We start from the raw sequence: 57,671 nt of genomic DNA, 5'->3' as shown, positions 1-57,671 counted from the left end.
CCCGTTGACTCTGCGGTAGATATAGTCCAGCCCCAGGTCTTCAGCCGTATATTGTTTTCCCGCATCGATCCCTAACTCCGACAGAGGGATCTCTACGATAGTAGAATCCCTTTGTCCATCAGCGATCTCCAGGGCGGCGGCCTTCAGCGCATCATAGATGACACGGTCCTGCCCTGTCAGCTGGTCCCCCGTGTTCTTTTGTCCTCTTCCTGAAGTGCCGGGCTGCGCACCGTCCGCTGCTTCTTCAAACATGGCTTCCGCGTATTCTTCAAAAAGCAGATCGTTGTCTTCGTGCTCGACATCCGTCTTCTCCCGGACTTCATCCACGGATTGGGTCACGGTCTCCGTCTCCTGTGCGGCGCCTTCCGCCGGTTCTTCAGAAGTGTTTTCTTCCGGAAAATTCTGAGCATCTGTTTCCTCCAAATTTTCTGAGGCGACATCCTGATCCGGGGTTTCCGCAGGATCAGTTTCTTCCGTGATTTCCGAGGCGGCGTCCTGGTCCGGATTTTCTGCAGCACCTTTTTCCTCCGGATTTTCCGGGAAGGAATCTTCCTCCGGGTTTTCCTGGCTGACTGTTCCCCCCGTGGGTTCCGATGAGACATCCTCCTGGATGTCAGGAGAATCGCCCTCCGGCAGGATTTCATCCTCAGGGTTCGTCGAATCCTCTTCTATCTCGTCCTCCGCAGGGATCTCTCCGAATACGGATTCCTCCTGGTTCAGGCTGACCGCCGGCAGGGCAATGCCATCGACGGCGTCAGCAGCGGTTTCTTCTGCCTCTAAAGGATATGCAGTCTCTGCGGGTATTTCGGGCTCCGAAGGATACGCAGTCTCTGCCGGTATTTCGGGCTCCAAAGGATACGCAGTCTCTGCCGGTATTTCGGGCTCCAAAGGATACGCAGTCTCTGCGGGTATTTCAGGCTCCGCCGCGCGGGCTGTGAAACCCGTTCCCGGCACAGCAGCCAGGGTTATGGCGGCAGCAAGCACAAGAGCCTGGAATCTCTTTCTGTTTTTATGCATGATAGTCCTCCGTGATCTATATGTATTAGGGGCGCTATGAAAGGACGGAACCACAGCAGAACGCCCGACCGTGATCTATTTGTGTTTAGGCGCGCAGGACTCGCAGACGAGTCCTGCATTCCCGTTGACATGCATCGGCTTATGTGCATGCTGCTGTCACTTCACGGTAACTTTGCACGTCACTTTCTTTTTGCTTCCGTCTGTGGCGGTCGCGGTGATGGTTGCCGTTCCTTTTTTGATCCCCTTCACGACACCCCTGGAGGTGACCGTTGCCACCGCTTTGTTGCTGGTGGTCCATTTCAGGGTCTTGTTGTTGGCATTGGAAGGAGATACTGTGACCTTCAGGGCCGCTGTCTTTCCTCTCGTCACGGTAAGTGCCGTTTTGCTGATCTTAAGTCCTGTGACAGGCTGCTTCACCGTGATCTTGCAGACCGCCTTTTTCCCGCTGCCGTCAGCGGCTGTCGCTGTGATCGTCGCAGTCCCCTTCTTGACGGCTTTCACTACACCTTTAGAGGTGACCGTTGCCACTGCCTTGTTGCTGGTGGTCCACTTGACCGCCTTGTTGTTGGCACTCGCAGGTCCGGCTGTCGCTTTCAGCGTGAAGGTCTTTCCCCTGTTCAGGGTCAGGGAGGTCTTGTTCAGGGTGATCTTAGTCACGGGCTGTGTGACCGTAACCTTACAGACAGCCTTTACTCCGCTGCCGTCTTTCGCGGTCGCCGTGATCGTCGCGGTACCCTTCGCGACTGCCTTGATGTTACCCTTCGAGTCAACTGTGGCGGCTTTAGTATTACTGCTCTTCCAGGTCACGGCCTTGTTGTTGGCGTTGGAAGGAGCAGCAGTCGCCGTCAGGGCGAAGGACTTGTTTCTCATCAGGGTCAGGGAGGTCTTGTTTAAGGTCAGCTTCGTAACAGGCTGCTTCACGGTGACTGTGCAGGAAGCGGAAAGCCTGCTTCCGTCTTTTGTCGTCGCCGTGATCGTCGCGGTGCCTTTTGAGACTGCCTTTACATTGCCCTTCGCGTCTACTGTGGCAATTTTCGTGTTGCCGCTCTTCCAGCTCACCCTCTTGTCCGTTGCGTCCCCGGGATGGATGATTTTCTTCAGTACTGCCGTCTCACCGGTATTGAGCGTGATCGAGGTCTCAGAGAGAGCAAGGCTTTCAACGGGCTTTTTCCAGACGGCCGTAAAGGTTGTATCTCCCTCAGGGACAAAGGATCCAAGGTTTTCCTTTGAGATGAAGGTCCCGTCGGGCAGGTTCCAACCGGTAAAGATCAGGTCTTTGTCGGCTGCTTCGGGGGTCAGGAATCTGAGTTCTTTGGTGGGATTGTGATACTCATCTGCGCCATAAGAAACACCGAATGAATAAGTCTCGATATAATAAGGATCTGTGTTATATTCTTTCTCTACAGCTTCACAAAGAGAATACCCCTGAGGGAAGTGAAATGTAAGAGGATTTTGTTTCCGGTACATAATTACAGGATCCTCTACCATGGGATCGTATTCTATCTGGAAATACCCGACTCCTGCATCAAAAGTAAGCTCCGCTGCGTCTACCCATTTTGCAGTAAGAGTTATATCTTTCTGCGGTACATAATAACGCTGATTCTCCAGTAGTTCTTCCTCTCCTTCTTCTGTCCATCCCAGGAATATTCTGCTGTGATCAGGGTATTCTGCTTCCAGATTTCCAAAGCGTAACCTGCCGCCTACGGCAACTTTGTTGACACGATACTTGCCGCTATAATTCAGCTCTCCTCCTGCTCCGTCAAAAGTAACTGTATAATAGTCAGACCACACCGCGTAAAGTGTCTCGTTTCCAGTGGGGTAATAATAAAAAGCGTCCTCAATAATTGAACCGTCTTCGAGCATCCAGCCTCTTAAGACTTTGTCCTCTTCCGTTACCGGCTCTATATCGAAATATGTCCCCCTTCCCTTTTCGACCTTTTCTGTAATCTGTGTCTGCCCGTTCGGGAATGTCCCGCCGTTGGCGTCGAAAATGACCGTCCAGGTGGTTTCACCCGGGTCGTCCTGGGGTTTGTCCTTCCAGACAGGAACAAAAGTGACATTATAGGGAATGTCGGTCTTCCCATCCTGATCGACAGTGATCTTGTTTGTGCTTCCCTCCCGGCACCAGCCGTCAAAGACCTTTGTCTCATCATCAGCAACGGGAATTTCTTCGGGAACCAAAACCTTATTGGCCCGGTCCGCATTCGCCCGGACCGACAGGTCTCCGTTGGGGAAGCGGCCGCCGTCTGCTCTGAAGATGGCATGACAAGTCCAGACTGCATAGACCGTGCAGTCCTCTGTCGGAATAAAACTGTAGTTGTCCTCCAGAAGAGGACCATCCTGCTCCAGGCTCCATCCGCCAAAATCGTGCGGTGAATAATCTACGGGATAGTGGGCTGAATCCGGATAGAGCTCCATTGCCTCTCCCTGCCGGACTTTTTTAACATAGGACTGTGTATCGGTCCTGATATATCCGCCCTGATCATCAAAGACTGATGTCCCGCTGCGGCCAAAGCGGTAATCGACTGTAACCGTATGAAAATGATCATAGACGGCATAGAGGGTACAGTCTTCCTGAATCTCATAGGTAGTGGCATACCGGTCAAGGATCAGCCCGCCATCCGGCTCCAGGCTCCAGCCAGCCAGAATTAAAGAAGGATCAGCGGGAACGATCTGTGAAGGGACAAGCACCACTCTTCCTCCTTCACCGACTCTCTCGTGCCAGATACTCTCTCCCTTGACATACCGGCCTTCCACGCTGTCCCATCTGTTCTCGCCGAAATGCCCGCTGCCCAGGTCGACAGTCACCAGGTGGGACCTGCCCCACACAGCATAAAGTGTGCAGTCATTTTCAGGAAAATACCAGCCGAATTCGTTGGAAACTATGTCTCCGTCTCTTTCCGTGCTCCAGCCGACCAGCTGCATGGAACTGTCGTCATGCCTCATACTGGAGGCATTGAAGTCTACACCGTTCCCGCACTGTACCCTGGTGACCCTCTCCCTGAGGCCGCTTTCATACTCAAGTGTTTCTCCGTTCCAGAACGCGGATGTATAATATCCGCCGTTCAGATCCAGAGTGACGGAGTAGGCATCCTCCCAGACCGCGTAAAGAGTACAATCCTGTTGGGGCACATAACTGTTGGACGTCAGGGGATAGACCGCGATACTGCCGCCTGGTTCCAGACTCCAGCCCGCGATCGTCTTGTGAGGATCCTCGATCCAGGCTTTGCTCAGGAATAAATTCAGACTTTCGCCCTTCCTGATCTTTTTCACAAAAGAAGAGGGATTGACGACATTTTCCTGTTTTTCGTCATCAAACTGTGTGCCCGGCAGATACCCTCCATTGCAGTCAATGGTGATCGTCCAGGTATCCTCCTGGGGGTCTTCCGGCTGGCCGGATCCTTTTTCAGTCCAGACCGCATACAGCGTACAGTCTTCTGTCGGTGTGTATCCGGTCCTGGTTCCGACGATCTCTCCTTCCGGCTCCAGACTCCAGCCAGTAAATATACGGTCGGGGTCTGAGGAATAATAGATCCTGCTTTCTTCAAATGCGAGCGATTCTCCCTTTTTGATCTCCCACACAAAGGAGCCGGGGGAAGTGACATCTTCTCCCAGGGCGTCATCATGGACCAGGCCGAGGTAATTTCCGCCGTTCATGTCAATGGTGACGACATAGACCGGCTCCCAGACAGCGTAGAGAGTGACGTTCTGATCTGTCTTATAGTTCTCCGTCTTCCCGATCACGGGCTCACCGTCCGCTGTCAGGCTCCAGCCCCTGAAGCGCATGGACGGATCGCTGTGAAGGATCGTTTCACTGGAACTGAAAGAGGCTCCGAAACCGACATCCTCCCGGGAGAAGGAAACGGGGTCTTCCACGTAGCCTTCCGCCTCAGCATCCCAGAATCTTCCCTGGAAGGAACCTCCGTTGGCGTCAAAAGTGACCAGGGTCTTTCCTCCATCGACATTCACGGTGCAGAACGCCCTGGCGCCGCCTCCGTCACTGGCATAGGCCAGGACGGTCGTCGTCCCTCTGCGCAGGCCTGTCACCAAACCGTTCTCATCGACTGATGCGGTCACCTCATCATTGCTCTTCCAGGTGATCTCTTTTGAGAGTGCGTCCTCAGGCAGAATCGAAGCGGCCTGCAGCTGCGCCGTCTCACCGATCCCCAGGGCCAGTTCGCTCTTGTCCAGAGTGATCTCCTCCACCTTGATGTCCCGCCAGTCAGGGTTCACCGTACAGGTATAGTCAATGTGGAATTTCCCATCCTGAATCTCAACCGGTTCTCCGTTTTCATACCAGATCCATCTGTAGAATTTCCAGCCTTGTGTCCCTGATATCGGATCCTCCGGTACCGTGACCCAGCCGTCGCGGTCAGCATAGACAGTTTTTCCCCTGCTCTCATCGGGGAAATGGTCATCATCCATCAGGACAAATGCCACATGGCTGGTCCAGTTGGCGTACAGGGTGCAGTCACCGACCGGGGTATAGCTGGTCTTAGTGCCGACGATCTCTCCACCGGGCTCCAGACTCCAGCCCAGAAAATCATGCTGATGATCCCCTCCGATGTAAAGGCTTCCCGGCATGAATTCGACAGCCTCGCCTTTTTTCACCTTCTTGACAAAAGAAGAAGCGTCCGTCACATACTGACCGAGGGAATCGTCAAAAACGTCGCCGTTATATACGCCGCCGTACCCTCCGTCCATCTCCACTGTGACCGTATAGAATTCTTCTTCCGGCGGATCCTCCGGAGTGTCCTCCTCCGGCACCAGGTCAAGGGGTTCCGTCTGTGTCACCTGGTCAGGATCCACTGTTCCCTTCTGCGCTGAGACTCCCGCAGCCGCTCCCCCCTGTCCGCTCTGGACAGCAAAAACAGGCCCCTGAAGGGAGCCTGTAAGGAGTATGACAGCGAGCAGCATTGCCAGCCGGCTCTTGATCTTGTTCATTTCCGTCCTCCTTATACGTCAATGTACGGATAACCATTTACTACTGTTAAAAAATGAATTGCTGCTGCCTAAAAAATAAATCGCTGCTGTTTCTACTATAGATTTGTACATAAAAAGCATGTTGAATATCTGCGTTTCCAATACTCTATCACAAGAGGAGGCACACTGTCATGCCTGTTCTGTCAATTCTTTTTGGCTCTTCCGCATCTGGCAGTGTCTTTATCATCAGGAATCACTTGTCTGTTCCCCGACTCATGTCATTGCACAATTGCTCAAAATGAAGTACAATGATTCAAAATTTGTCAAGGCTTGAAAAAACGCAGGTGGAGGAGTCCTGCGGGAATCTTAACGGAATGCTTTTGGAAAGGAGATCCTTGTTATGGACAGACAAAACCTGACCCTTCTCACGGACCTGTATGAATTGACAATGATGCAGGGCTATTTCAAAAACAAAGAGGAGAACCGCACGGTTATTTTTGATGCCTTTTACCGCACGAATCCTTTCGGCGGCGGCTATACCATCATGTGCGGAGTCGAGCAGCTCGTCCGCTATGTAAAAAATCTGTATTTTTCAAGTCAGGACATTGAATACCTTCGAAATCTCGATATTTTTGATCCCGATTTTCTGGACTATCTGGCGGATTTCAAGTTTACCGGAGATATCTACGCAATTCCTGAAGGCACCCTGATGTTCCCCCGCGAGCCCATGGTCAAGGTCATCGCTCCTATCGCGCAGGCCCAGCTTATGGAGACTGCGATCCTGAACATCATCAACCACCAGAGCCTGATCGCCGCCAAGGCGGCGAGGATCTGCTATGCGGCCAGGGGCGACGGCGTCATGGAATTTGGTCTCAGGCGGGCCCAGGGTCCCGACGCGGGCACATACGGGGCCCGCGCGGCGGTCATCGCCGGATGTGTCGGCACCTCCAACGTCCTCTGCGGCGAGCTTTTTGACGTCCCTGTCAAAGGGACGCACGCCCACAGCTGGATCATGAGCTTCCCGGATGAGCTGACTGCCTTCAAGACCTATGGCGAACTGTATCCGAACGCCTGCATTCTGCTGGCAGACACCTATGACACCATCAAGTCCGGCGTCCCCAACGCCATTAAGACCTTCCAGTACCTCAAGGACAAGGGAATCCTGGGCAAGGGCTACGGTATCCGCCTGGACAGCGGCGACCTGGCCTATATTTCCAAAAAGGCCAGAAAGATGCTTGATGAAGCCGGTTTCCCGGACGCTATCATCTCCGCCTCCAACGACCTGGACGAGCATCTGATCGATTCCCTGAAGAGCCAGGGCGCGACCATCACCTCCTGGGGCGTCGGCACCAACCTGATCACAGCCAAGGACAACCCGTCCTTCGGCGGCGTCTACAAGCTGGCGGCCATCCAGGACGACAAGGGCAATTTCGTGCCCAAGATCAAGCTCTCCGAGAACACCGAGAAGGTCACAAACCCCGGAAACAAAAAGATCTACCGCGTCTACAACGAGCCCGAGCACAAGATCCAGGCCGACCTGATCTGCCTGGAAGAGGAGGTCTTCAAAGAGAGCGACGCGATCACCCTCTTTGATCCCGCGGAGCCCTGGAAAAAGACCAAGCTCCATCCCGGCGAATTCTCCCTGCGCGAGCTGATGGTGCCTCTCTTCAAGAACGGCAAATGTGTCTACACCAGTCCCAAAACCATGGATATCAGAGCTTACTGTCTGAAAGAGCAGGATACCCTTTGGGAGGAATCCCGCCGTCTGGTCAACCCTCACCAGGTCTACGTCGACCTGTCCCAGAAGCTGTATGACAACAAGCTCCGCCTGCTGGACGAAATCACCGAGCAGAAAATGAGAATGGCGGAAAGCTGAGCACGGCAAGGCAGCAGTCCTGTGTAAGCAGGTTACAAGTCACACCTGCACCAGCCTCGAGACAGGTGTTTTCGCGCGCTCTTTGCGCGAAAGCCCGAGTTAAACAGCGTTAACACACTCGAAGAGTGTGTTGCGTGCAACGAAAGCGCATTGGAATCGCCGAATGCAACGTTTCATGGTCACATCCTGGTCAGGGTGTGATCAGAAACGTAAGCAGAGATATTTCTGACTGCATATGCCGAAAAGCCATAAAACTTATATAAGAACTTATATAAGAACTTACATTAGAACCTACATAAATACTTACATAAGAACTTACATACTTACATAAGAACTTACAAAAGACCGGAAGGCTCCATCCGGAGCCTCCCGGTCTTTTTCTTTTGGGGTCCCGCAGGACCTGTTGCAGGTCCTGAGCATTCAGCCGCTCATATTCAGCCGCATATTCTTCGAGCTTATTCTATCAAATGTCCCCCATCTGGTCTTCCATCTGGTCTTCCATCTGATCTTCCATCGGACTTCCCATCTGGTCTCCCATGTCAAATTCATCTGTATTAACCTCTTCTTCAGCTTCGTCCTGCACTGGAGCAGCGATAACGAATTCTGACATATAGGCGTCCTCAGGGAGCCCTGCCATCAGGGCAGGGAGATTGAGGATGATGCCATCCATGTTATAGGGGACGCCCAGGGTCACCTTATGGGCGTGAGGGGTCCCCCCCTTCTGGTCCGTGATCTCCAGGGTCATGGTGACACTCTGACCCATGATATCTGTCATTCCTCTGTCGCGGGCACTCAGCTTCGCGACTTTTTCTCCTCCTACCGTTACATTGACCTTATAAAACGCCTCAACACTCTGGCCATTATATTCGCAGGTCTTATTGTCAAAATAGATCGTATGTCCGCGGCCGATGACAAACATGGCGGCAGCAACCGCAAGCACGATGGCGAGTGCCACGGCGCGGAAAATGATTTGTCGTTTGTTTTTCAATTTAAACCTCCAGTCCTGTTCCTGCAGGATCGCTGCCCGGGAATCTGTGTAAAACTCAGTTCCTTATTACTTTTCCCCGGCAGCCGCTTTCCCGGCGTCGTCCATCTCCTGAGCGGCAGCCAGCTCCCTGCCGGCCGCGCTCTTTGCCCTGCGCTTGTTGGTCTCATACATGATCAGGGCGAGCGTGATGACCGCATAGGAGACAAACACGCGGAAATATTCGCCGATCATGGAGTCGCCAGTGATATAGGCGCCTGCGCGGGGTGCGACGATGAACATGGTGTGGAAGAGAATAACGCCCAGAAAGACGTTGCCTATGGAAGCGCGGTCTACGGAAGCTCCGCCGACCAGCAGGGCAGCGATACAGAACATACCGATCTGGCTGTGGGCACTGTAGGTTGCGATATTGCCCATGTTCTGAAGGTAGATCACCATGCCGATACCTGCCAGGACTGTGGACATGACGATAGAGATGATCCTCGTTCTCTCCACATTGATGCCGGCGTCACGGGCGACTTCCATATCCTGACCGACGGCGCGCATGTCCTGCCCGAGTTTCGTCCGGCGGAACCAGACAATGAACAGGCACAGAAGTGCGATGATGATAAAGGTCAGCATCGGGATCTTGATCCCGGCGATCTTGATGGCAAGCAGGTTGTCCAGCTTCTGACGCATGCCCAGAAGAGATACGGTATTGCGGATACCGTAGCCTCTGGGGAGCTTGATAGAGCTGTGTTTGATGGGGATTATGCTTCCCATCAAATACAGGACGACCAGCTGGTAAATACCGTTGATAAAAAAGCTCATGATATAGCTGGTGATCATCTCCCTGCCCTTAGCCTGATTGAGGATCTTTCCGCAGAAGATTCCCAGCAGGGTAGAGATCGGGACAGAGAGGATGGCTGCAAGGACCATTCCGGGAATGCCCACGATCTGCCAGTCGGAAACGAGGATCAGGCCGATCTCCGCCGCCATGGCGCCCAGCGTCATTCCGAAATTCAGGCCCATGCCTGCCATGATCGGGATCAGCAGACTCAGGATCAGGAAGGCGTTGCGGCCCATGCGGGTCACAATCTCATTGATCAGCATAGGAGCTGACAGGCCGGAGATCGGGATACAGACCGCGCAGATGATGATGAACATGACCGGAACGGAAACCTTCTGGAACAGCCCCACCATGTCCTGGGAGGTCTTTTTTTCATTTTCTGTCTTCATCTCGATGCCTCCGTCTTTCTGGTCAGTGCGAACAGGATCATGCCCATGGACGCGATGATGCGGATGACCTCCGACATATCCATGTGGACCATGTTGTTCATGACCGTGGGCGTCATGGTGACGATACCCTGGAAGAGGATCGTTCCGACAATGACGTTCATGATCGTTGCCTTGTTGACCGACGCGCCGCCGATCAGGATGGCCGAGACAGCCGGGAGCGCCATATAGAAGGGCGCCATGTAGAGCTGGATAAAGCCAAAGCCCTGTTCATAGACCAGGATGCCCACAGCCGCAAGCCAGGTGGACATGATCACGCTCAGCATACGGATGCCGTCGACATTGATGCCCGCCGCTTTGGCGAACACGGGGTTGGAGCCCACAGCCGTCATGGCTGTCCCGGTCCTTGTATGCAGAAATGCCCAGATCCCGAAGGCAAGCAGGGCAAAAAACAGAATGGTTCCGGTCGGAATAGAGATCCTGCCGATATTGATCTGCAGAATGCCCGCCAGCGCCTGGTTGTAATAACCCTCCAGGGAGATCGTGGTACGGAGCCCTTTGCCGGAGAGTCCCCAGACCATGTTGGGACTGTGGTAGGGAAGCAGCAGCCACATCATGCACATAAAAGAGACGGATGAAAAGCCGACATAAGTCGCGATCATCATTTCTCCGCCCTTGATCTTGTTGAGGAGCCAGCCGTACCCCGCGCCCAGGATCAGGGCGAAGGGTGTCGCGATCAGGATGGCCGCAAGGAAGGATAAGCCCCCCTTAAAGCCCAGCTCGATGGAGAGGGTCGCCCCCAGAAGGCCGGAAATGATGCCCAGAGGCAGGCCGAAATTGAGTCCGCAGCCGGAGTGCACCATGGGGACCATGGCCAGCACGAGAATGCCGTTCCAGCTGAAACGGTTAATGATGTTGGAGATCTGCGTCGGCAGGTCTGCCCCGACGAAAGGAGCCATGATCAGGAGCAGCAGCAAAAAGCCCGCAATGATCAGACGCGGCACGCCGAAGCTTTTCAGCGAAGCGGTTACTTTATCTTTCATCATATTTATTCCTTGTATTCTCTGAATAGTATTCCCTGAACAATAATCTCAGAATGAATTAATCTCTGAATGAATTAATCTCTGAATATATCCAGAATGTATTCTATGAATGTGTCTTATTGGTATGTTTTTACAGGCATCCCGTCTGCCGGAGCCCATTGGGTCAGACGACGTTCCTGAGTAATTGCGTCAGACGACGCTCTTGAGCAATTGCGTCAGACGACGCTCCTGAGTAATTGCGTCAGACGACGCTCTTGAGCATCAGCTCACCAAATTCCACGACCGGTCTGGACGCGGGCAGGATGCCCGAGATCCGGCCTCCGGAAACGATGGCGATACGGTCGCAGGTCTGACGAAGCTCTTCCAGCTCCGAAGAGATCATGACGACAGTGACCCCTTTTTCCCGGTTGAATTTTTTGAGTGCGTCAAGCACGAGTGCTTTTGCGCCGACATCAATACCACGGGTAGGTTCAGAGACAAAAAGGACTCTGGGCTCCAGGGCAAAAGCCTTGGCCAGGCAGACCTTCTGCTGGTTGCCGCCGGAGAGCTCTCTCGCATTCTGTTTTGATCCCGTGCACTTGATCTTGAGCTCATCAATATATTTTTCGGTGACGGCGCGGATCGCATCGTCGTCTCTCCACTTGATCAGGCCGCCGAGATAATTTTTCAAGAATTTGTTCTGCACCTGCATGGCAGGAAAAGCCACATTCCATTCCAGAGATTCATCCAGGAGGAGGCCGACGCCGCGTCGGTCCTCAGAGACAAAGGCAAAAGAGGAATCCAGGCACTTGCGAGGGCTGTTCAGAGGAATCTCCTTTCCTTCGAACTCCACACGGCCGCCTGCCTCATACAGGCCCATGATGCCGTTGGGAATGCCGAGCTTTCCCTGGCCGGCCAGGCCGCCGATCCCCAGGATCTCGCCCTCTCTGACATCGAGGGAGACGTTCCGGACAGTCTCACCGGGCATATCCACCCACAGCTTCTCGATTTTGAGAGCAATTTTCGCGTTTTCTCCGGGATCCTGCTCCGCTGCCTGCGGGGTTTCCCCGGAGGCGCCCTCGATGTCTCTTCCCACCATCCAATGGGTGATCTGGTGGACATCGGTCTGTGAGGCAGGTACTTTTTCCACCAGGACGCCGTCGCGCATGACAGCTACAGTATCGCAGACTGACAGGATCTCCTGCAGGCGGTGGGTGATAAAGATGACGGAGATTCCCCGCGCGGACATTCCGCGGATGGAATCCAGCAGGGCTTCCGCTTCCCGCTCTGTCAGGACCGCTGTCGGCTCGTCCAAAATGAGGAGCCTCAGCTGATCCTTGGAGAGCTCTCTGGCGATCTCCGTAAACTGTTTGTGACCTACGGGCATACTGCTGATGACCATATGGCGGTCGATCGACACGCCCATTTTTTCAATCGCTTTCTCAGCCGTCTCATCCATGGCCTTCCGGTCCAGGGTGTCCAGACGGTCTCCAAAGATCTCCGAGAGGAGGTTCCCCTTTTTCGGTTCACGGTTCAGGACAATGTTCTCTTCCGCCTCAAAGCCAGGGATCAGGGAAAACTCCTGATGTACCATGCCGATGCCCGCCTCAATGGCATCAAAAGGGGAAGAAAAAGAGACTTTCTGGCCGTCCAGAAGGATCTCTCCCCCGTAACCGCCCGTCTCCGCAATGTCTGCCGCGCCAAAGAGGATCTTCATCAGCGTGGACTTGCCGGCGCCGTTTTCACCGACCAGTCCCAGGACCTGACCGGCTTCCAGCTCCAGATTGATATCTGTCAGCACCTGATTGCCGAAAAAGTCCTTTTTAATATTCCGCATCTGCAGAAGCGGCGCTTTTTGTTCACTCATAAATCATGCCTTCCTGTTTCCAGTTTTTATTATTATTCGTCTTTTTATTCGTCTCGTGGCTGTGTCCTGCGGATATCGCCCGCAGTTCACAGGTTTATACTTCAAAATAATAAATGAATGAGCTGCTGCGCAGTCCAGATCACCTGTGGACAGCTGTCCGGCAGTCCTGTTGTACGCCGGGGCAGCCGCCCCGGATATGAGCTGCGCAGAAGTTCATTGCTTTCCAGCTTTACCGCATTAAATTGCATACGTAAAACTTCGGTATTTCCGCATTGAAAGGATAAAATCGCATTTGTCGCAACAAGACGAGGGGGAACCCTTTCGCTGTCCCCCCTCGCCGACATTTAAAATGCACATTGTCGGTATGTCAGAAGAACATATTCGTCTCCTGACATATTCCTGTTATCGAACTGCTGCGGTTTTGGTCAAGACGCGATTCACCATGCCGACTGACGCGCAGTTTATTTCACTGTGAAATACTTCTCAGGAACTTCTACCTTTGTTGCTTCCATGTAGTGGCCGGGATTGCCCATGATATAGGTATCCTGGTAGATCAGGAAGGTGTTGTCGGCCTTGACGCCAGTATCTACGTTGGTGTAGTTGGAGCCGTTCCACTCCGCGCCGGGAGAGAATACGCCGTAAGCGTCGGAGATGTCATCGATATCACAGAGCTCGCTGTTGCCCAGGATGACGTTTCTTGCATGCTCTGCAAGACCTGCGGAAACAGTGTAACCGTAGGAATATGCCCATGTGCCGAAGCGGCCCTCGCCGCCCTGTTCCACAACAGCTTCCTCAACCTTGGCAAGGATCTTCTGGAAATCGCCGGCCTCCGCGCTGAGGTCGATGCCCAGAGCTCCGGGATAGCCCATCAGAGGAGAAGGAAGGTCTGCCTCGATGAAGTAGCCGCCGTATTTGAGCAGCTGCTTGAGCAGAGGCTCTGTGTGCGCGTCGTTGGTGCAGAAATAAGCGGAATTGGTGCCGTACTTCTCGATCCATTCCGGAACGTGCTCAAGGATATAGGCCTGAGCGCCGGGGGTACCGACATCAGTGGTCGGGTCGGGAGCGGTCTCCATCTCAAATTTCATGCCGAATTCCTTGCAGGCCTCTTTCATGACCGCTACACGGCGGCTCATGGTCTCATAGGACATATGACGAGGGAAGGAAATGTGTACGAACGTATCGCAGCCAAGATCATGTGCGGTCTTGATCATCAGATAGCCGCGGGCGACGAAGTCGTTGTTGACGACCAGGTCCGCTGCGGAGCCAATCTCGGGAAGATCCTCGTGAGACTCACCGGCGATGCAGATGATGTCAGGCCTCTTCTCCTTGATCTGACGAAATGCCTCAGTCGTGCCGGGGATCGCCTGGTTGACGATGATGGCTTTCATCTTGGGATCATCGGAAAGGTTCACGATGGTCTGGATCGTGGTCTCAAGCTCTTCTGTGAAGTTGTCGGGATAGATTGCCAGAGTGACGTTCTCCTCGCCGTACTTGGCCTGGAAGGCCTCGGCGCCGCGTCTGTCATCCTCGGACTGAGAGACGGAACCGGTGACGATACCGATGTGGAAATCCTCTGCTGCGCCGGCATCTGCCGCAGGAGCCTCTGTAGTCGATGCCGCATCAGCAGCGGGAGCTGCATCTGTGCTCTCGATCTTCGCGCCGCCTGAGCTGCCGCCGCAGGCTGCAAGGGAGACGGCCATGACCGCTCCGAGAAGAATTCCCAACAGTTTCTTTCTCATAACTATGAATCCTCCTTTCTTTCTGAAGTGTCCGGCAGGCACTCCAGATCCTCCTGAAAAACCGTGCAGGCGGTTCTTTCGGAGATTGGTTTACAAGGAATCGCAGGAATAATCCTTACACCCGGTTGACCAGTGTTTCTCTATAGTCAGATGACCAGATGATCATCGATGCGGTTCCTACAGTTACGGCCGGCGAAAGCCGGCTGTGAAAAAGTCAACCCATGCAAAAACAGTCTGGAATGGCGTATAGGCTGACTCATATCATTATACATTTATACTCCTCTCCGGTCAATCTATGTCGGCTGATCATAAGGGGTATAAAACCAGTATAAAAGCAGCCTGTAAAAGTAATGTGAAAAACAGTGCTGTATAATCCGCGGTTCAGATTATGTGGTTCAGACGCAAAAACCGGCAGGAGCTGTCAGAGGCTCCTGCCGGATATAATCGCAGTTATATTTCAGCTATATTTGTGACAATGGGCAGCCCCCCCCCCGCATACATACAGGAATAAAGCTCATGCAGGAATAAAGCTGCGGGCTGCCTGGCTTGTGACCATGAAGGCTGCAGGCGCCTCAGCGGGCAGCCGGAAAGAAGCCAGTCCAGCGGATGACCGGAAAGGAACGATTCCGGCAGATGACCGGAAAGGGATCAGTCCTTGTCGCGGATCATGCTGTGCCACTCCTGAAGGGGCAGGATCAGGCCCGAGCCCTTGCGGTTGAGGTGGCTGATGCCCTCGGCGGCGGCAAGACCGGCCGCAGTAGTGGTGACATAGGGGATCTTGGCCTTGATGGCTGCCTTGCGCAGGTAGCTGTCATCGTGGCGGGCTCCCTTGCCCACGGGGGTATTGACGATCATCTGGATCTGGCCGTTGGTGATGAGGTCCAGAATATTCGGGCGGCCCTCGTAATTTTTATTGACGCGCTCGGCGGGAATGCCGGCCTGGGTGATGGCCTTGCAGGTCATTTCTGTCGCGAGGATCTTGAAGCCGGCTTCATGGAACCTGCGGGCAATCTCAGGCGCATAGGGGCGGTCCTGCTCGCTGACAGTAATCAGGACAGAACCCTCTAGGGGCAGCTGCATCTTGGCCGCCTCCTGGGCCTTATAGAAGGCACCGCCGGTGGATCTGGAAATACCGAGAACTTCGCCGGTGGACCGCATCTCAGGTCCGAGGACGGGGTCGACCTCAGGGAACATATTGAAGGGGAACACAGCCTCCTTGACGCCGTAGTAAGGGATATCTTTTTCCTTCAGATCCGGCACAGGGGACTTTCTGCCTGTGAGTTCCGAAGTGATGATCTCGGTGGCAAGGGGAACCATACGGATGCCGCAGACCTTGGAGACCAGCGGAACAGTACGGGACGCGCGGGGGTTGGCCTCGAGCACGAACACCACATCATCCTCGATCGCGTACTGCATGTTCATCAGGCCGACAACATGCATTTCTTCAGCGATCTTTCTCGTGTACTCGCGGATGGTCTCAAGATTCTTTTCAGAAATATGCCGCGACGGAATAATGCAGGCGGAGTCGCCGGAGTGGATGCCGGCGAGCTCGATATGCTCCATGACGGCGGGCACGAAGGCATGAGTACCGTCGCAGATCGCGTCCGCCTCGCACTCCATGGCATTGTGGAGGAAGCGGTCGATCAGGATCGGGCGGTCAGGGGTGACGCCGACCGCTGCCGCCATATAATCTGCCATCTGTTCATCGTCGTGGACGACTTCCATCCCGCGTCCGCCCAGGACGTAGGAGGGACGAACCATGACCGGATAACCGATCTTTGCGGCGATCTGCTGGGCTTCCTCGACGGTGGTCGCCATCCCGGCCTCGGGCATGGGAATGCCCAGCTTGTCCATCATGGCGCGGAAGTGGTCGCGGTCCTCCGCCAGGTCGATGACAGCGGGGGATGTACCAAGGATCTTCACACCCTCTTTTTCCAGCTTGGAAGCGAGGTTCAAAGGAGTCTGTCCGCCGAACTGGGCGATGACGCCGACGGGCTTTTCCTTCTTATAGATCGAGAGGACATCCTCCAGGGTCAGGGGCTCGAAGTAGAGCTTGTCAGAGGTATCATAGTCCGTGGAGACAGTCTCGGGGTTGCAGTTGACGATGATCGTTTCGAAGCCGAGCTTTCTGAGGGACATGGCCGCGTGGACGCAGCAGTAATCGAACTCGATACCCTGGCCGATCCGGTTGGGGCCGCCGCCCAGGATCATGATCTTGGGCTTGTCTGTGCTGATGGGGTTCTTGTCCTCCCCGATATAAGTCGAATAGTAGTAGGCGCTGTCCTGAGTCCCGCTCACATGGACACCTTCCCAGCGCTCGGTGCAGCCAAGGGCCTCGCGGGCATGGCGGATCTCATCCTGGGCGATGCCGAGGATCTGGGCCAGGTAGTGGTCGGAAAAACCGTCCTTTTTGGCCTGGACCAGAGCTTCATCAGAGGGAACCCTGCCCTTGAATTCTTTGACAAGGGCTTCCTCTTCCTCGACCAGTTCCTTCATCTGCTCGATAAAATAGTGTTTGACCTTTGTGATCGCATAGATCTCGTCCACGGTCATGCCCTTGCGGAGGGCTTCATACATGATGAAGTGGCGTTCGGAGGAGACATTGATCAGGAGCTGGCGCAGCTCGTCCAGAGACATCTGATCGAAGCCGTTCACATGACCGAGGCCGAAGCGGCCCTTCTCCAGGGACCGGATCGCCTTCTGGAAGGCTTCCTTGTAGGTCTTGCCGATACTCATGACTTCGCCGACCGCGCGCATCTGGGTGCCAAGCTTGTCCTCGACGCCCTTGAATTTTTCAAATGCCCAGCGGGCAAACTTGACGACGACGAAATCGCCGGTAGGGACATATTTGTCCAGGGTACCGAAGCGGGAGTCCGTGAGGTCCGCCAGAGTGAGGCCGGTGGCCAGCTTGGCCGAGACCAGGGCGATGGGGAAGCCGGTCGCCTTGGAGGCCAGGGCGGAGGACCGGGATGTCCGGGGATTGATCTCGATGACGATCACCCTGCCGCTGACGGGATCATGCGCAAACTGTACGTTGGTGCCGCCGATGACGCCGATATGCTCGACGATCTTGTAGGCCTGCCTCTGCAGCTCCTTCTGCAGATCTTCATTGATCGTCAGCATGGGTGCCGTACAGAAGGAATCTCCGGTGTGCACACCGCAGGGATCCACGTTCTCGATGAAACAGACCGTGATCATATTGTTGTCCTTGTCGCGGACGACCTCGAGCTCGAGCTCCTCCCAGCCCAGGATCGACTCCTCGACCAGGACCTGACCGATGAGCGATGCCTGCAGACCGCGGGCACAGACTGTCTTCAGTTCTTCTTTATTATATACGAGGCCGCCGCCGGCACCGCCCATGGTATAGGCGGGACGGAGGACGACAGGATAACCAAGCCTGTCGGCGATCGCCAGGGCTTCCTCCACACTGTAGGACACTTCACTGCGGGCCATCTCGATACCCAGCTTGTCCATTGTCTTCTTAAACTCAATTCGGTCCTCGCCGCGCTCGATGGCATCTGCCTGAACGCCGATGACCTTGACACCGTACTGATCCAGAATTCCTTCCTTGTACAGCTCCGCGCACAGATTCAGTCCGGACTGACCGCCCAGATTGGGAAGCAGGGCATCCGGCCTCTCCTTCTTGATGATCTGCGTGACCCTGTCCACATTCAGCGGCTCTATATAAGTCCTGTCCGCCATTTCCGGATCTGTCATGATCGTCGCCGGATTCGAATTGACCAGGACGATCTCATATCCCAGGCTCCTCAGAGCCTTGCATGCCTGCGTCCCCGAGTAGTCAAATTCGCACGCCTGCCCGATGACGATCGGGCCGGAGCCGATGATCAATACCTTGTGGATGTCTGTTCTCTGGGGCATGAACTCTCCTCTCTGGCAGACTTCCATGTCTGCCAATTCCTGCGACTGTCCCCTCTCAAGCCGGCAAAAGAGTTAAAAAACATTTTAAAAAAGGCCGTTTGGCGGGGCATCTTCGCACTGCTCCATGATTGCTTAAAAATTTGCCATTCCTCATTATACCCATAGAGCATGAAAAAATCCATGAAATCTTTATGAGCTTATTGAGTTTTAAAAAAACAACTTTGCGTACATGTATACAATCACGAATGTACACCTGTATCCCCTTCCTGTCAATAAAAAAAGCGGGGCTTTTTTCCCGCTTTTTTACACTTTTTCCCGCTCCTGATGTATGCAAGCTCTGCGATCTGCTTTCCTGTGTCGTTATTTCAACAAGGCCAGAGTTTTAAAACAGCATATTTTTTCGACTCAGTGAGCATAAGAACCGTCATGCAGATTGTCAGAAGCTATTCAGTAACAGCTCCTGATCCCCTTCTCTGCGCCAGCAGCCAGGCTGTGATATGGACCGCCTGCTGGAACTCACCCTTTGCGATCAGTTCTTCAATTTCCCGGGCAGAGTACTTTTTGACATCCAGAAACTCCATGTCGTCCAGGGTCTGTCCGGAGACCCGCCGGCAGTTTTTCGCTGTAAACAGGAAAGCGTAATTGTCCGCCAGGGTGGCATTAGAAGGAACAGTGAGCAGGTAGTCCCATTCATCGGATTCATAACCGGTCTCTTCACGGAGCTCGCGCTTAGCCGCCTCCAGAGCATCCTCCTCAGATACGCTCCAGGAAGCGCCGAAGGGATGGCTGTTCCCGGTGTCCTTCCCGGAGCTCCCATTCTTTTTGTCCCTGCCCTTTTCATCCTCTGCCCTGTTTCTGCTGTCTTTCTCTGTCCTGTCTCTGCTGTCTTTCTGCTCTATGCAGCCTGCGGGGAACTCTGTAGTCACCTGGAGGATGCCCTGCCGGAACTGGCGGACACACAGATACCTGCCCTCCGGATCCGAGGCCACGATCACTACATAATCTCTGCGGCTGTAGCTGTAAAAGGGCTCATAGATGCTGCCGTCCGGAAAGCGGTAGGATGTCTTTCGGAAATCGATCCACTCATCCTGGATGATATGGTCTGTCCTGATCTCCTCCCAGGCGAGAGGATCCTTTTCTTTCAGCTTGTCTTCTCCCGCTTCTCTTCCTTCAATATTTTTCATCCAAGAATTTCCCTTTTATATTCCTCTCAATTATATTCCTCTCAGCCCTTCCCTGGCCACTTCCGCCGCCTCCGGTTCCATATTGCAAAGCAGGGAATAACAGGGGACATCTTCAATGATCCGGGCCAGAACAGAAATGACCCTCTGCATCTTTTCTCTGTCTCTGAATTGATAGGTCTGCAGGAACAGTTCCCTGAAAGCTCCCGCATTATCAAGCGGACTGATTTCATTGGCTTCGCCGCGCCGCAGACGTACGACTGCCCTGAGCGGAGCTGCGATCTGTCTCCCCAGACGGTGTTTGCCGTTCCAGGGTGCGCCGCAGATCAGGATACCATCATCAGTCACTCGGATCAGAGGTTTGTCATCATTGATCATGATGACCTCTTTACCAAACCTCTCCCTCCACAGCCGTGAATGCGTGCTCTTGCCGGTCCCGCTCGGCGCAGTAAAAAGGACGCCCTGGCCGTCCACACAGATTGCAGAACCATGAAGTTGGATGATTTGGTGTTCGATCAGGACGGTAAGCATCTTTCTACGCAGGGCATTGATCTCATGCCAGTAGTCGTCCATAAAAGGGATCTCTGCCCCTTTATCCTGCCAATGGCGCAGAAACAGAGCCTTCTCTTCTCTGATCTCCTCCGGTCTTATCCCCAGAGAGACTATCGGTGTATTGACGGCGCTGATCCTGACTCCATCAGCAGTCCCAGGCGTATTTCCGGTGTATTCCGGAAGGTCTTCATACCCTGCGAAGCACAGAGCTAACTGGCTGCGGTTGACTGGATCAATTTTGAATCCGACTCCTGCGAGATTAAGGATCAGCTGCCGTCGGGGGACGCCTGTCGGCATTACAGGCTGTCTGAAAGCCTGAAATTTCGAGTCAAAAACTATCATAACACAATTGCTAGAGTAAATTCCATGGAACGAATATTCCGGATAGTATCTTATTTTTCGTTACTGTCCACGCCCACTCGAAGGGCGTGGACATGTAACGCTTGCGCGCGGCGATTCCAATACGCTTCGCGTGCGCCGCGCGCCGTTGAACTCGGGTTTTTCGCGAGAAGCCGCGAAAAACGCCTCGAGTTTCGAGCCGATCTGTACTGTAACTATTTTTCTGTTATTGAAAACTTTCAGGATCTAATGCATCTCCGGTTCCGGTGTATGTTTTCAATTCCGCTTCATCAAATAAATCGATTTCCATTACGGGAGTTTCATATTTTTCCATTTTTAACTATTCCTTTCCTGAAGCTGGTTCACTACTGCCATAGAATTGCAGGTTTATAAACTTTGCACACTGTGCGGAAATGTATTCTTTCATTTCGTTGTCGTCATCAAAGAAAAGTCCTTGATATCCCCTTAATCAAAAGAACACGATCGGCAGTTCGTTCTTTTCTCTTTCCCTGATTTCATCCCTGTATTCACTCTCGCCGTTTTGTTCTCCGGAGCTATTCTGTTCTCCGTTTTCCCAATCGTCAGCAGGACCAGTGGGATTCTCCGGTCCTACGTGGGAAGCAGAATCTGCAGGATCCTGGTTCTCTGTCCCGGGCCGGGCGCCGGAGCCTGTATTGTCCTCTGTCCCGGGCCGGGCGCCTGAGCCTGTATTGCCCTCTGTCCCGGGCTGGGCGCCTGAGCCTGTATTGTCCTCTGTCCCGGGCCTGGCACCGGAGTCTGTATTGTCCTCTGTTCCGGACCGGACACTGGAGTTTGTATTGTCCTCTGTTCCGGACCGGACACTGGAGCCTGTATTGTCCTCTGTCCCGGGCCGGGCGCCTGAGCCTGTATTGTCCTCTGTCCCGGGCCGGACACTGGAGTCTGTATTGCCCTCTGTCCCGGGCCGGGCGCCTGAGCTTGTATTGTCTTCTGTTCCGGACCGGCCACTGGATTCTGCCGGTTCTACTGTCTCCGGCTGAACACCGGGCTCAGTGGGCTTTTGTCTCTCCGTATCCTCCTCCTGAAGATCGTCGGGAGGCAGGACAGCGCTCCCCGGATCAGGGGAATCCTGATCCCGCCTGTCCTCATCGCTGTTTTCTTCAGAATCATTAAAGTCCTCAGTTTCTGTTGGGTAAGCGGGATCTGGGCGATCCTCCGTCTCCGTCCGGGTATCTGAATCCAGGAGGTCTCCGGGATCAGCAGGCTCATCGGAATCCGTATCTGTGTACTCCTCCGTCTTGTCAATGACCTCAGGTGCTGCCTGCCCCTTTGTCTCTGTCTGACCGGGTGCTTCCGGGCGATTCTCCGTTTCCGGAGCCGGTCTCTGAAATCCGTCAGCAGGCAGGGCAGCCTTATCTGTGTCCTGTCCCCTCTCCCCTGCGGAGTCTGTCTGCCCGGCAGCAGGACCTGCATCCGGATCCGCAGGCGCAGATACCTGCCTCGGGATTTCATCCTTCAGATCAGAAGGGGGATCAGGCTCAGCCGTCACAGTTTTGACCTCGCTGCTTTGACTGTCGGCTTTAACCGTCTGTTCCATTTCTATTTTCGTTCTTTGCTCTTTACCGGTCCTGACCGCTGATATCCCGATGCCTGCTGCAAGGAACAAGGCAATGACAGCGCCTGCGACCAGACCGATTTTCTTTCTGGAATTCACAATATCATTACTCCCCGGACACTGTTTCCCAATATTTATAAATGGCTGTACAGAGATTTTTCAACTTATTGTTCCCTTTTTGAAGCTTGGAATAACAATAAGACAGCGGGCCATAACTTAAAGTACAGACAACCTGCGACTGTTCCTTTGGTCTTACCTCAAGTGTATGCATCTCGTTCCATCTATACGGTTCTATATTCCCAATGACCATACATTGTTTATCCAGAACGTCATTATATCCCACTTCAATTGTTTCACCTGCAGGAGTGGTTTTGCTTGTTGAGATATCACAGCCATCGATCAGAATATCAAAATCTTCGATACCCTTGCCCTCGTCTGTTTCATAGGTGAAAAGCAATGAAATATAGGTCCCAAGCAGCAGTGTCGCCTGTTTCAGATGAAAACCTCCGTTGTCTTCTTCCCTGGTCAGCGTATATTTGTACTCGCTGAGATCAGGGTCAGGGCCCAGTTCCCTGTCGATACTGCCATTTGCGCAGTGGTCCGTATTATATCCAAAATACTCCTGTGCGTACCCGCCCAGATTAAGCAGTGCTTTTGCCAGTTCCTTTTCCTTTTCGGAGTAGTTCCCATACCAGCTGCCACGAAGGATTTCTTCAGCATAATCCTTTACGGAATAAGTCTTTTCTGTACCTTCCACGCCGCCTATGACCATGCGGAAGCTGACTTCATCCGCCATCTGTTTGATCCACAGATCATATTCAAAGGCATAGACTTCAACATCCTCCCCCGTATAGTCTGTGATCGTAAGCTTCCGGCAGCCCGGTTCTCCCACCCCTATATCTGTCATTTCGTCATTGCAGAGGAACTCCATGTAATCATCCTCTGCCAGATCTGAACCCTCAAGAGGTTTTACATATACGATCAGGCCGACCTTATCCGTCAGATGCACCTGCACACCTTTGATCATCACCCTGTCGTCCACCGGGTTCGGCTCAGGCGCATCGTAATCACTTCCGGAAAGAGTTAAATCTTCAATTTCAAAGGCTTTCTTAGTGTCGTCATCATAGACAAAACTGATTGTCCCTCCGGGATAAATGGTGACCGAATAGCTGCCGTTGCCAAGATCAGTTTCCACTTCTCTCGCCGGCCATTCTTTGGTATATCCGTCCTCAACACTTCCTTCCATTCCCTTAAGGAAGAGCTTCCCGTCTTCACCGGCGGACCCCTTGTCGGAATTGGTTATATCAGCGATATAATTGCTTCCGTCAATATGAACGATATTCCATTTATGGCCTCCCTCACCGGTTCCGCCGGCCATGTTTCCCGTTACAGAATAGGCGTATGTATCGCCTTCAAAAGTTGTCAGCTCACATAAATACTGGAATGCTTCCGCATAACCCTCACAGACTACATTTGTTGAGTCATCACCATCAAATACATTGAGGAGGGCCCATGCGCCCTGATCGTCATAACTCAGGCCCTGAGCTCTCGCATCCTCGTCGTAAGACACCAGATCGCAGATTTTCTCCTTATAGTAGTTGAGTTTGTAGTAGTCCGACATACCCTCCGCATTGCTGACGATCCTCCTGGCATTGTCAGCGGCGTAAAGGACTTCCCTGATTTTGTCAGAGTTGATTGCAAACTCATCGCCATCCGGATCAGCGAACCTCTGAATCGGGTTCAGGCCGACAATATAATACTCTCCGCTCAGGTGTACCACCGAGTCATTTCCAGTTCCTTCCGGCCAGAAACTGAACTCTGCCTGATAAGCAATACCTGCTTTAAGAGGAAACATCTCATAGGCACAGTCGGCAAGCAGACATGTCTGGATCCTGGCAAAATCCATAGGAAACTTTTCACTTAATGCCTGTGCTATCCCGGGATTCTCAGAGCCGCTTTCATCAACTATATAATCGAGGCCCAGATCCTGGGCTGTAAAATCAATTTTCCCTCCCGTAATCTCTGTTAACGGAACTTCAACTAATCCTGAATCTCTTTCTCCTCTGACAATCTCACCTGCCGCTTCTGCAAGCCTGGTATAGAACAGCTTGTCCGGTCCGGTCAGATAAGATCCAGAGTTCTTTTTATTTCCGGATCCAGATCTGTCAGATGTGCCGGCTCCAAAGAAGACAGCATTGAGGAACTCTTCATACTGTTCCTCCTCATCTGCTGTTTCTTCTCCAATAAAAGTCATTTCGGGCTGCACAAGCTGTTTTTGCCCTTCATCAGATTCCTCTTTCTGCTCTTTGGCCGTTTCTTCAATCGCTGTATCCTGAGCAGTGTCAGAAATCGTCTCCTCCTCTTCAAAAACAGCTTCTGCCTGAGGCACTCCGGAGACAGAATCAGCACTCTCCTGCTCTTCCTTTACCTCCTGTCGCCCTTTCTCTTCTTCCGCCTTTTCTGCTGATACCTCTGTCTCTGTCAGTTCGTCCGGGCTGTTGATGATTTCCTGCTCTTCTCCATCAACTGTTTCGGGAAAAGCAATTTCAGCGCCTTTCTCATTGGCTGTTTCGGGAGAGACAGTACCGTCTCCTTCCCCATCAGCTGTTTCGGGAGAGACAAGACTGTCTCCTTTCCCGCTGCCAGCTCCGGGAAGGGCCTCACTGTCCTCTTCTCCTTCGGCAGTCCCGGAAAGGGCTTCACTGTCTTCTTCTCCTTCGGCAGTCCCGGAAAAAGCTGTGCTGTCTCCTTCATCAGTCCCGGGAAGGGCCGCATCGTCTTCTTTCCCATCGGCAGTTCCGGGAAGGGCTGCGTCATCCTCTCCTTCATCAGCAGCAGCTCCGGAAAGGACCATATCGTCCCCTGCCCCTTCGGCAGCTTCAGCGAGGACAGAGCTGTCCTCCTCATATTCAGAAACAGCCATATCTGTCTCTTCACTTTGTCTGTTCCCTTCGCTTTCTATTTCCATCCGGGAAGAATCCACTGTCTCCTCTGCCGCAAGTACTCCCGACGGAACCATTGAGAAAACCAACACTGCGGACAAAATCGCTGCTATCAACCTGTTCTGCCTGATCATATTTATCCTCTCTTCCTTCCCCCTCATGTCCAAAAGACGGCACAAGAGAATCTTAAATGTAAAAAAGTAAAATAAGTATAGCACAATCCTGTATAAAACAAACAAAAATTCCAGACTTTGTCAAATAAGTGTCAAAAAATGAACGAAAAAAAGCAGGCTGCTGACAGCCTGCTTTCATTTCTTTCATTAATTTCTCTCTACACAATTAAAGAACAGCGGAAACAGAAAGACGACATAAAACATCTGTACAAAGCAGGAGACCAGGGTTCCTGCCGCACCGGAGATCCCTGACGCGATCAGGGGTACGAGGATCAGACTGACTGCATAGTAGGTAAAAAGACCGACCGCTAAACGGGTGAGTCTGCGGTAAGGGGAGATCTGTGTCGTAAACCTGACCAGGCGTCTCTCCAGGATCCAGCCGATCAGGAAAGCCATGCACCAGCCCACACCCTTGAAGGTATCCCTCGCCATTTTCGCGCCGTCCACGATCAGCTTTCCCTCCAGGTCATAATCCGCAGGATAGGGTTTGACTGCCGCATAGGTTGCAACCAGCACAGCAAGGATCAGCCCGACCACGGCTACATACTTATCTTCTTTAGGATGGATAGCGATCCACCGCATGAGGAGGTAAGTCAGGACCATGACCAGAAGTCCTGCGGAAACACCGATAAGGACGTCCTGGGGGGTGTGCACACCGAGGTAATTGCGGCTGAAAGCCACCAGCGCTACAGTCAGGGCAAATATAATACGGGAAGCCCTGGAAAAATCACTGCGGACAAGACAGCCTCCGTAAACTGAAGCGGCATTCATGGAATGGCCGCTGGGAAAAGAGTAACCGGTCGCCGTGGCCATCGTGGCAGCATTCGGAACGACCCGGGCATCTCTGATCCATGGCCGGTAGACACAGGCTGTCACTTTCAACATTCCGTTGACCAGCCTGTTGCCGCTCCAGCCCATCATCAGGTAAGCCCCCATATCTTTATCGATACACCAGTAGACGACGGCCATGATGACCAGCACTGTATTCATTTCTCCCAGAAAAGTCATCTTTTCCAGAAATTTGAGAAAAATGCCTCCGCCTCCTTCTCTGAATTGCTGAAGAACCAGCAAAATACTAATATCCAATTTATTGTCTCCTTTATAAGGTTTTACGCATCGTTTAGTAAAATGCAATCCTGAGACAGGGGCTCCCGGAGCAGACACAATTGATTCAATGAGGACACGTCCTTCTGACAGGTTTATCAGCTTATTCTATCTTTCGGATTGCTTTTCGGATCATTACTTTTGGGGTTTCTTCTCTTCTTTTTTATCTTTATCCGTTTTATCCACTTTCGGCAGCCTTCCATAGGTCTTTGTCAGGTCATAAATGCTGTGGGCGAGCTCTTTGGAAAGGAAATCCGGCAGGACGCGCCACTGCCAGTTGCCCTGGGCAGTGCCGGGGGTATTGAGGCGGGCCTCCTCGCCCTTGACCAGATAATCCTGGATGGGGATGATGCAGAGGTCACAGACGCTGCGGAAAGCCTCACGGATGAAGTCCCAGGTAAAGGCGCCGTAGTCAGTGTTCTCCGAGTGGATGAAGCGGCGGGCGAAGTCCCTGTCGTGGTCGCTGCACTGCTCGATCCAGGCGCGGGTCGTGGTGTTGTCGTGAGTGCCGGTATAGACGACGGCGTTCTTCACATGGTTGTAGGACAGATAATAGCTGGATTCGCTGGGATCAAAGGCGAACTGCAGGACCTTCATGCCCGGATATCCTGTCCCCTCGAGCAGTTTCTCTGTCGCGGGGGTGATGTTCCCCAGATCCTCCGCAATAATGGCGACCTCACCCAGCTGCTTTTTCACAGTCCTGAAGAAGTCGATTCCGGGGCCCTTGACGACGGTCCCGTGTTCCGCTGTCTTGTCTCCGTAGGGAACCTCGTAATACTCCGCAAAGCCGTTGAAGTGGTCAAGGCGGACAACATCATAGAACTCAAAGTTGCGGGCGAAGCGCTGGATCCACCAGTTGTAACCGCCCCTCTTCATCTTCTTCCAGTCATAGACAGGATTGCCCCAGAGCTGACCTGTGGGGGAGAAGGCATCAGGCGGGCAGCCCGCCACAACGGTCGGGACCAGGTCCTTGTCAAATTTGAAAATATCGGAATGAGCCCAGGTCGCAGCACTGTCCATTGCCACGTAGAAGGGGATGTCGCCGATGATCTTGATGCCCTGTTCTTTCGCATAGGCATGCAGTTTTTTCCACTGGCGGTCAAATTCAAACTGGAGGAAACGGTAGAAGTCGATGTCATCGGAGAGTTCCTGCGCCGATGCCTCCAGGGCTTTCTGATCCCTGAGCCGCTCACCCTTCTCCCAGTCGGTCCAGGATTTTCCTTCATATTTTTTCTTCAGAGCCATATAGAGGGCATAGTCAAAGAGCCAGTAGTGCTCTCTATCCAGATACTCCTGATACTCTGCGTGATAAGCGCTGTGGCTGGGCGAGGACTCCAGAGTCCTGAAGCGGTCAAAGGCGATCCTCAGGACGGTATAGCGATAGTTGTACATAGCGCCATAATCGACCTTTTCGGGATCGCTGCCAAAATCAAAGCGGTTCACTTCATCCCAGGTCAGAAGCCCCTCTTCGATCAGCTTCTCCAGGTCGATGAAATAGGGATTGCCCGCAAAGGAGGAGACAGACTGATAGGGGGAGTCCCCGAAACCGGTCTGGCACAGGGGCAGGACCTGCCAGTAAGACTGGCCGGCTTCCTTCAGGAAGTCCACGAACTCATAGGCTTCTTTGGAAAACGCGCCGATGCCGAAACGTGAGGGCAGGGACGAAATGGGGTAAAGAATTCCGCTTTCTCTTTTCATTGTCAATATTCCTTTTTCCTTTCAATAATGCCGTATCTGTTCCGGTCCATACAGGATTCCCGGTTTTGCCGGATCATTTGATCATTTTGATGCAACAGGAGCCTGCTTATGAATACCCTGGGATACAGCCGTCCAGGCAAGTCAAATGACAGATTCCATTATGAACTATGAACAGACCTTGCGATCCGGATTACAGATTTACAACGGCGGTGAACAGTTACTTGCTGAAATCTCCCCTGGCAGAATGGGCTTCATCCCTTTCCGATGCGGGAAGTTTCCGCAGTTTATCTATAAAAGCAGTTCTGCTTTTATATACATTTATACCTTCTCAATCCATTTATACCTTTTCAGGCTTTCTCCCTGAACAGAATGCCGCAGATGGTGTCCACGATCTTTTTGGTAATGAGACTGTAGATGATCAGGAGAACAAGATAGACCCCGATCACGCAGGGGATCTGGACTTTTTTCCCGACGACCTGAAAGATCTTGACCAGGATGCCGTGATTGAGGTAGAGGGTGTAGCTGTAGTTCGAAACGAAAGCGATCACCCTGTTCTCAGACAGAGCCCGGCTGACGGGGTTTTCCCCGGCGGTCAGGGACAGGATCAGGACGAGGAAGGCTGTGACGGTCACCATTTCTCCTGAGAAGTCAGTGAACAGTCCCAGGAAGATCAGGATCACAGATACGATCTCCAGCAGGAGACTGACTGTCTCTGACAGCTTCACATGGTCCATAACAAGCGCACAGAGCAGGACGCCGACGGACATGTCGTTCAGGCCGCGCAGAAGGGGAAAAGAGACGGGTCCCATATAGCCCCAGGTCTCGAGCCCTTTGCCATTGCCCATCAAAAAGGTGAAGGTCCCGACAGCCAGAAGGGGAGCAGCGATCTTCAGAAATTCATTTTCTCTGACGGACAGAAAGCTGTAAATAAGAAGCCCGGCAACCATCATACAGGAAATGTACCAGCAGGGGAAGTTGTATCCGCCCAGATGGAAGATGCCGGTGTTCTGCAGCATCAGAAGCTCATTTACCGCCTTGCTCAGGTCAAACTCCCGGTTGAGTACGCCCAGGACCAGGATACAGACCAGGGCGGCAAACAGATACTCCGGATACAGCCGGCGCAGCCTCTTTTTCAGATAGGCAAAGGTGCTGTGCTCCTTTTCCGCCCTGAAGGACCGGTAGAGAAAAAAACCGGCCAGAATAAAGAAAAATTCCACGCAGAGGTAGCCGTGCCTGAGGCAGGTGTCTCCTCCCGGAAAGGAAGAAGCGTGGTGAATGACGATCACAAAGGTGAAAAGAATCCTGAAAAGCTCTATACTCAGGTTGCTGTTCTTTTTACGTTTCTCTGTGTGTTGTTTTTCTGTATGTTGTTTTTCTGTATATTGTTTTACTGTATGCTGTTTTTCTGTGTGTTGTACTGGCATGACTTGTCCCTTACTTTTTTTTTCAATTCCCTGTCTTTCCCGAAAAGGACATCCTTCGCTCCCCGCAGCCCCGACATACACGCCGCATATAACGGTCTGCTGAAGCGGTAAAATCTGAACCTGGCCCTGTATGCGCGCGGCAGGACCGCAAAAATCCGTTCATCAGAATAGCCGGTTTTTTCCAGAAAGGTGTTGAACCTCTTTTCCAGTGATTTTTTTTCAGGATAAAGCACATAAAAGACCAGATACTGGCGGACATATTTGCTGACCGTCAGGTCTCTGTATTCGCTTTCCCCTGAGAGGCTGAAGGCGCGGGCAAAAGCCCTGAGCAGGGTGAGGTTTCGGGCTGTGAGCGCGTGTGAGACGGACTGTCCGGCGACAAAGTAGTTGTACAGAGCCCGGTCTGTCATCTGGACAGTGGCGCAGCAGCGCAGATACTGCTCCACAAACAGCATATCCTCCCCGACATGGATTTTTTCATCAAAACGGATGGAATAGTCCCGGATGATCTCAGCACGGAAAATCTTGTTCCAGAGAAAGCCGTTTATGGCTTCATCGGTAAAGACCCTCTTCATTGTCTCAGTGCCTGTCAGGCGCTCCCGGGCGGGCAGGACAGGGTCTGAGCTTCCGTCCTCCCGGACTATGTTGTATCCGCAGACAGCGATCTGCGCATCGGTGACGGCTTCCGCCAGAGCCCTCAGGAAATCCTCCTGCACAGTATCGTCGGCGTCCACAAAGCAGATCAGATCCCCCCGGGCATTCTGCAGAGCCAGGTTTCTGGCGGCCGCAGGCCCCGCGTTGGCCTGCGACAGGACGCGGATCTGCTTAGTGGAACAGGGGACGATGCCCTGATCCGCTTCTGCCGTTTCAGATGCAGTTGCCCGGGGGACGGTTCCCTGGTCCGCTTCTGCCGTTTCGGATGCAGTTGCCCGGGGGACGGTGCCCTGATCCGCTTCTGTCGTTTCGCAAAAGCCGGCGCAGATCTCCGCTGTCCGGTCTGTGGAGCCGTCGTCAACCACGATCACTTCAAAATCCGGCCAGTCCTGGGCCAGAAGGCTCCGGATAGTCTTTTCTATCGTCTTCTCAGCATTATAGGCCGGCACGATCACTGAGATTTTCTGAACAGTCATTTTGCTTTTATCCTTTCAGGGCATCTGTCAGTCTCTTCAGGCACTGCCGGGCCAGCTGTTTTCTGGTGCGGGTGACAGCTCTGTAGTCGATCGGCTCATCGAGGTCGAGCTGCTCAAGCTGCTCACAGGTGACGAAGCGGCCGCCGAGGCCTAGTTTGTCCAGGATCCCGCTGATCCGGACATCATTTTTATATCCCCGCTCCGGGCTGCCGTCGTTGATGCTGACAAATTTTTTTTCAAAAATGATGGAAAACGCTGTCCCGTGGAAGGAGTCCGTGACCACATAGGCGGCATGCCGGATCAGACTCAGGTAATCACCCGGCGCAAGGGCCCGGGTAACAGGCCGGATCCCCTTTTTCCAGAGTTTGAGATAGGTGCGTCCGCCCTTTGCCATTTCAATGGTATAGACGGGAAGTCCCGTCCGCCTGCCGATCTCCCGGGCCGCGCGGACGATGGATTCGTCATACCAGACATAATAGACAAAGATATATCTCTCCCTGATCCGTCTGGGAGAGGTGATCCGGACGTATTCCTTCTTGTCGTGCAGAAGGGTCGGGTCAAGGGCAAGGTCTACCGGTCGCTCTCCTCCCAGGAGCTCACGCAGCTTTTCGACGCCGTCGATCTCCCGGCAGGAAAGGTAGTCGAAATCACTGATCCACTGCCGGTAGGTCTCCCTCTCCCCGGGATCTTCCAGGGAGTCGAAGGAACCTGTATTGAGGCTCACCGCATAGGCGAGCTTGCGGCAGGGAGCGTCGAAGGGCAGAAAATAGATCTTGTCCGCGTCCGCGGCGCTGACATTCCAGATCTGGTCGCTGCCGCAGATGATGGCATCGTACTGTGAGCCGATCGCCGTATAATCGTCATCGTGATGCCAGGTCACCGGGCCGACGGGAAGGTGGTCTCTGCGAAAACGGGCAAAGCCGCTCTTCTGCCGCTGCAGGATACCGCTGACCGGCAGCCTGTTGAGATTCCGGATCAGAAAGCGCGGAGTACCCGGTTTCAAAAAGACGTCGTACATCTCCCCGTATTTTTCCGGCTCATAATCAATGATCTGAGGCGTGTACCCCTCCAGCGTCAGCGCCCTCTGGAGCGCCCAGCACTGCAGGACAGAACCGTAATTCACAGATTTATGAAAAGTCAGGATTCCTATCATCATATCTTCCTTAAAAGCAATATCCTTTATTTCTTTTTCTTTGCGGACCGCACTCATCCGGGCCTCGAAGTGCAGAAAACTTATAGTTATTTCTTTTTCTTTGCGGACCGCACCCTGCCGTAAAGATCCTTCACAAGGTCTCTCTTGAGATAGAGGACGAGCAGGATTAGGAGGTTGATGCTGTAGCGGATCAGGGCTTTGTCGTAGAAAAAGATCATCGCGATCGTAAAGAGAAGAATCGCCGCGGACAGGACCAGGAGCCTGCCGGAGCGGAACACACCGGAGACCCCCAGGGCCTTTTTCACGCTGGCGGTCATATACAGGTAATGGCACAGGGCAAATACCGCATAGCAGAACAGGGTCGTGTAGGCGGCGGCGACATAGCCGAAAAGCTTGATGCCAAAGTAGTTCAGGACGATATTGAGCAGGGCGCCCGCCATGGAGATATACATGGTGAACTTGTTCTGGTCAAAGAAAAACTCAACATTGGCAAAGGCTGTGTACATAAAGGAAAACACGAGCCCGACGGCCACCGGCGGGATGACGTAGACAGCCTCATAGTAGCTGGGAGGCGCAAGAATGTGCATGATCTCCGGGGCGAAGGAAGAGAACACAAAGGCACAGGCCGCGACGCCGATAAAGATCAGAAAGAGCACGTCGTCCAGCTCACGAAACTCCTGCTTCTCCAGCTTGTTATACTGCCAGGGGATCAGGGCATTGTTGATGCTCTGGGTGACGATCTTCATGATCATGCCCGCATTATAGGCGACACCGTACAGTCCCGCAGCCGCCATGCTGACCAGCTTCTGGACCATGATCCGGTCAAACTGGTCCAGGATGTACTGGGAGACATAGTGCATCAGGAGGGGGATATTAAAGAGAATGGCGAATTTCGCGTACTCTTTATTAAACCAGGTCTTTGCCTTCCTCCGGTTGTACACAAACAGGCTGACCCCGAAACAGAGATTGACGAAAACACAGGAAATGATCCTGGCGTATCCTTTTTCTGTTGTCATCAGGACAGCGGCAACACCCAGGGCGGCGTTGAGCCCCGTCATCAGAAGGGTGCGGTAGACGACCGGCTTATAGATGTATTCGTAGCGTTTCCGGATCGTCCAGAAATCGATGGCCGGTGTGAACAGAAGCTCCAGGAAGATCGCGACCATGACAAAGGTCGGCAGCTCGGTCAGGGCATTGACCTGCTTTCGAAAGACCAGGTAGACCGCAAAGAGGGCGGCGGCCAGCAGGAAGGTAATGGTCTGCATGGTGGAGGTGTATCCGTCCCGGTCCTCCTTGAATTTGCTCATTCCCTTATTGAACACGGCGTAATTGAGACGCAGAGTGACAAAGATCGTAAAGATCTGCAGCCAGGAGTTGTATACGTTGAACTGGCCGTACTGCTCGGTGCTCATCAGCCTGGTAAAGATTGGCAGCGTGATCATCGAGATGCACTTCTGCAGGACGCTGCAGACTATAAACCATATGGAAGCTTTCGCGGCAATCGGGATTGCCCTGTAGCGATTCAATAATTTTCCAAACATTTTTTATATACTATTCTCAGACACTTACTGACCTGTTCTCAGACGCCTGCTGACGATTTCCCGCAGCAGGACGGCAGTATTTCGCGTAAGGACGCTGCATCCGCCGTCTGTTCAATCCATGCTGTCCGCTCAAACCAGTTTCTGCCACATCTTTTTGATCCGGACATAGACCTTTCCTTTTCCGGTCCTGCCGAACTGCAGGCGTTTCATTTCCTGTTCCAGGCCCGTCGCAGCGACCGCGGTTCTGAAATCCCCGCTCTTCATGTAGGCGGAAATAAAGGCTGTCCGGTCCTTGTGCTTCATGGAGGGCCTGCGCAGCTGAGGGTTGCCGGCAACAGCCTCTGCGGTCTCCCTCTCCTCGCAGACAAGGAGGGGCCTGATCATTTCAAAAAGCTCCTGCCCTTTTTCCGTATTGACAAGGACGACTGAAATGTTCCCGTCATAAGTGTTTTTGAGGGTGCTGTGATCCAGCCCCCAGAAGTCTCCCAGAGTGAGGTCTCCCGCCCGGCGGCTGCAGGTATATTTACAATTGTAACAGTTTTCGCGGTAGGTCATGCTTGTCAGAAAAGCATGAAAATAAGGATCCTCTGTCTCATGTTTTGCATAGAGGATCTCACTGCCGTCAAAAACCTTGAGTGTGAAGTCATCGGTGCTGCCCCGGAAACGGAAACCGTCAAAACTGTGCCCCCCGGTGATGTCCGCCAGGTGCTTTGTCAGATACTCCATGGGAGGCACTCCGTGACAGATGATATCGGCAGTATAAAAACCGGCGTTCCTGCCAAAGAACCGGTTCATGGCATCGACCTGGCAGGGCGTCCCGATAAACAGGACTCTGCGGCCGTCTTTGAGCATCCCGCGGATCTCCTCAAAGCTCTCTGAAATATCGCTCTGGACATACTTGGAGCCCTTAAAGGCAGCGGTCTCCTCCAGTGTGGAGGCACAGACGTGGATCACCCTCCTGTCCCTGACCACGGCGCCGCAGACGACGCCCCCTTCCCTGACCATGGACTGCGAAAGAAGGGCGGCCATTCCTCCCGAAGAGGAGTCCCTGATCTCTTCTTCATTCCTGCCGCGGGCCGCATAGCAGGCCCTGATCTCGTGCAGGGAGGATTTGTTTCTCCCGGGACAGACCGCCTTGCAGGCGCCGCAGCGGATGCATTTATCCTCATCGATCGAAGGGAGCTTCCTGCCCTGGGCGTCCGTCACGATCCGGACAGCATCCTGATGGCAGGCCTGCCGGCAGGCGAAACAGCCCGTGCACTCGTTGGGGAAGCAGATCATGGGGTCAAACTTATCTCCGGCTCCGGAGTCGGGCGTTTCAGCCACTTTTGCGACCAGTGCTTCGCCCGCTTTTCCGCCGGTAATATCATCCGTTTTTCCGGGTATAATTCCTGCAGAATTTTCTGCCGCTTTTTCGTCCGGTTTATCGTCCTGCCCTGTCCGGACAGCCAGACGGATCGCTTCCTCCAGCTTCTGTCCCGACTGTTCCCGCATCTTTAGGACGATCCTGTCAACTTTCTTATAAGCGATCCTCCGTGAAAAAATTTCCGCCAGGGCATCTGCACTGAAGTTTTCTTTTCTGAGGAGACGGTCTTCGAGACCGAACTGCTGCAGCAGGTGCAGGGTCTTGGGGTGCTCTGTGGAACAGACAAATTTCGCGTGGTTGAGCAGGCCGAAGATGGTCCCGTGAAAAGTGGACGTGTAGTATTCACGGCACTGCCGGATCAGGCTGGAAAAGGCCAGCGGGCCGCACTCCACCTGGTGGTCGCACCAGCGGTTGGGAAAACAGCAGGAAACGGTCTTCAGGTGCTTCTTTTTCGCATAGCTGCGGATCTCCCTGATCTCCTTTTTGGAAAGGCCGTAGGAATAGACCAGAAGACAGTTATGCTTTCTGACATAGGGATCTTCACATTCCTCTCCGTACCTGTCCACAGGCCAGAGGATCGTGGGGTCACAGACAATCTCCGGCTTCAGGCCGGAGCGGGCCTCCACAAATCTGCGGGTGTTTTCATCCCTCACCAGAGCACATTTGAGCCTGCGCAGCTGCTCGATCTGATCCGGGAAAGGGCGGAAGGTCTCCTCATCGGCATCCCCGACACTGGCCGCGTAAGAGATCGTGGGAATGTTGATCTTACCCCAGAAGACGGAGGCGGCAAATACAGGATTCTTCACATTCCAGATCTCGTCGCTCCCCAGGACGATCAGTTCGGTGTCCGACAGGTCTTCTGTCACATGAAAAGCCTTCTGCGCTCTGCTGAAAAGCTCGTATTTTTTCTTACCATAAGCCGTGTGTCTCCTGTAGACGCCGGGAATAAGCTTTTCTTTTTTTGTAACCGGCATTCTGTGGAAATAAAGGGCCTCCACATAATCGGCCGGCCTGGTGGGAATATGCGTCACTGAATGACCGGCACTTACCAGGTACTGCTGCAGGCAGTAAGCCTGCAGAAAAGCTCCGTAATTGGAGGAATCATAGGGTGTCACGACTGTAATATTCATTGACTTTCTGCCTCCTGAATCGCGGCATGAAAAAGAGGGAGAAGGAATCTCTCCGTTTCAAACATCATATAGCTTAACGTACCGGACTGATAGAATCCCATGAAAAAGCGGCAGAAGGAATCTCTCCGGTTCAAACTCCCCGGGGCATCGGAGAGCGGACCGGTGATCTGTCCCCCTGGTCCACCCCCGTCCGCGCAGTCATATGTTTGAAAAGGGAACCGGAACTGTCCCCCGGTTCAGTTCAAAGACGGGGGAGTCAGCCCATAGCACAGCTTCCACCATTCCGGGGCGGCCTGATAAGGATAGATCCCGTTGTTCCCCTGGATCACGTTCTGATAAACCCACAGGACCAGAAGGTAGAGGAGCAGCAGGGCGGCAACCAGGAGCCGGTTGTCCTTGCGCAGGATCCGCGGCAGCCTGGAATAGGCGATAAAGCGGAAGCTCCCAAAATAATAGCTGATCCTGTACAGGGTAGGCATCACGCTGCGCAGCTGAACGGTACAGATCTCCAAAAGCAGCATCAGAACAATCAGCATGCCCGGCATGGTCTCCTCTGCCGGAAACCGGTCAGCTCCTTCAGGGTTCCTGTCCCTGCGGGGCGGGACGAGGGCCGCCTCCCCGGCCTGAAAACCGCAAAACCGGTCATAATAGAGGAGAATGGGCACAAGCGGAGGCAGGCGCAGGATGGTCGGGTTCACGGCGACAGCGACTCCCTTGGCCAGATAACGGTAGAATTTGCCGGGCAGAAGCCCGGTTTTCAGTATTGTCCGCAGCACAGGGCTGTAAAACATGATGACGCCCATGCAGAGAATAATAAAGAAAAACTGCATCCACTGCACCGAAGCCCTCCGCAGGAACAGATACAGCAGGGGGAACAGCAAAGCGATGCTGGCAGTCGTATGGAACAGGATGGCCACGACCTGGAACAGGGCATAGAGAATGTATTTTTTTCTCAAAAAGAACGGGAAACTCCAGAATACGACCGCCAGTGCCAGACACTGCCGCATGGTGTTGAGCGTATCCCCGTAAAAAAGAAAAAGAAAGCAGGCCCAGCTCAGAGTGATGGAACAGAACCTCCGGTAGTGATACAGCCCTCCCATGATGCATCCGCAGATGACCAGGGCTGTAGCGAAATAAAACCAGTGGGGGTTGTCCGTGAACCTCGAGACAAGGGCAGCCAGTCCTTTATAAAAGGGCTCTATATCGCTCTTCCGCCACATAAAGGTGATCGGATTGCTGCTGAATCTCGCATAGGTGAACACATAGTTGCCATAGGCCCGAATGTCCGTGCCGACTGTGAAGTCCCTGGCGCCGGCCAGAAAAACCGGGGGCAGAACCGCTGCCCCCAGAAGCAGTACCCCGCCGGCCCGCGAGTGCTTCATAGCCAGTTCCGCACAGCCGCACAGGAGTATGGAGATCAGAAAGGTGATCAGATAAGGAACCAAGCAGAAACCTCACTTCTTCTTTGCATCCGATGCTCTGTACATCAGATAAAACAGCCATTTTCCCCTCATGAGCGCGCGGAACTTGAGTTTATCCACCTTCCGCACATCCTTCATGCCGAGGAATTCCTTCCTGTAGGACTTCAGGGTATCGATGATTCTCTTCTGGACATCAGGGAACAGTTTGTAGTCTGTTTCCAGCATATCACTCAAAAAACGCAGCCAGGTCACGACCTGAAGGCGGACAGCAGGCCCCCGGAGAGCGGGGTAATGTTCCGGCAGCATCTGCGTGACCCGGGCGGAGGTATCCAGCAGGGAGAGGTTCTTTTCCCCGATACTGCTGTGCATGATCGAGCCCTCCTGCATCCTGTAAAAATACAGAGCGTCGGAGACCTTCGCGACCTTTGAAGCCCCCAGCATCACATCATAGATCACTGCGTAGTCCTCATAGAGCAGACCCTTGGGAAATCTGAGCACAGACCAGAGCTGCCTGTTAAAGAGCTTCCCCCAGGCCTGATGGCCGAATCCCTCATTCATCAGCATACGCCGGAGCGCCTCTTCCGTCCCGAAAGATTCACTGGCAAAACTGCGCCTCTCCTGCGGGACCTCTTGTGTGGAAAACCTGAGAAAATCCCCGACCGCGACATCTGCCCTGGTCTTGATACAGGCCGTCCACAGATGGGCGATGGTGACCGGCGAGATCGCGTCATCGCTGTCCAGAAAATAGATCCATTTTCCCGTACATGCCTCGATCCCCGTATTACGGGCATCGGAGAGGCCGCCGTTTGGCTGGTGGATCACGCGGACTCTGGGATCCTGCGCAGCCAGCTCGTCGCAGATCTCCCCGCTCCCGTCTGTCGAGCCGTCGTCTATAAACAGGATCTCCAGGTTCCGGAAGGTCTGGGCGAAAACACTCTCCGCGCAGGTGCGCAGAAAAGGCTTTACATTATAGACAGGAATCACTATGGAAATCAGTTCTTCCATCATTGCCATATCCTCTTAAAGATGTTCCTTCTGCCATTTTCTGGCGCGTCCCATCAGATCCAGCGCCCTGAACTGCCTGTGCCTGATCAGGAACAGGACCGTTTTGCGCTGTCTGGAAAGCCCCCGGAGGTTGTCTGTCTGCAGAGCCCGGCTGACGATGGGCTGCTGCAGATAGGTCTCATACCCTCTCTTCTTTTCTCTGTAAGAGGCGGGATTATCCGGGTTGAAATAACCGCTGATGGCTGTCGTGATGATCACATACAGAAGGCGGTTGTCAAACCAGGGCAGGAGCCTGTCCCGGTTATCGCTCTCCTCGATCAGGTCCCGGATCCTCTCAAAGCAACGGATCACGAAGGCGTGGTTTTCTTCGCTGTGGGAGGCGGAGATCGAAGTGTCATTATAGATATAGTGATAAAAAGGCCGGTTCAAAAAGAGCGCGCTCCGGAGTTTTTCGAACAGACGAAGGTTGAACTCCAGTCCCTCCGCTCCCTGGCGGAGCTCTTCGTCGTGCAGGATGTTGTTCTCCATGATCAGGCGCCTGCGGATCAGCTTGGAATATGCCACCGCGATATTGCCGTTGTAGACCAGGAGCTGCTGCTGGAGCCAGCGGCACTCCCGGCCTCTGTAGACCTTGCCGCTCTCCTCATAGTCGCGCAGGTAAAACCGGTAGACTTGGGAGGAGTGCTCATATTCCTTGGTGATCCCGCACATAACGAGGTCGACATTCTCCCGGCTGCCCGCTTCGAGCATTCTTTCACACATATCGGGGTCGATCCAGTCATCCCCGTCCACGAACATGATCCATTCGCCCCGCGCCGCCAGGCACCCCGCGTTGCGGGCACTGCACAGACCTCCGTTCTCCTTGTGGATGACCCGGATCCTCTCGTCCTGCGCCGCATATTCGTCGCAGATGCTGCCGCAGTCGTCCGGCGACCCGTCATCGACGAGCAGGATCTCGATCTCCTCAAGGGTCTGGGCCCCGCAGCTCTCCACGCACTTGCGCAGAAAACCCTCAGGGACCTTATAGACCGGCACAATGATGCTCACCTGCGGAGCTTTTTTCTCTTTTTCAGTCCTATCCATTCCATCCGCCCTATTTATTGATTCAGTCCTTCTTGAGGATCTTTCTGGCCGCCCGTTTAGCGGCGGAATAGATCCCCGTCCTATAGCAGAACCTGCGCGCAGCCCTCTCGAGCCTGACCTTTGTGTTCACGGGGAAATACCGGTCAAAGAGAACCTGCGCGTCCATGCAGGCCGCATCTTCCAGGAACTGTTCCCGCAGAGGACTCTCCTCCACGCTCTCAAACATCTCCTTCACGCCGGCTGTGAGCCTGTCGGGATCCACCTCCAGAACGCGGCATCTTTCCCGGATCTGCTCAAAGATCTCCCTGCCCTTTTGTGTGTGGATCAGGACGCGGTTTGTCCCCTTGTCATCATCCAGTCTCTTGTCAAAGGCATACACCGGATAGCAGTCCCAGATAGTAAAGTCGCTTTTTCGATATCTCTTTTTAAAACGGCAGTCATAGCAGGAAGGCCGGTCGCAGACATTAGAAAAAAACGCCCGGAGCATCTGGTCGGTGTCAATGCCCTGCGCGTAGCACTCCTGTCCATCCTGATCCATAAGCGTCATAGTCGAGTACTGGTAGCCAAAATGCTTCTCCCGGAATTTTGCGTCCGTGATCCGGGTCCCCAGTTTTCTGCCCTGCATCTCCAGATAGCGCTCCCAGACCAGGGGGGAGGGCACTGCGTGGCAGACCACGTCGACCGTGATCAGTTTTTCATATGGTTTCTGCAGAAAGCCCAGAAGCCCCTCGATCTGACAGGGAGTCCCGCTGTAGCAGACCAGCCGGCCTGCATTCAGGTGTTCCCGGACTTCACTGAAGGTGCTTTCTGTATCGCTCTGCACATATTTGCTGCCCCGGAAAGCTGCCAGGGCTCCGGCAGACTCTGCCGCTTTATGGTGGACCCTGAGCGATTCATCATAGGCGGCTCCGTAGACCACTCCGCCCTGCCTGAGTACATAGCCTGCGATCGCCGTAAAAGCGCCCCCCGACGTGCTCTGCCTTCTGACCCTGGCGTTCCTGTACTGCAGCAGATATGCGCTCTGGTCAGCGGGAATGTCCTCCCCCGCATTCAGGACCGGACATACCTTTTCGCACAGGCCGCAGTCAATGCAGGCCTCCGCGTCCGCCACAGGATACAGAAAGCCCTCTGCGTCCGTCTCCATCCGGAGACAGTGCACAGGGCATATGTTCATACAGCTGCCGCATCCGCAGCATTCTTTTTTATCCTTGATTTCAATCATAATGTTTTCGGATTCCTGTCCGGGTCTCCGGACCGGATTCATCTCTTTCTGTAAGAATGTCCGCCCCGATTTCCGGGGCGGGATCCGCCTCCACCCGTGAAGGTATCTGACATGATCCTCAGACAGGATCTGCTTCCACCCGTGAAGGTGCCTGCCCTGATCCCGGGGCGGGATCCGCCTCCTCCTGGAGCTGGACCCTCACTGACTTCCTGCTGTAATTCCCGGTTTCTTTGAGAAATCTCCCGCCGGAAAAGGCCATGAGAGGAAATACGTTGTAAAAATACTCCATCAGGTGGTGTTCCATCAGGCAGGAGACAGCCAGCAGAGCCAGGAGGAAAACAAATCCGTAGTTCCTGTAGGCAAAGCACCTTAGCTGTGTATAGGTCATCATCAGGAGGATGAGGACAAACAACAGCAGTCCTCCGATCACGAACAGCCGGATGTAGGAGCAGTCAATAAAGAAATATTTGTCCCAGTTGGGGAGATTGGTGGTCCTGCCGCCGAACCCGTGCTCCTCCACCTTGATGCCGAACAGGGAAAAGGGATTGTTTTTCAGGGCCTGCTGATTCATTTCCAGGCGGCGGATCAGGGAGTACTGCATTTTTTTGCGCAGCTCCATGTCGTTTCTGTTAAAGCCCAGAGTGATGATAAAAGAGGCTGCCGTACACAGGAAAAAGGACAGGCAGGCCAGCCTGCCGAGAAATTTCATCACAGCGGAACGGCGCCACCTGCGGGTCAGACGATAGACCAGGACTCCCGCCAGAAGGAGGAAGCCGCATGCGACGTCGGACTGGGCCTTTGTCATCATCATGATCGCCTGGGCAAAGACTAAAAGGACATACTCCGGAATCTTCAGCTCATCTCTCCTGAGCATGACATACATCATCATGAGGAAGAGAATATGCGCCGCGCAGTCCGTACAGTAGACGATCCCGAAGGAATGCCTGCCCCCGTCATAGACCAGATCCTCGATGATCCCCAGCTGGGAGGCCGCAAAGGCGGCAGCCATCAGGATCCCCCCGATCGTAAAAGCGATCGTCAGCAGGGCTCTGAAGGACCGTCCGGTCATGCCGACGATCAGCACGCACAGGACAAAAACCTCATATTTTCCCCCTCCGACCTTCCAGTGCAGAAGCCCGGCCGCGAGAAGGACCGCCTCGAAGACAGCCTGATACAGACTTTCCTGCATCAGCACAGCAATCAGCCCGCACACAAGGGCTATGATGACCACAATGTGATACAGGCTGTCCATGCGCAGTTCAAAGGAATCTGAAAATCCCTTTTTGAACATGGTCGTATTGATAAATTCCCAGCTGAAACAGACAGCGAAGGAGAGGAAAAACAGAATATCCGTGACTCCGCTTACGATCCCCTTTCCGGTTCCGGAAAGGAGTCCTCTCTTAAGCCATCGTTTTATTCCGGCTCTGTATTCATCCAGAGGTCTTCCCATCAGAAACTTCCCTCATATTTCATGCCAAGATATTTTGCCTTCAGGAAAGAAGCTGCCTTTTTATACCACTCAATCTTTTCTGTATACACTGTTGAAAGCTCACGGATCCTGTTCTTCGGGATGTAGGAAATGGATACCTGACGGTCCAGCCACACATTCAGGATGATCTCGCTGACTCTGCCGAAATACCGCCCCTGATAAAAGGACAGGTCTGTGTCTCCCATCTTTTCAGACAGGGCAAAGAGGATATCAAACAGCCACTTGCAGTATTTGTCCGCGAGGTCCCGCCGCATGATCATCATGTTGAACATGTATCCGTATCTGCGGCGCATGATCCTGTCGAAGGAAGGGAGATACTCCGGACACCTCTCCGCGATCACTTCCCGCGTGGCATCCAGATGTTCCGCGTAATGCGTATGGGCATAATGCGAATACAGGGTCTCGATGAAATACCGCCGTTTTTTCGGAACAAATACCCAGTACTGGCCGAGGATCGGACGCAGCTCCGCGCCGGTAATGATATTCTCAAAAGGATCCCTGCTCTTTTTCTTCAGACAGAAATGTCTGCGGTAATGGACCAGACCTATGTAGTCAGCCTTGAGATTCTTCCAGGCCCAGTAGAGGCCTGTCAGCTCGCAGAAACCGGGATTCAGACGGGAGATATTGTCCCCCGTGTTGTCCTTCGTCCATCCAAGATCAAGCGGCTGACCATCCGCATCCACCTTGCCCTCCGCGCCTACGTGCAGAGGCAGGTAAATGCTGTCATCCGGCATTCTGTATTCCTTATGTGAAGCAACCAGGATTTTTACGATCGGTGTTCCCATTCGCTTTTGCCCTTTCCGGTAGAGTATCGGCAGCAGTTCAGGATCTGCCCGCCGGTTCCCCGAAGCATGTCCGCGTGTATCTTATCCGACAGCTGTTCAGGTATCCTGCAGGTCTTTCTGCAGCAGGAGGTGCTGAAAAGCCGTCTTAAAAACCGTTGTAAATGTTTATGTAAAAGCTTATGTAAAAAGCTGTTTAACGCCATTTAAACGCTGTTTTAAAAGCTGTTGTCATTTAATGTCTGTATCTGTCCTGTCCTGCATGGCATCCGACAGGTACTTCCAGGAAAATCTGCGGATCTTTTCGATCCGGGACCGTACAGGCGCGTAATCGATGGCGGTCCGGATACTGGCCGCAGCTTCTTCCGTCCCTGTGAGGAGCCTGTCCTCAAGTCCGCACTGCGACAGAAGGGTGTCGATCCTGCTGTTTGTCGACTGGCGCGTCTTGCGGCTGTACCTTCTGAAGGTAAAGAAATTCTTTTCATACAGCATGGAAAACGCTGTGCAGTGATAGGAGTCCGTGCATACCCAGGCGGCATTCCTGATCAGGTTCAGAAATTCCGAGGGGCCGATCTCCCAGGGCGTCTCATCCGCGTAATCCGCATCGCAGTGAACGAATTCATCGACGTGGGGAAGAGCTATGATCCTGCATCCGGTCTCCCTGGAAAGGCGGGAGGCAAATTCACGGTGCAGGCGGTTGCTCCCCAGGAAATAGCAGAAGATGTAGTCTCCTTCAAACAGGGGTTTCTCCTCCTGAACGCACATCCATTCCTCCCCTGTGAAAAGGAGGGTCGGATCGGCGACAACAGGAACCCTGCGCCCGCAAAGCTTTTTCACCAGTTTCCGCCCTGAGCGCTCACGGACGCTGATATGACGGATCCGGGGGAGAAAAGCGGCTGCTGCGCGCTCACTGCCCCGCGGAAGTTCCGACTGGCCGAAGCTTGTCGCATAGGCGACTGTATTGACTTCCTCCGAGACAAAGCTGAGCGTATAGTAATCCGCCGCGATGTTGGCAGGCAGCCAGAGCTGGTCGCTCCCGACCAGGACTGTCCCGTACCTGTCTTTACAGGCTTCGCCCAGCGCGCTCCTGGAAGGGTAAGGATCCGACATCCGGAACCATTTTTCACTGAATCTTCTGAAAGCCCCGCGCCTCGCTTTGATCATGTCGGGATACGTGCCGCCGCTCACCCTTCGCCTGATCTGCGCCATTGCCATGCCTGCCTTGGAGAGCAGGATATCAGAGGTCAGGGAAGCTTTCGCAAAATACAGCACCTTCGCGCGTCTGATCTCGCGGTTCAGTCCGTCGATGCAGACAGTCTCATTTTCAAAGCCGAGCTTGTCCAGAGCCATCTGTGTCGCCAGAGCCTGCAGCATGCTTCCGTAATTCGGTTGAAAATAGCAGGAAACAATGGCTGTTTTTTTCATTGTCTCGATCAGTCCTTCTTTCTCTTCCGGGTCTTCTTGTCCGTTTCGTTAAAGGCTTCCTCATAGATCTCGCGGTATTTCTCCGCCATGATCCGGGTGTTATATTTTTCAAGGATGTCTTTCTTGGCTCTTTCGGTCAGTGCGCTGATCCGGTCAGGCTCACGGAGGATCGTCCTCAGTGAATCCACAAATTCATCGGCAGTCTTGCAGACAAAACCGTTGACGCCGGACTGGATGACGTCCCGGCTCCCGATCACATCGTTGACCAGGCAGAGTTTTCCGAGATACATACACTCGAGCAGGGACATGGGAAGTCCCTCCCACAGAGATGTGAGGATAAACACATCGGAGGCCATGGAACGGCGCAGCGCTTCCTCCCGGTTCAGCCAGCCGGTCACTTCAATATTGGGAGCTGTGATCTGTTCCCTCAGTTCCCCGTCTCCGATCCAGACAAAATGGATGTCCGGCATTTTTTCAGCGATCTCATTGAAAAGCCTGGGATTCTTCTGATGGCAGATGCGTCCGAGCGTAAAAACGGTAAATTTCTCCGACCTGCATTCACCGATGGAATCCACCATTTTCTGGATCTCGTCGATATCGATCCCGTTGTTGACAAAGCGGGCGTTTTTGGTCAGCCTCAGAGTTTCCTTATGTTCTCCTTCGCTGCAGCTGATCGTTGTGCAGACACGGACGGCAGACAGCTTTTCCACCAGTCTGTAGGAAAGGCGTTTCGCCGCGTTGTAATTGGACATCAGGAAGCTGTAACCATGGGGAGTGTAGAAGAGCGGGGTTTTCTTTCCATCAAAAGCCCAGCGCCCCAGGGCGCCTGCCTTGGAGGAGTGCAGATGGATCAGATCCGGTTTTACCCTGTCCGCGATCTTTCTCAACTCCATAAAAGCACCTATATCATGTCTGGGATCAATGGAGCGCTCAAAGTGGCGCACACGGATCAGATGGACGCGGTCATCGAAATACTTTCTGAAATCGTCCGGCGTCTGTCTGCGGATCCCGTATGCGACATATATGTCGTAATAGTTGACAAGCTCATTGCACAGCCCGACAAGGAAGGTGAAAACACCTCCCCCCATGGCTTCCGCAACAAACAATACCTTTTTCCGATTTCTGCTCATCTTCTGTTCTCCCTTTGGGAATTTCGAGAAATGCTTCGCTGTCTCCGGATCCCGGGTTTTAGGTCCGGGACAGCATATTTATTTTATATGAATGCGGGGGTTTGTGCAACCTTTACGTTGCGTGAGGCGGGGTTTGTCCGGGGCTTTGTCCGGGGCTTGTGGTTAAGGGGACGAACCCTGGTCGGCAAGTGTCTCCTCGACTTCAATATGTCTCGTGAAGATGTACTAAGACGGTCAATGTGCGTCGGGAGGGCCGGCTTTAACTCGAATTCCGAGTTGAAGACTCGGAATTCTCAGACACGGACGCCTAAAATGCCCGTCTGTGAGAGACGGGCATTTTACCCTCCCTCCCGCACATTTCCCGTCAAGTACATCTAACACTCGTCATAATTCAGTCTCAGAGATACATTGCCTCCTATGGTTCTGTAAACTGCCGTGCCAGAGGACATATCCTGCGAGGATTCGTCCCTGCCCCGGCACCTCACCCCATCAACTCACTAATGTCTCCCTCACCATCCGGAAGAAGCAGCGCCCCAAACACAAATCCCGCTGCCAGGCCTCCCACATGTGCGGCCTGATTGATCATGGGATTGCTCCATCCGCTGTAGAGGAGATAGGCTGTCATGATCCCGGCGCGGATCAGAAGACTTTTCAGGCGGGGCGGGATGCCCTGCTCCCCTTTATTTGACTGGCGTGCCTCTCTGATGATCAGAAAAAGCAGGACGCCCACGATTCCGAAAACAGCGCCGCTCGCACCGACGCTGTAGCTGTATTCTCCCGTCACGTAGTCCGCGGCCACAGAGGTCAGATTTCCGATAATACCGGACAAAAAGTACACTGTCGCAAAGCGCAGATGCCCCAGATTCCGCTCCACTATACTCCCTCCCGCAAACTGAACGACCATGTTGTTCATCAGATGGCGGGCATCGGCATGAAGAAAAACAGCGGTTACCAGGCGGTACAGCTCACGTCTCTTCAGGATCAGGGGCGCAAAGAGCCCTCCTCTCCTGTGCAGGAATCCGGCATCCAGTCCAAAAGCGCCCCCCGCTGTCCCCGCGACAAAGACGATCACGTTGACAGCGATCAGTAAGATATTTACCCACGGGATCCATCCCGTTCTCTTTTCTGTCTGTAAATCCATATTCATATCCATCCATTCCCGGGCAGGACGTCCGAATTGTAATGTGACCATCATATCATACCGCAAAACCGCGGGCAAGCCAGCCAGGGTTCGGGTAGATGTCAGTCCCGGTGTTTCGTCACAGTACAGATCTGCCTGAAGGGAAAAAGGGGGCGGTCTGTAACGGTGTTTCTGATCGCACCAGCCAGGGTTCGGCCGCGAAAAAGCCCGGCAGCCGTTCCGGCAGCCGGGCTTTTTCCGGGATGTAATAATGCTCAGGATCCGCAAGAAATATCCTGATCGTTTATCCAGTATTTTCCTGCGTTTCCCTGGGGGGTAATGGTGTCAGCTATTGCTGACGTAAGCATATTATCACATTAAAATCATTGATAAAACGAAAATTATTAACAAAGTTTCTCTGTTTTTTCCTGTATTCTTCGGAAATCTGCCAAAAATGCTCTCTCCGGCTCATGCCGTCCTTTTTCCGCGGAATACCCGACATGAAATATGTCACAGGAACAGCATCTGTTAGACCCACGATGACTTCATGGGCAGGCTGGCGAGGGTACTATCACAGGAATATCATGGGCAGGCCGGCCAGGACGCCGATCAAATACCCTGCGGCGACATCAGAGGGATAGTGGACTCCTCCCAGGACGCGGATCACAGACTCCAGGACAGCCACGAGCAGGAGCAGGATTCCGGCGGGAAGGGAGACCGGGATCCAGGCCATCGCGATGACTGCGGTGGAAAAGACATGGCGGCTGGGCATGGAGTTTCCCTTCGTGTCTTTTGGGATCAGAGGAGTAATGTCCCAGGTCTCGTAGGGTCTTGGGCGGTTGATCCGGGACCGGACAGCACTGAGCAGTACAAAGGAAAGTCCCGGGATCAGGACAGAGATCACAAGACGTCGGAAGTCCCCGTTCTTTCCGAGATACAGCAGAAGAAGGGGATATGCTGCATACACTGCCAGTGTCGCGGCTTTTCCCGCTGCGCGCAGGACAAAGCAGGCCGCACCGCTTTCGCGGATGCGGCCTGTGAGCTGCTGATAAGTATGGTTGTATCTGTCTCTTTCGCTCATCTGCTTCTCTGATCTTTCATCATATTCCGGCTTCTGCCATGGCGGCAGGGGCAGGATCCTCATTTCTCTGTGATCTCGGTGTTTGATGTGTCCTCGCCGGCATGCACGGGTTCTCCGATCGCACCGGGCTCGACCTTGCTGACGATGACCCGGAGTTTGCCGTTGGGATCCGCGGGGATCTCGTCATACCACTCGTATTTAATCTTGAAAGAGGGATCCTTGAACATCGCTACCAGCTTCTCATCGAGGGCTTTGACGACCTCATCCTGTTTTTCAACAGGCGTATCAGGATTGCGGACCATCATCATGGTGAGGTTCTCATAGTCCTCCTGTACGATGCGGTAAGAGATGATATCCTCTATGTAGTTTACGATACCGGAGATATTGCCCCACTCCGTGACGGATCCGTCTTTGTGGTGGATGACATCGTTCATGCGGCCCTGCAGGCCTCTGGCGAAGCGCAGGCCGCGGCGCATGTAGCTGTCCAGCTGATCGTAGGAGGTATAATTGATCAGCGGCAGCTCTGTCTTGTACAAAGGGGTGATGACAGCCATGCCCTTGAGGGCAGGGCCGGTCAGATCCTGATTGTAAACGTTTACGACGAACAGGTCGCTGTTGACCTGGTAGTATTTCTTCCCGGGTACACGGACCACGCAGGATCCTGTCTCGGCCATTCCATAGGCATCGATCAGGCCGGGGCCGAATACTTCCGTGAGGAGTTTTCTGGAAGCATCATCGACCATCTCCCCGAAGGGGGTGTAGAAGGAAGGCTTCCACAGATAGATGTCGTTCTCCTTGACATACTTGGCGATGCGCATCAGGAGGTTTTTGTGGTTATACAGGTAATCCGGCTCATAGATATTGATCTCATCGACCAGCGTCTGTGTATCGACCCGCTCCTTGATGGTGTCGGACATATACTTCCGGCGCAGGATCCCCATCTTCTGGATGGGGGAGTCATGCTCGCTGACAGGTCCGTGCAGGGAGTTTGGCCTGCTCATGGTCTTTCCAGTAAAGGGATTAAAGCCCCCGTAGCCCATCGTCCGGAGCCAGTTGGCGATCACCCAGCCGTTCTCCATGGGGGAGATCAGGACGCGCAGAGGACGTCCGGTCGATCCCGAGGTCGGAGACACGTGCCAGTTTTTATATTTTTCAGGATACTTTTCGGCTTCCTCGTCCATCCAGTCGCGGAGCTGGTCCTTGGTCAGGAGAGGAAATTTATACAGGTCTTCGGCACAATGATAGTCGTCCGGTGTCGTACCTGTCTGCTCAAAACGGGCGCGGTAAAAAGGAATTTCATAAGCTGCCTTCATCAGCTCGTGGACACGCCTGTTCTGGGTCCTGAGGATCCTGTCGCAGTTCTTTGTGCTGACAGGTTTTCTTTCGACCTGTGCATAGGCTTTCAGGGCATACAGCTGCTCAAGCCTGCGGTCCAGATCATAGTTTCGCATTCCGGGCTCCTCCCTTCACTGACTTTCACTTACTTTTATTTTAAATCTCCTTCACGAGATCAAGCGCTGCCCGGATGACCTTATCCATGTCAAAATACTGGTAGAGTCCCAGGCGTCCTCCGAAGATCACGTTCTTTTTCTGAGCCGCCAGTTCCCTGTATTTTTCATACTGCGCATTGTTTTTATCATTGTTCACCGGATAATAGGGTTCCATCCCGCTCTCCCACGCGGCGGGATATTCCCTGGTGATGATCGTGCCGGGGATCTCCTCTCCCGTCTCCGAATCCTTTCCGAATTCAAAAAACTTGTGCTCGATGATCCTGGTGTAGGGGATGCTGCGTTCTGTGTAATTGACCACTGCATTGCCCTGGAAATTGTCCGTGTCCGGCATTTCCTCGGTCTCAAAATGAAGGGACCTGTACTCGAGGGGGCCATAGCACTGCCCGAAGAATTCATCGATCATTCCGGTGTAGAGAACCTTGTCAAAGGTGTCCTCTCCCATCGCAAAAACTGTCCCCTCCCCGTCGGGAGCAGGGATCTCGCTGACAGCAAGGCCGAAATCCGTATTGAGGATCACCGGGACACCCTCCAGCATTTTTTCAACCATCGCGGTATATCCGCCGATCGGGATTCCCTGGTACCGGTCATTAAAATAGTTGTTGTCGTAGATAAACCTGACCGGGAGCCTGCGGATGATAAAGGCGGGCAGCTCCGTGCAGTCCCTGCCCCACTGCTTTTCCGTGTAGCCCTTGACAAGCTTTTCATAGATATCGCGTCCGACGAGAGACAGGGCCTGCTCTTCGAGGTTCGCCGGTTCGCCGATCTGGGCTTCCCTGACCTGCCTGGCGATCATGTCCTTCGCCTCCTGAGGAGTGCGGATCCCCCACATTTTGCTGAAGGTATTCATATTAAAAGGCAGGTTGTAGATCTCATCTCCGTATCTGGCGACGGGACTGTTGATATACTGATTGAATTCCGCGAACTGCTGGACATACTCCCAGACTTCCTTGTCGGAAGTGTGGAAGATATGCGCTCCGTAGCGGTGCACATGGATACCGTTTCTTTTTTCTGTATAAATATTGCCGGCGATGTGGCTGCGTCTGTCGATCACAGCGCATGATACACCTTTATTCTTCATTTCCCTTGCAAAAACGGCGCCGAAAAGTCCCGCGCCTACAATAAGCCAGCGATAATGCATTTGCTTTCCCTTTCTCTTCAATACAGTCAAAACGGGGCTGTCAGTCAGGGCCTGCCGAATGAATCAGTCAGGCCTTGTATACATTTCGATCTGGCTGTAATCATCCATGATCTCAAGTACTTTTTTCCGTCCCGCCCTGTTAAACCTGTCGTATCGCTCCATTACTCTTTTCGTGGTAATCTGGGCGGACAATCCTTCTCCCGCGTCGAGAGGGGAAAAATCCACAGGGTTGAGAGAAAGCGCTTCACAGATCCTGATCACGGTACTGTAAGCCATTCCCTCTATTCCTCTCTCAAGGGCGGTAACCAGTGTGCTGTAGGGAATATCCATCTCCACAGCAAATTGCCTCACACTCTTATACTGTGATAAAATCACACCTTTTAAAACTTCCGCCTTGGTTATACCACTTTCCATTTCTGAAACCTCCTGTTCGCGACTGAAATATTAAGTAATCGGTCCAGATATCGTGAAACTTACCCTGACCAGGGGATTGAACACAGATCCGGCCAGAATCCTAAGCCCACTATTTTGATTATAACATAGCTGGTCCAAAACAGACAAACCTTTAGCCGGTTATTCAGCCGTTATTCATTTTCTTCCCCGGAATCCTGTGTTTCCTCCATGGCCTCCTCTTCTACAGCGGTTTCATCAGTCATACCTGTTTCTTCCGCATCCTGGGCAAGTGTAAGAGGGAACATATTATTGTTATAGGGATACCACTCCAGGCTTTCCGCGATCTCCGGATTATAATACTGCTCCCAGTTCTCCTCTTCCCGGACCGCCATTCTGGAGATCTCCTCCCCTTTTTCGAGAACGGCATAGGCCATCTCCGCAGCGGTCTTTCCGTGCTGGTAATAATCTATACTGCATGAGCAAAGTCCCCCACCGGCGCACATCTGGTAATCTCCTGTCACGACAGGGATCTTTGTGTCGAGAACGACATCCCGGACAATGTCCATGTGCGAAGCGACAAAACTGTCTGTCGGCAGGTAAAGGCAGGTGCATTCCTGCGCCGCCTGCTCCATTGCCTTCCTGAGCCCATCCTCGTTGGCTGCGTGATAGGACAGCCAGGGGATATCCTTTTCCGTCAGGAACTGACCGGCGACACTCTCCTGGAACCTGGATCCCACCTCGATCCCGCTGGAGATGATCCCGATCCCGGCCGGCCAGGAGGTGACCTGAAGCATCATTTCCACCTGATTTTCAATGGGTCCCAGGCACGACACGCCAGAGATATTCTTTCCCGGCGCTTCAAGGGAACTGACGACTTCGGACAGGAGGAAATCAGTGACGCAGGCTCCTATTATGGGTGTATCCCCGACGGCGGCACCTGCATTCTGCACTGCTTCGGTCCCGCAGGCAAAGATCAGGTGCATCCCTCTGTTCGCGTAATCCGTGGCGATCTCCGCGCATTTTTCCGGATCGCCGTCCGCGCTCGTCTCTTCAAAGACCACATGATCGTTTCCAAGCATGGAGACCAGTTCTTTTTTAAAACCTCTGACTGTCTCCTCGGCTGCGCCATGACTGCGGTAAGTCAGGATCCCGATATGGTAACGTCCGTCATCCTCCACGGAGGAAGCGGAAAGGGGTTCCTCCTCAAGGGACTCCTCCTGAGTTTCCTCACCGTGATCAGATTTCCCTGCCCCGGCGCCGAAAGGCAGGCTGCAGGCGCAGAGAAGAACCATCACGATGAGGAGTATTCCTGTTATTCTTTTTTTCATTTTATCCTTAAATCCTCTCTGAAAACAAACCGGAACCGGCAGACCGCCGTCCCACTCGGGCTTTTCGCGAAAAACCCGCGAAAAACGCCTCGAATTTCGAGGGGGTCTGTACGGTAACTCCAAACTCTCCTGTATTTCAGAAACTTTTCCCAATTATCTACAATAATACAACTTTTTTCTGTTTTTTTCGACTAATATGTATATATTATCCTGAAAATATACAGGAATATGCGAAAAACACCTTCCGGTATACCGGAAACAGTCCGGCACGCCGGAAGGCGCCATTCAGAACATACTCTCAGGGAATGTATTACTCAGCCCCGTTCCAGCAATATGTACAGAGCTTGCAGGGAGAGATACCGATCGCTTCGATCATATCATCCAGGCGATGGTAATGCAGAGAGGAAAAATTCAGTTCTTTGCAGATCTCTTTCAGCATGGCTTCGTACTCTGCTGTATCGGGATCCATATATCTGTTCAGAATACCGGATTCCGGATCAACACTTCCCTCGAGCTTTTCGATCACTTTTCTGGTGATCAGCTCTCCGTGGGAATTAGACCTGGAGAAATTCAGATATTTGCATCCGAACACGAGCGGAGGACAGGCCGGGCGGACATGGACCTCTCTGGCCCCGCTCTTATAGAGATATTCCGTAGTTTCTCTCAGCTGTGTTCCGCGCACAATGGAATCATCGATGAGCAGAAGGCTCCTGTCCGCGATCAGGTCATGGATCGGGACAAGCTTCATCTTGGCGATCAGATCCCTCCGGCTCTGGATAGTCGGCATAAAGGACCTGGGCCAGGTCGGGGTGTACTTGACAAAAGGTCTGGCATAGGGCACTCCGGATTCATTGGAATACCCCACCGCATGGGCGACGCCGGAATCCGGGACTCCCGCCACGATGTCCGGCTTATCGATACCGCGCTGCATATCCCTGCGCGCCAGGTGCTTACCGCATTCATATCGGGCAGCTTCGACATTAATATTTTCATAGGAGGATGCCGGGAATCCATAATAGATCCAGAGGAAGGTACAGATCCGCATCTTTTCATTCGGTGCGGCTACTGTCTCAACACTCTCCGGTGTCACATAGCAGATCTCTCCCGGCCCCAGTTCCTTCTCGTGATGATATCCCAGGTTTAAATAAGAAAAGCTCTCAAAGCAGATGCATTTGGAGTCCTCCTTAGTCCCGATTTCGACCGGAGTCCTGCCCAGCCTGTCCCTGGCGGCGTAAATCCCGTCCTTTGTCATGACCATCATGGTCATCGAGCCTCTGATCAGCTCCTGGGCGTACCGGATCCCCTCCACGAAAGAATCGCGCTGATTGATGAGGGCAGCCGTCAGCTCCGTGGGATTGATGTCTCCTCCGCTCATTTCCAGGAAATGGGAGTGGGAGCCGTTAAACAGCATCCACATCAATTCCTGGGAATTGTTGATCTTGCCGACCGTCGTGATCGCATAGGTGCCCAGATGGGACCGGACGATCAGCGGCTGGGGTTCGAAATCGGAAATACAGCCGATCCCGAGCTGTCCCTCCATCTTCAGAATATCTTTGTCAAATTTCGGCCGGAAGTTCGATGTCTCGATGTTGTGAATCGCACGGTCAAAGCCCTTTACTTTGTCGTGGACAGCCATTCCTGCCCTGCGCGTACCCAGATGAGAGTGATAATCAGTACCGTAAAACAAATCAAAAACGCAGTCGTTCTTTGATGCGACTCCAAAAAATCCACCCATATCAGATAGGTTCTCCTTTTAAATAATCCGAGTAGATATAATGTGTGAAAACTGTAACTCATCTGCATCATATCATCAATGGGGGATTTTTGTCAGCCTGAAAGAAACGGTTTTAGGTCTGTTTTTCCGCGTGAAAGGCCCGATGAATGTACTTTTTTATAAACACCCGTGGTATGCCCTGCTTAAGGCCTGCATCAGTGGTCCAAAGATCAGCCGGCTTTGTTTTTTATCCAGGGACGGACAAAAAGCCAGATGACCGCTCCCGCTGCCGCCGCCAGGACCAGCCATCCCGCTGCAGGGAACTCCCTGATATCCAGACAGCGCACGTTGATCCACATCTGGTTGATCGCCGCGTTCTGTTCCTCATTAAAATAGGTCATGATCGAGGATCTGCGGATCACGTCTTCGGACGGATAGGCTCCCGACAGCTGGCGGTGCAGCTGTTCTGAGGGCACGGTGAGGACATAGTCCTCATCTCCGCTGCCTTCCTCCGCAAAGAAATAGCCGAGGTCGTATTCCGCCGTCTCCTCCTCGTCGTCCTCCGCTTCATAATTATACTGGGCATATTCCAGAATCCGGGGATCCTCCCCTCCGGAAAGCACGGAGGTATAGCCTATGTAATACATATTGCGGATGACATTGTCGGGGCGGGAAAGGAAATTGATAAAAGCCTCCGCGGCGTGCTGTCTGTCGGGGTCGCCGTTGATGCCGCACTGGAGCATGACCCATCCGTCAAAATAAATATTGGTGCTTTCCATAGGAACAGCAAATTCCAGAGTGAAGTCATCCTCGTCCGCCTGATCCAATGTGTAGACGGCGTCGCCGGACCACTGATAGTTCAGGGCCACCTTGCCGGTGATCATGTCCGCCTTGCCGGAATCAGTCTCAAAGGAATAAACATTGTCCTTCACATCCTTGAGGTATTCCTGCACCCTGGCGATCATCTCAGGAGAAGTATCATTCATCTCCTCCTCGAGCCGGAGCGCGTAGTCCGGGCTGTTGATAAACTCTTCGGAGGTGAGCAGATCTGATTTGACCGCGCCTACAGCCGCGAAATAAGAGTCACGGACGTTGTCCTTGATCGTCACCCTGTGCCGGAAAGCGGGATCTCCCAGGATCTTCCAGGTGGAGCACTGCTCATAAGTCACATCCTCCGGATTATAAACGATCCCGGTGACTCCCCACATATAGCCTGCGGCATATTTCTTCCAGGGCTCCCCGTCGATCTCCTTTTCCTCAAACATACGGCGGATAAAGGGGGAGACGCCCCTGCTGTAATAGTTGTATTCCAGGGAAGTGTCAAAAAACTCCTCCGAGAGCGGGACCAGCCGGTCCTCGGCCATGAGCTTCATGATCATGTATTCTGAGGGGCAGACCAGATCGTATTCGTCTCCCAGCGTGAGCATGTTGTAGAGGTCTTCATTTGTCCCGAAGGTGGAGTATTCCACCTTCACCCGTCTTCCATAGGTCTCGAAGTACCAGTCCTCAAAGTCTCTGACCATCGAATTCTCTCCGATGATATCGCCGGAAGGGAGCTCTATGGTCTCCTCCTCGTCCCAGTCTCCCAGGTCGATATATTCCTCCCAGTTGCTCACGCGCAGACGGATGGTCCCTTCACTCTGCCCGGCTGCAGCAGATCCCGCCCTGCTTTCGTCACCGGCTTCTTCTGCCTGATCCTCTGTCTTATCCTCGATGACGGCTTCACCCGTCTTTTCATCTGAGGCCGGTTCCGCGGTATTTCCGGCTGCCGCCGGGATCCTTTCCTGAACACCGGAAGCACCGGCTGACCCGGCCGAAACCACAGCAGCACCGGCTGTCCGCGCGGGAAGAACAACCGCACAGTCCGCCGGGCAGCTCAGGACTCCTGTCCCGACAAAAGCAGCAGACAGCACTGCGGTCAGAAAGAGCGGGATCTTTGCCCTTTTCGGAACTTTTTTAAACATTTCTCCCTTCCTTTCTCAGTTCTCCCTGACTGCGCAAGGCCCGGATGTTGGAGATCAGGACCACCAGGACCACGATCACAAAGATTACAGTGGACAAGGCCCAGAGTGCCGTCTTGATCGTTGTCTGTGCCCCCTTCGTCGCATTGACGACGTAGGTACTGATCGTGTCAAAGGTCGCGGGCTTTGTGTACGTGGCTATGAAATAGTCATCCAGAGACAGGGTCACCGCCAGGGCAAATCCTGAAATGATGCCCGGAACGATCTGCGGGATGACCACTTCGATCAGGGCTCTGAAGGGAGTGGCCCCCAGATCCAACGCTGCCTCGTAAATGCTGGGATCCATCTGGGTGATCCTCGGCATCACGGAGAGAAAGACAAAGGGTGCGCAGAGAGTGACATGGCCCGCCAGAAGAGGAATATACGAATCCTTACTGATATGGAAGGCCACGACCAGGAGGATGCAGATGGAAAAGCCGGTCACGACATCCGCATTGATCACGGGGATCTGGTTGAGCGTGGTGATCATCGAGGACATCTTTCTCCCCGAATAGAAAGCGCCCAGAGCCCCCATCGTTCCCAGCACAGTCGCGATCAGGGCGGCGGCGACAGCCAGGGAGATCGTCCCTGCGATCATCCCTGTGAGTTCAGGTGTAGTAACAAGCGTCACATAGTTTTTCAGGGAAAAGCCTCTGATCGCGCCGATCTGCGTGGAACTGGTAAAGCTGTAGACTGCCAGGATCAGGATCGGGAGATACAGAAACAGAAGCACAAGTATAATAAACAATCTCTTTAAAATTTTGACGATCACAGCAGGGCCCCTCCTCTTCCGGTCTCCTCTTCACCGCCGCCTGTCAGCAGCGTAAAGATGCAGATCATAGCCAAAAGGACAAGCGAAATCATCGATCCGCCGTTCCAGTTATATGCAGAGAAATAGCTTCCGATCAGGCTGCCCATGATATAGGTGCTGTTGTAGAGCATGTCCAGAATGACATAGTTGGTCATCGCGGGCAGAAAGACCATGGAGATCCCACTGATAATGCCGGGCACCGAGAGCGGAAGCGTGATCCTGAGGAAGGTCTGGACACTGTCCGCCCCCAGGTCCATGGCTGCCTCTCTGAGCGCGTCGTCGAGCCTGGAGATCGTCGTATAGATCGGAAGGATCATAAAGGGCAGGAAATCATAGGTCATACCGATGATCGCGTTTAAAAAAGGAAACATGGCCAGATTTCCCTCGATCACGGTCAGGATCTCCTTGAGCGCAGTGACGCGAAGGGAAAAATTGATCCACATGGGCATGATAAAGAGCATCAGGATGACAGACCTGGACCTGAGCCGGCTTTTCGCCAGGATATAGGCGACCGGGTAGGCCAGAAGCAGACAGACCACCGTCGTCACCACCGCGACCAGCAGGCTGTAAAAAAGCGTGCCGAGGGTGTTCGGGTCAGTAAAAAACCCGCTCAGATTCCGGAGGGTAAACTGTCCCTGCCCGTTGGTAAAAGCATAATAACACAGGAACAGAAGGGGGGCCGCCACAAAGACGAGCAGAAATACGGCATAGGGAATGCCCAGGTGTTTTCTGGAGAACTGCATTTTTGTTTCCTCAGGATCTGTCCGGGAATGACCCCAACGTCAGCCTGCCAGCCTGTGAAGAGGGGCTTTCAGGACAGGTCCTCACTTTCTTTTCAGAATAAATTTCATTTTATCTACAGGCATCAGGAGGCTGACTCTGTCCCCCATATTCCACAAGAACTCATCATTGACTACAAAGTCCTGTTCCAGTTCTGTGTGGATGATGTAGCTGTAGTGGTCACCCTTGTAGATCAGATTGCTGATCGTGCCTATGACCAGACCCGCTTCCTGATCATCTGTCATCTCGATGTCATCGGGCTGCAAAGAGATCTGGATCCTGATCCTGCCGGGCTCAAGCACATCTCCGGAACCATCGACCAGAGTGCCGTCCTGTTTCCTGGTGCTGCCCGGGATGATCGCGGTCAGACTGGTATCGAGTCTGTGCC

The 57,671-nt window shown here is 53.3% G+C and carries 39 protein-coding genes (2 of these 39 cut by a window edge); 1 reads left to right on the top strand and 38 read right to left on the bottom strand.

Annotated elements, in window-relative coordinates; translation table 11 throughout:
* A protein-coding gene (locus BLT02_RS05260) for a ring-infected erythrocyte surface antigen domain-containing protein (protein ID WP_092992282.1) crosses the window boundary here: on the bottom strand, positions 1-1,017 show its 5' portion. 1,854 nt of this gene lie to the left of the window's left edge; only the first 1,017 of its 2,871 coding nucleotides appear in the window; the start codon lies at positions 1,015-1,017; the stop codon falls past the left edge of the window.
* Positions 1,018-1,173: 156 nt separating this feature from the next.
* Positions 1,174-5,961 (bottom strand): Ig-like domain-containing protein, encoded by a 4,788-nt coding sequence (locus BLT02_RS05255; RefSeq protein ID WP_092992280.1) that lies wholly within the window; start codon positions 5,959-5,961, stop codon positions 1,174-1,176.
* Between the two features lie 379 nt (positions 5,962-6,340).
* On the opposite strand from BLT02_RS05255, the gene BLT02_RS05250 reads away from it, so the two are divergent.
* Positions 6,341-7,816: a nicotinate phosphoribosyltransferase gene (locus BLT02_RS05250; protein ID WP_092992277.1), complete on the top strand. Its 1,476-nt coding sequence runs from the start codon at positions 6,341-6,343 to the stop codon at positions 7,814-7,816.
* Positions 7,817-8,279: 463 nt separating this feature from the next.
* Here the strand turns inward: BLT02_RS05250 and BLT02_RS05245 are convergent, their stop codons facing one another.
* The 36 genes from BLT02_RS05245 to potA form a co-directional block, all read right to left on the bottom strand.
* The gene (locus tag BLT02_RS05245) at positions 8,280-8,804 is read right to left on the bottom strand and encodes a DUF6672 family protein (protein WP_242869704.1); all 525 of its coding nucleotides are present in this window, start codon (positions 8,802-8,804) and stop codon (positions 8,280-8,282) included.
* 66 nt (positions 8,805-8,870) lie between these two features.
* On the bottom strand, positions 8,871-10,019 hold the full coding sequence (locus BLT02_RS05240) for an ABC transporter permease (protein WP_092992275.1): 1,149 nt from the start codon (positions 10,017-10,019) through the stop codon (positions 8,871-8,873).
* Positions 10,016-11,062, bottom strand: coding sequence for an ABC transporter permease subunit (locus BLT02_RS05235; protein WP_092992273.1), 1,047 nt, complete (start codon positions 11,060-11,062; stop codon positions 10,016-10,018). The genes BLT02_RS05240 and BLT02_RS05235 overlap by 4 nt, the downstream gene beginning before the upstream one ends.
* 238 nt (positions 11,063-11,300) lie before the next feature.
* On the bottom strand, positions 11,301-12,905 hold the full coding sequence (locus tag BLT02_RS05230) for a sugar ABC transporter ATP-binding protein (RefSeq protein WP_092992271.1): 1,605 nt from the start codon (positions 12,903-12,905) through the stop codon (positions 11,301-11,303).
* 461 nt (positions 12,906-13,366) lie between these two features.
* A complete protein-coding gene (locus BLT02_RS05225; RefSeq protein ID WP_092992269.1) occupies positions 13,367-14,644 on the bottom strand; it encodes a DUF3798 domain-containing protein in 1,278 nt (425 codons plus the stop codon).
* A gap of 648 nt (positions 14,645-15,292) precedes the next feature.
* Positions 15,293-18,523 carry a carbamoyl-phosphate synthase large subunit gene (gene carB, locus BLT02_RS05220; protein ID WP_092992335.1) on the bottom strand — a complete coding sequence of 1,077 codons (3,231 nt, stop codon included), beginning with the start codon at positions 18,521-18,523 and terminating at the stop codon, positions 15,293-15,295.
* Between the two features lie 443 nt (positions 18,524-18,966).
* Positions 18,967-19,707, bottom strand: a complete 741-nt coding sequence (locus BLT02_RS05215; protein ID WP_139187426.1) for an NUDIX hydrolase — start codon at positions 19,705-19,707, stop codon at positions 18,967-18,969.
* Positions 19,708-19,737: 30 nt separating this feature from the next.
* Positions 19,738-20,598 carry a hypothetical protein gene (locus BLT02_RS05210; RefSeq protein ID WP_092992267.1) on the bottom strand — a complete coding sequence of 287 codons (861 nt, stop codon included), beginning with the start codon at positions 20,596-20,598 and terminating at the stop codon, positions 19,738-19,740.
* 466 nt (positions 20,599-21,064) lie between these two features.
* Positions 21,065-22,288, bottom strand: coding sequence for a hypothetical protein (locus tag BLT02_RS05205; RefSeq protein ID WP_092992265.1), 1,224 nt, complete (start codon positions 22,286-22,288; stop codon positions 21,065-21,067).
* Between the two features lie 7 nt (positions 22,289-22,295).
* Positions 22,296-25,265, bottom strand: a complete 2,970-nt coding sequence (locus tag BLT02_RS05200; RefSeq protein WP_092992263.1) for a putative sodium/potassium/calcium exchanger — start codon at positions 25,263-25,265, stop codon at positions 22,296-22,298.
* A gap of 186 nt (positions 25,266-25,451) precedes the next feature.
* Positions 25,452-26,390, bottom strand: coding sequence for a phosphatase PAP2 family protein (locus tag BLT02_RS05195; protein WP_139187424.1), 939 nt, complete (start codon positions 26,388-26,390; stop codon positions 25,452-25,454).
* Between the two features lie 153 nt (positions 26,391-26,543).
* Positions 26,544-28,106, bottom strand: coding sequence for a 4-alpha-glucanotransferase (gene malQ / locus BLT02_RS05190; RefSeq protein ID WP_092992259.1), 1,563 nt, complete (start codon positions 28,104-28,106; stop codon positions 26,544-26,546).
* Positions 28,107-28,453: 347 nt separating this feature from the next.
* Complete coding sequence (locus BLT02_RS05180) at positions 28,454-29,530, bottom strand: acyltransferase family protein (protein WP_092992256.1); 1,077 nt, start codon at positions 29,528-29,530, stop codon at positions 28,454-28,456.
* Positions 29,494-30,660, bottom strand: a complete 1,167-nt coding sequence (locus tag BLT02_RS17090; protein WP_175453698.1) for a glycosyltransferase family 2 protein — start codon at positions 30,658-30,660, stop codon at positions 29,494-29,496. The genes BLT02_RS05180 and BLT02_RS17090 overlap by 37 nt, the downstream gene beginning before the upstream one ends.
* 7 nt (positions 30,661-30,667) lie before the next feature.
* Positions 30,668-31,816, bottom strand: coding sequence for a polysaccharide pyruvyl transferase family protein (locus BLT02_RS05170; protein WP_175453697.1), 1,149 nt, complete (start codon positions 31,814-31,816; stop codon positions 30,668-30,670).
* 83 nt (positions 31,817-31,899) lie between these two features.
* The gene (locus BLT02_RS05165) at positions 31,900-33,339 is read right to left on the bottom strand and encodes a lipopolysaccharide biosynthesis protein (protein WP_175453696.1); all 1,440 of its coding nucleotides are present in this window, start codon (positions 33,337-33,339) and stop codon (positions 31,900-31,902) included.
* A 144-nt stretch (positions 33,340-33,483) separates the two neighbouring features.
* Positions 33,484-35,850, bottom strand: a complete 2,367-nt coding sequence (locus tag BLT02_RS05160) for a polysaccharide pyruvyl transferase family protein (RefSeq protein ID WP_092992250.1) — start codon at positions 35,848-35,850, stop codon at positions 33,484-33,486.
* Between the two features lie 236 nt (positions 35,851-36,086).
* On the bottom strand, positions 36,087-37,295 hold the full coding sequence (locus BLT02_RS05155) for an EpsG family protein (protein WP_092992248.1): 1,209 nt from the start codon (positions 37,293-37,295) through the stop codon (positions 36,087-36,089).
* A 9-nt stretch (positions 37,296-37,304) separates the two neighbouring features.
* Complete coding sequence (locus tag BLT02_RS05150; protein WP_092992246.1) at positions 37,305-38,279, bottom strand: glycosyltransferase family 2 protein; 975 nt, start codon at positions 38,277-38,279, stop codon at positions 37,305-37,307.
* Positions 38,280-38,291: 12 nt separating this feature from the next.
* The gene (locus BLT02_RS05145; protein ID WP_092992244.1) at positions 38,292-39,359 is read right to left on the bottom strand and encodes a glycosyltransferase family 2 protein; all 1,068 of its coding nucleotides are present in this window, start codon (positions 39,357-39,359) and stop codon (positions 38,292-38,294) included.
* 22 nt (positions 39,360-39,381) lie between these two features.
* A complete protein-coding gene (locus BLT02_RS05140) occupies positions 39,382-40,581 on the bottom strand; it encodes a Coenzyme F420 hydrogenase/dehydrogenase, beta subunit C-terminal domain (protein ID WP_092992242.1) in 1,200 nt (399 codons plus the stop codon).
* Positions 40,582-40,699: 118 nt separating this feature from the next.
* The gene (locus BLT02_RS05135) at positions 40,700-42,031 is read right to left on the bottom strand and encodes a hypothetical protein (RefSeq protein WP_092992240.1); all 1,332 of its coding nucleotides are present in this window, start codon (positions 42,029-42,031) and stop codon (positions 40,700-40,702) included.
* Positions 42,031-42,855, bottom strand: coding sequence for a DUF4422 domain-containing protein (locus BLT02_RS05130; protein WP_092992238.1), 825 nt, complete (start codon positions 42,853-42,855; stop codon positions 42,031-42,033). Before BLT02_RS05130 ends, BLT02_RS05135 begins: the two co-directional genes overlap by 1 nt.
* Positions 42,856-43,083: 228 nt before the next feature.
* Positions 43,084-44,277 (bottom strand): polysaccharide pyruvyl transferase family protein, encoded by a 1,194-nt coding sequence (locus tag BLT02_RS05125; RefSeq protein WP_092992236.1) that lies wholly within the window; start codon positions 44,275-44,277, stop codon positions 43,084-43,086.
* Between the two features lie 8 nt (positions 44,278-44,285).
* Complete coding sequence (locus BLT02_RS05120) at positions 44,286-45,407, bottom strand: glycosyltransferase (protein ID WP_092992234.1); 1,122 nt, start codon at positions 45,405-45,407, stop codon at positions 44,286-44,288.
* A 481-nt stretch (positions 45,408-45,888) separates the two neighbouring features.
* Positions 45,889-46,548, bottom strand: a complete 660-nt coding sequence (locus tag BLT02_RS05115) for a rhomboid family intramembrane serine protease (protein WP_175453695.1) — start codon at positions 46,546-46,548, stop codon at positions 45,889-45,891.
* Between the two features lie 550 nt (positions 46,549-47,098).
* Positions 47,099-47,608: a phosphatase PAP2 family protein gene (locus BLT02_RS05110; RefSeq protein ID WP_175453694.1), complete on the bottom strand. Its 510-nt coding sequence runs from the start codon at positions 47,606-47,608 to the stop codon at positions 47,099-47,101.
* 59 nt (positions 47,609-47,667) lie between these two features.
* Positions 47,668-49,059 (bottom strand): phenylacetate--CoA ligase family protein, encoded by a 1,392-nt coding sequence (locus BLT02_RS05105; RefSeq protein WP_092992228.1) that lies wholly within the window; start codon positions 49,057-49,059, stop codon positions 47,668-47,670.
* Positions 49,060-49,099: 40 nt separating this feature from the next.
* Positions 49,100-50,257: a UDP-galactopyranose mutase gene (glf, locus tag BLT02_RS05100; protein WP_092992226.1), complete on the bottom strand. Its 1,158-nt coding sequence runs from the start codon at positions 50,255-50,257 to the stop codon at positions 49,100-49,102.
* A 63-nt stretch (positions 50,258-50,320) separates the two neighbouring features.
* Complete coding sequence (locus BLT02_RS05095) at positions 50,321-50,671, bottom strand: helix-turn-helix domain-containing protein (protein WP_242869703.1); 351 nt, start codon at positions 50,669-50,671, stop codon at positions 50,321-50,323.
* Between the two features lie 170 nt (positions 50,672-50,841).
* On the bottom strand, positions 50,842-51,978 hold the full coding sequence (locus tag BLT02_RS05090) for an ABC transporter substrate-binding protein (RefSeq protein WP_092992224.1): 1,137 nt from the start codon (positions 51,976-51,978) through the stop codon (positions 50,842-50,844).
* A 310-nt stretch (positions 51,979-52,288) separates the two neighbouring features.
* The gene (locus BLT02_RS05085) at positions 52,289-53,713 is read right to left on the bottom strand and encodes an amidophosphoribosyltransferase (RefSeq protein WP_092992222.1); all 1,425 of its coding nucleotides are present in this window, start codon (positions 53,711-53,713) and stop codon (positions 52,289-52,291) included.
* 209 nt (positions 53,714-53,922) lie between these two features.
* Positions 53,923-55,656, bottom strand: coding sequence for an extracellular solute-binding protein (locus BLT02_RS05080; protein ID WP_092992220.1), 1,734 nt, complete (start codon positions 55,654-55,656; stop codon positions 53,923-53,925).
* Positions 55,649-56,464 carry an ABC transporter permease gene (locus BLT02_RS05075; RefSeq protein ID WP_347474903.1) on the bottom strand — a complete coding sequence of 272 codons (816 nt, stop codon included), beginning with the start codon at positions 56,462-56,464 and terminating at the stop codon, positions 55,649-55,651. The genes BLT02_RS05080 and BLT02_RS05075 overlap by 8 nt, the downstream gene beginning before the upstream one ends.
* Positions 56,461-57,246: an ABC transporter permease gene (locus BLT02_RS05070; protein ID WP_092992218.1), complete on the bottom strand. Its 786-nt coding sequence runs from the start codon at positions 57,244-57,246 to the stop codon at positions 56,461-56,463. The genes BLT02_RS05075 and BLT02_RS05070 overlap by 4 nt, the downstream gene beginning before the upstream one ends.
* Before the next feature lie 81 nt (positions 57,247-57,327).
* On the bottom strand, positions 57,328-57,671 hold the end of the coding sequence (gene potA, locus BLT02_RS05065; RefSeq protein ID WP_092992216.1) for a polyamine ABC transporter ATP-binding protein. The gene runs 1,102 nt beyond the window's last position; 344 of the gene's 1,446 nt are visible here — the last part of the coding sequence; the start codon falls outside the window, past its right edge; the stop codon is at positions 57,328-57,330.

The organism is Sarcina sp. DSM 11001 (assembly GCF_900101015.1).
Taxonomy (GTDB): domain Bacteria; phylum Bacillota; class Clostridia; order Lachnospirales; family Lachnospiraceae; genus CAG-791.
The sequence above is the reverse complement of the archived record's forward strand: the minus strand, read 5'-3'. Positions and strand labels throughout refer to the sequence as shown.

What these genes read in the sequence shown, in the direction of transcription:
- BLT02_RS05255 (WP_092992280.1), bottom strand. Translation starts at nt 5,961, where the DNA reads ATGAACAAGATCAAGAGCCGGCTGGCAATGCTGCTCGCTGTCATACTC.
- BLT02_RS05250 (WP_092992277.1), top strand. Translation starts at nt 6,341, where the DNA reads ATGGACAGACAAAACCTGACCCTTCTCACGGACCTGTATGAATTGACA.
- BLT02_RS05240 (WP_092992275.1), bottom strand. Translation starts at nt 10,019, where the DNA reads ATGAAGACAGAAAATGAAAAAAAGACCTCCCAGGACATGGTGGGGCTG.
- BLT02_RS05235 (WP_092992273.1), bottom strand. Translation starts at nt 11,062, where the DNA reads ATGATGAAAGATAAAGTAACCGCTTCGCTGAAAAGCTTCGGCGTGCCG.
- BLT02_RS05230 (WP_092992271.1), bottom strand. Translation starts at nt 12,905, where the DNA reads ATGAGTGAACAAAAAGCGCCGCTTCTGCAGATGCGGAATATTAAAAAG.
- BLT02_RS05225 (WP_092992269.1), bottom strand. Translation starts at nt 14,644, where the DNA reads ATGAGAAAGAAACTGTTGGGAATTCTTCTCGGAGCGGTCATGGCCGTC.
- carB (WP_092992335.1), bottom strand. Translation starts at nt 18,523, where the DNA reads ATGCCCCAGAGAACAGACATCCACAAGGTATTGATCATCGGCTCCGGC.
- BLT02_RS05215 (WP_139187426.1), bottom strand. Translation starts at nt 19,707, where the DNA reads ATGAAAAATATTGAAGGAAGAGAAGCGGGAGAAGACAAGCTGAAAGAA.
- BLT02_RS05210 (WP_092992267.1), bottom strand. Translation starts at nt 20,598, where the DNA reads ATGATAGTTTTTGACTCGAAATTTCAGGCTTTCAGACAGCCTGTAATG.
- BLT02_RS05200 (WP_092992263.1), bottom strand. Translation starts at nt 25,265, where the DNA reads ATGATCAGGCAGAACAGGTTGATAGCAGCGATTTTGTCCGCAGTGTTG.
- malQ (WP_092992259.1), bottom strand. Translation starts at nt 28,106, where the DNA reads ATGAAAAGAGAAAGCGGAATTCTTTACCCCATTTCGTCCCTGCCCTCA.
- BLT02_RS05180 (WP_092992256.1), bottom strand. Translation starts at nt 29,530, where the DNA reads ATGCCAGTACAACACACAGAAAAACAGCATACAGTAAAACAATATACA.
- BLT02_RS17090 (WP_175453698.1), bottom strand. Translation starts at nt 30,660, where the DNA reads ATGACTGTTCAGAAAATCTCAGTGATCGTGCCGGCCTATAATGCTGAG.
- BLT02_RS05170 (WP_175453697.1), bottom strand. Translation starts at nt 31,816, where the DNA reads ATGATGATAGGAATCCTGACTTTTCATAAATCTGTGAATTACGGTTCT.
- BLT02_RS05160 (WP_092992250.1), bottom strand. Translation starts at nt 35,850, where the DNA reads ATGAATATTACAGTCGTGACACCCTATGATTCCTCCAATTACGGAGCT.
- BLT02_RS05150 (WP_092992246.1), bottom strand. Translation starts at nt 38,279, where the DNA reads ATGATGGAAGAACTGATTTCCATAGTGATTCCTGTCTATAATGTAAAG.
- BLT02_RS05145 (WP_092992244.1), bottom strand. Translation starts at nt 39,359, where the DNA reads ATGGATAGGACTGAAAAAGAGAAAAAAGCTCCGCAGGTGAGCATCATT.
- BLT02_RS05140 (WP_092992242.1), bottom strand. Translation starts at nt 40,581, where the DNA reads ATGATTGAAATCAAGGATAAAAAAGAATGCTGCGGATGCGGCAGCTGT.
- BLT02_RS05135 (WP_092992240.1), bottom strand. Translation starts at nt 42,031, where the DNA reads ATGGGAAGACCTCTGGATGAATACAGAGCCGGAATAAAACGATGGCTT.
- BLT02_RS05130 (WP_092992238.1), bottom strand. Translation starts at nt 42,855, where the DNA reads ATGGGAACACCGATCGTAAAAATCCTGGTTGCTTCACATAAGGAATAC.
- BLT02_RS05125 (WP_092992236.1), bottom strand. Translation starts at nt 44,277, where the DNA reads ATGAAAAAAACAGCCATTGTTTCCTGCTATTTTCAACCGAATTACGGA.
- BLT02_RS05120 (WP_092992234.1), bottom strand. Translation starts at nt 45,407, where the DNA reads ATGAGCAGAAATCGGAAAAAGGTATTGTTTGTTGCGGAAGCCATGGGG.
- BLT02_RS05115 (WP_175453695.1), bottom strand. Translation starts at nt 46,548, where the DNA reads ATGGATTTACAGACAGAAAAGAGAACGGGATGGATCCCGTGGGTAAAT.
- BLT02_RS05110 (WP_175453694.1), bottom strand. Translation starts at nt 47,608, where the DNA reads ATGAGCGAAAGAGACAGATACAACCATACTTATCAGCAGCTCACAGGC.
- BLT02_RS05105 (WP_092992228.1), bottom strand. Translation starts at nt 49,059, where the DNA reads ATGCGAAACTATGATCTGGACCGCAGGCTTGAGCAGCTGTATGCCCTG.
- glf (WP_092992226.1), bottom strand. Translation starts at nt 50,257, where the DNA reads ATGCATTATCGCTGGCTTATTGTAGGCGCGGGACTTTTCGGCGCCGTT.
- BLT02_RS05095 (WP_242869703.1), bottom strand. Translation starts at nt 50,671, where the DNA reads ATGGAAAGTGGTATAACCAAGGCGGAAGTTTTAAAAGGTGTGATTTTA.
- BLT02_RS05090 (WP_092992224.1), bottom strand. Translation starts at nt 51,978, where the DNA reads ATGAAAAAAAGAATAACAGGAATACTCCTCATCGTGATGGTTCTTCTC.
- BLT02_RS05085 (WP_092992222.1), bottom strand. Translation starts at nt 53,713, where the DNA reads ATGGGTGGATTTTTTGGAGTCGCATCAAAGAACGACTGCGTTTTTGAT.
- BLT02_RS05080 (WP_092992220.1), bottom strand. Translation starts at nt 55,656, where the DNA reads ATGTTTAAAAAAGTTCCGAAAAGGGCAAAGATCCCGCTCTTTCTGACC.
- BLT02_RS05070 (WP_092992218.1), bottom strand. Translation starts at nt 57,246, where the DNA reads ATGCAGTTCTCCAGAAAACACCTGGGCATTCCCTATGCCGTATTTCTG.